Source organism: Streptomyces sp. NBC_00503 (genome assembly GCF_036346895.1).
Lineage (GTDB): Bacteria > Actinomycetota > Actinomycetes > Streptomycetales > Streptomycetaceae > Streptomyces.
Genome location: NZ_CP107855.1, coordinates 3,903,603 through 3,961,273, shown reverse-complemented (window position 1 = coordinate 3,961,273; position 57,671 = coordinate 3,903,603). Strand labels below are relative to the sequence as shown.

General features: G+C 71.2%; 46 protein-coding genes and 1 pseudogene (2 of these 47 cut by a window edge). 19 read left to right on the top strand and 28 right to left on the bottom strand.

Going from position 1 to position 57,671, the window contains the following annotated elements:
• On the bottom strand, window positions 1–886 hold the 5' portion of the coding sequence (locus OG490_RS18495) for an FkbM family methyltransferase (protein WP_330297403.1). Its footprint begins 23 nt before the window's first position; only the first 886 of its 909 coding nucleotides appear in the window; its start codon is at window positions 884–886; its stop codon lies off the left edge, out of view.
• A gap of 19 nt (window positions 887–905) precedes the next feature.
• A complete protein-coding gene (locus OG490_RS18490; protein WP_330297402.1) occupies window positions 906–1,994 on the bottom strand; it encodes a tetratricopeptide repeat-containing glycosyltransferase in 1,089 nt (362 codons plus the stop codon).
• Window positions 1,995–2,430: 436 nt separating this feature from the next.
• Between OG490_RS18490 and OG490_RS18485 the strand changes: the two genes are divergently transcribed.
• Together OG490_RS18485 and OG490_RS18480 are read left to right on the top strand one after the other, a co-directional pair.
• The gene (locus tag OG490_RS18485) at window positions 2,431–3,942 is read left to right on the top strand and encodes a hypothetical protein (protein WP_330297401.1); all 1,512 of its coding nucleotides are present in this window, start codon (window positions 2,431–2,433) and stop codon (window positions 3,940–3,942) included.
• 337 nt (window positions 3,943–4,279) lie between these two features.
• A complete protein-coding gene (locus OG490_RS18480; RefSeq protein WP_330297400.1) occupies window positions 4,280–5,146 on the top strand; it encodes a hypothetical protein in 867 nt (288 codons plus the stop codon).
• Window positions 5,147–5,149: 3 nt separating this feature from the next.
• Here OG490_RS18480 and OG490_RS18475 read toward each other — a convergent pair whose 3' ends face one another.
• From OG490_RS18475 to OG490_RS18465, 3 genes are all read right to left on the bottom strand, one after another.
• Window positions 5,150–5,968 carry a hypothetical protein gene (locus tag OG490_RS18475; RefSeq protein ID WP_330297399.1) on the bottom strand — a complete coding sequence of 273 codons (819 nt, stop codon included), beginning with the start codon at window positions 5,966–5,968 and terminating at the stop codon, window positions 5,150–5,152.
• 148 nt (window positions 5,969–6,116) lie between these two features.
• Window positions 6,117–7,379 (bottom strand): metallophosphoesterase, encoded by a 1,263-nt coding sequence (locus OG490_RS18470; protein WP_330300969.1) that lies wholly within the window; start codon window positions 7,377–7,379, stop codon window positions 6,117–6,119.
• 214 nt (window positions 7,380–7,593) lie between these two features.
• Window positions 7,594–8,709 (bottom strand): LacI family DNA-binding transcriptional regulator, encoded by a 1,116-nt coding sequence (locus OG490_RS18465; RefSeq protein WP_215021268.1) that lies wholly within the window; start codon window positions 8,707–8,709, stop codon window positions 7,594–7,596.
• 362 nt (window positions 8,710–9,071) lie between these two features.
• On the opposite strand from OG490_RS18465, the gene hisC reads away from it, so the two are divergent.
• Window positions 9,072–10,154: a histidinol-phosphate transaminase gene (gene hisC, locus OG490_RS18460; RefSeq protein ID WP_330297398.1), complete on the top strand. Its 1,083-nt coding sequence runs from the start codon at window positions 9,072–9,074 to the stop codon at window positions 10,152–10,154.
• A 23-nt stretch (window positions 10,155–10,177) separates the two neighbouring features.
• Here the strand turns inward: hisC and OG490_RS18455 are convergent, their stop codons facing one another.
• Complete coding sequence (locus tag OG490_RS18455; RefSeq protein ID WP_330297397.1) at window positions 10,178–10,546, bottom strand: cyclophilin-like fold protein; 369 nt, start codon at window positions 10,544–10,546, stop codon at window positions 10,178–10,180.
• Between the two features lie 190 nt (window positions 10,547–10,736).
• Between OG490_RS18455 and OG490_RS18450 the strand changes: the two genes are divergently transcribed.
• From OG490_RS18450 to OG490_RS18435, 4 genes are read left to right on the top strand one after another with little or no spacing between them, the layout of a single operon-like run.
• Window positions 10,737–12,242: a cytochrome ubiquinol oxidase subunit I gene (locus tag OG490_RS18450; protein ID WP_330297396.1), complete on the top strand. Its 1,506-nt coding sequence runs from the start codon at window positions 10,737–10,739 to the stop codon at window positions 12,240–12,242.
• A gap of 18 nt (window positions 12,243–12,260) precedes the next feature.
• Window positions 12,261–13,262 carry a cytochrome d ubiquinol oxidase subunit II gene (gene cydB, locus OG490_RS18445; RefSeq protein WP_330297395.1) on the top strand — a complete coding sequence of 334 codons (1,002 nt, stop codon included), beginning with the start codon at window positions 12,261–12,263 and terminating at the stop codon, window positions 13,260–13,262.
• Window positions 13,263–13,313: 51 nt separating this feature from the next.
• On the top strand, window positions 13,314–16,976 hold the full coding sequence (gene cydD / locus OG490_RS18440; protein ID WP_330297394.1) for a thiol reductant ABC exporter subunit CydD: 3,663 nt from the start codon (window positions 13,314–13,316) through the stop codon (window positions 16,974–16,976).
• Window positions 16,977–17,000: 24 nt separating this feature from the next.
• Entirely contained in the window at window positions 17,001–18,749 is a 1,749-nt protein-coding gene (locus tag OG490_RS18435) for a sensor histidine kinase (RefSeq protein WP_330297393.1), read from the top strand.
• Between the two features lie 174 nt (window positions 18,750–18,923).
• On the opposite strand, the gene OG490_RS18430 is transcribed toward OG490_RS18435, so the two are convergent.
• Window positions 18,924–19,841: a Cof-type HAD-IIB family hydrolase gene (locus tag OG490_RS18430; protein WP_330297392.1), complete on the bottom strand. Its 918-nt coding sequence runs from the start codon at window positions 19,839–19,841 to the stop codon at window positions 18,924–18,926.
• A 279-nt stretch (window positions 19,842–20,120) separates the two neighbouring features.
• Here OG490_RS18430 and OG490_RS18425 point away from each other — a divergent pair, with 279 nt between their 5' ends.
• Together OG490_RS18425 and OG490_RS18420 are read left to right on the top strand one after the other, a co-directional pair.
• Window positions 20,121–20,495 (top strand): DUF6083 domain-containing protein, encoded by a 375-nt coding sequence (locus OG490_RS18425; protein ID WP_330297391.1) that lies wholly within the window; start codon window positions 20,121–20,123, stop codon window positions 20,493–20,495.
• 33 nt (window positions 20,496–20,528) lie between these two features.
• Window positions 20,529–21,431 (top strand): LLM class flavin-dependent oxidoreductase, encoded by a 903-nt coding sequence (locus OG490_RS18420; protein ID WP_330297390.1) that lies wholly within the window; start codon window positions 20,529–20,531, stop codon window positions 21,429–21,431.
• A 68-nt stretch (window positions 21,432–21,499) separates the two neighbouring features.
• On the opposite strand, the gene OG490_RS18415 is transcribed toward OG490_RS18420, so the two are convergent.
• The 3 genes from OG490_RS18415 to OG490_RS18405 form a co-directional block, all read right to left on the bottom strand.
• A complete protein-coding gene (locus OG490_RS18415; protein WP_330297389.1) occupies window positions 21,500–24,559 on the bottom strand; it encodes a tetratricopeptide repeat protein in 3,060 nt (1,019 codons plus the stop codon).
• Window positions 24,556–26,472 (bottom strand): HSP90 family protein, encoded by a 1,917-nt coding sequence (locus OG490_RS18410; RefSeq protein ID WP_330297388.1) that lies wholly within the window; start codon window positions 26,470–26,472, stop codon window positions 24,556–24,558. Before OG490_RS18410 ends, OG490_RS18415 begins: the two co-directional genes overlap by 4 nt.
• 162 nt (window positions 26,473–26,634) lie before the next feature.
• Window positions 26,635–27,174 (bottom strand): RNA 2'-phosphotransferase, encoded by a 540-nt coding sequence (locus OG490_RS18405; protein ID WP_330297387.1) that lies wholly within the window; start codon window positions 27,172–27,174, stop codon window positions 26,635–26,637.
• A gap of 135 nt (window positions 27,175–27,309) precedes the next feature.
• Between OG490_RS18405 and OG490_RS18400 the strand changes: the two genes are divergently transcribed.
• Complete coding sequence (locus OG490_RS18400) at window positions 27,310–28,113, top strand: aquaporin (protein ID WP_330297386.1); 804 nt, start codon at window positions 27,310–27,312, stop codon at window positions 28,111–28,113.
• Window positions 28,114–28,218: 105 nt separating this feature from the next.
• On the opposite strand, the gene OG490_RS18395 is transcribed toward OG490_RS18400, so the two are convergent.
• The 4 genes from OG490_RS18395 to OG490_RS18380 are packed head-to-tail and all read right to left on the bottom strand — an operon-like array spanning window position 28,219 to window position 32,696.
• On the bottom strand, window positions 28,219–29,133 hold the full coding sequence (locus OG490_RS18395; protein ID WP_330297385.1) for a MerR family transcriptional regulator: 915 nt from the start codon (window positions 29,131–29,133) through the stop codon (window positions 28,219–28,221).
• A 10-nt stretch (window positions 29,134–29,143) separates the two neighbouring features.
• Window positions 29,144–30,049 carry a metal-dependent hydrolase gene (locus OG490_RS18390; RefSeq protein ID WP_330297384.1) on the bottom strand — a complete coding sequence of 302 codons (906 nt, stop codon included), beginning with the start codon at window positions 30,047–30,049 and terminating at the stop codon, window positions 29,144–29,146.
• Window positions 30,046–31,842, bottom strand: coding sequence for an SDR family oxidoreductase (locus tag OG490_RS18385; protein ID WP_330297383.1), 1,797 nt, complete (start codon window positions 31,840–31,842; stop codon window positions 30,046–30,048). The genes OG490_RS18390 and OG490_RS18385 overlap by 4 nt, the downstream gene beginning before the upstream one ends.
• On the bottom strand, window positions 31,839–32,696 hold the full coding sequence (locus OG490_RS18380; RefSeq protein WP_330297382.1) for a M24 family metallopeptidase: 858 nt from the start codon (window positions 32,694–32,696) through the stop codon (window positions 31,839–31,841). The genes OG490_RS18385 and OG490_RS18380 overlap by 4 nt, the downstream gene beginning before the upstream one ends.
• A gap of 227 nt (window positions 32,697–32,923) precedes the next feature.
• Here OG490_RS18380 and OG490_RS18375 point away from each other — a divergent pair, with 227 nt between their 5' ends.
• From OG490_RS18375 to OG490_RS18355, 5 genes are all read left to right on the top strand, one after another.
• The gene (locus OG490_RS18375) at window positions 32,924–33,952 is read left to right on the top strand and encodes an ABC transporter ATP-binding protein (protein ID WP_330297381.1); all 1,029 of its coding nucleotides are present in this window, start codon (window positions 32,924–32,926) and stop codon (window positions 33,950–33,952) included.
• A complete protein-coding gene (locus tag OG490_RS18370; RefSeq protein ID WP_330297380.1) occupies window positions 33,942–34,829 on the top strand; it encodes an ABC transporter permease in 888 nt (295 codons plus the stop codon). Before OG490_RS18375 ends, OG490_RS18370 begins: the two co-directional genes overlap by 11 nt.
• A complete protein-coding gene (locus tag OG490_RS18365) occupies window positions 34,826–35,737 on the top strand; it encodes an ABC transporter ATP-binding protein (RefSeq protein WP_330297379.1) in 912 nt (303 codons plus the stop codon). The genes OG490_RS18370 and OG490_RS18365 overlap by 4 nt, the downstream gene beginning before the upstream one ends.
• A 14-nt stretch (window positions 35,738–35,751) precedes the next feature.
• Window positions 35,752–36,471 carry an ABC transporter permease gene (locus OG490_RS18360; protein ID WP_330297378.1) on the top strand — a complete coding sequence of 240 codons (720 nt, stop codon included), beginning with the start codon at window positions 35,752–35,754 and terminating at the stop codon, window positions 36,469–36,471.
• A gap of 77 nt (window positions 36,472–36,548) precedes the next feature.
• Window positions 36,549–37,208: a rhomboid-like protein gene (locus tag OG490_RS18355; protein WP_330297377.1), complete on the top strand. Its 660-nt coding sequence runs from the start codon at window positions 36,549–36,551 to the stop codon at window positions 37,206–37,208.
• 142 nt (window positions 37,209–37,350) lie between these two features.
• Here the strand turns inward: OG490_RS18355 and OG490_RS18350 are convergent, their stop codons facing one another.
• The 9 genes from OG490_RS18350 to OG490_RS18310 all read right to left on the bottom strand — a co-directional run bounded on the left by OG490_RS18350 (window position 37,351) and on the right by OG490_RS18310 (window position 47,186).
• The gene (locus OG490_RS18350) at window positions 37,351–38,163 is read right to left on the bottom strand and encodes an HAD family hydrolase (protein WP_330297376.1); all 813 of its coding nucleotides are present in this window, start codon (window positions 38,161–38,163) and stop codon (window positions 37,351–37,353) included.
• Window positions 38,160–39,437 (bottom strand): serine--tRNA ligase, encoded by a 1,278-nt coding sequence (serS, locus tag OG490_RS18345; protein ID WP_330297375.1) that lies wholly within the window; start codon window positions 39,435–39,437, stop codon window positions 38,160–38,162. The genes OG490_RS18350 and serS overlap by 4 nt, the downstream gene beginning before the upstream one ends.
• 527 nt (window positions 39,438–39,964) lie before the next feature.
• The gene (gene pheA / locus OG490_RS18340) at window positions 39,965–40,900 is read right to left on the bottom strand and encodes a prephenate dehydratase (protein ID WP_330297374.1); all 936 of its coding nucleotides are present in this window, start codon (window positions 40,898–40,900) and stop codon (window positions 39,965–39,967) included.
• A 41-nt stretch (window positions 40,901–40,941) separates the two neighbouring features.
• Entirely contained in the window at window positions 40,942–42,246 is a 1,305-nt protein-coding gene (efeB, locus tag OG490_RS18335; RefSeq protein WP_443065959.1) for an iron uptake transporter deferrochelatase/peroxidase subunit, read from the bottom strand.
• Entirely contained in the window at window positions 42,246–44,267 is a 2,022-nt protein-coding gene (locus OG490_RS18330; protein WP_330297372.1) for a copper resistance protein CopC, read from the bottom strand. The genes efeB and OG490_RS18330 overlap by 1 nt, the downstream gene beginning before the upstream one ends.
• A 22-nt stretch (window positions 44,268–44,289) precedes the next feature.
• On the bottom strand, window positions 44,290–44,787 hold the full coding sequence (locus tag OG490_RS18325; RefSeq protein WP_330297371.1) for a copper chaperone PCu(A)C: 498 nt from the start codon (window positions 44,785–44,787) through the stop codon (window positions 44,290–44,292).
• Window positions 44,784–45,437 (bottom strand): SCO family protein, encoded by a 654-nt coding sequence (locus tag OG490_RS18320; RefSeq protein WP_330297370.1) that lies wholly within the window; start codon window positions 45,435–45,437, stop codon window positions 44,784–44,786. Before OG490_RS18320 ends, OG490_RS18325 begins: the two co-directional genes overlap by 4 nt.
• Before the next feature lie 103 nt (window positions 45,438–45,540).
• The gene (locus tag OG490_RS18315) at window positions 45,541–46,254 is read right to left on the bottom strand and encodes a YcnI family copper-binding membrane protein (RefSeq protein WP_330297369.1); all 714 of its coding nucleotides are present in this window, start codon (window positions 46,252–46,254) and stop codon (window positions 45,541–45,543) included.
• Between the two features lie 110 nt (window positions 46,255–46,364).
• Complete coding sequence (locus OG490_RS18310; protein WP_330297368.1) at window positions 46,365–47,186, bottom strand: hypothetical protein; 822 nt, start codon at window positions 47,184–47,186, stop codon at window positions 46,365–46,367.
• Between the two features lie 191 nt (window positions 47,187–47,377).
• On the opposite strand from OG490_RS18310, the gene OG490_RS18305 reads away from it, so the two are divergent.
• Complete coding sequence (locus OG490_RS18305; RefSeq protein WP_330297367.1) at window positions 47,378–47,836, top strand: ATP-binding protein; 459 nt, start codon at window positions 47,378–47,380, stop codon at window positions 47,834–47,836.
• 160 nt (window positions 47,837–47,996) lie between these two features.
• Here OG490_RS18305 and OG490_RS18300 read toward each other — a convergent pair whose 3' ends face one another.
• Window positions 47,997–49,463 (bottom strand): aminopeptidase P family protein, encoded by a 1,467-nt coding sequence (locus OG490_RS18300; RefSeq protein ID WP_330297366.1) that lies wholly within the window; start codon window positions 49,461–49,463, stop codon window positions 47,997–47,999.
• A 91-nt stretch (window positions 49,464–49,554) separates the two neighbouring features.
• A complete protein-coding gene (locus OG490_RS18295; RefSeq protein ID WP_443065833.1) occupies window positions 49,555–51,039 on the bottom strand; it encodes a PP2C family protein-serine/threonine phosphatase in 1,485 nt (494 codons plus the stop codon).
• A 523-nt stretch (window positions 51,040–51,562) separates the two neighbouring features.
• On the opposite strand from OG490_RS18295, the gene OG490_RS18290 reads away from it, so the two are divergent.
• On the top strand, window positions 51,563–52,282 hold the full coding sequence (locus OG490_RS18290; RefSeq protein WP_330297365.1) for a bifunctional DNA primase/polymerase: 720 nt from the start codon (window positions 51,563–51,565) through the stop codon (window positions 52,280–52,282).
• Window positions 52,283–52,754: 472 nt separating this feature from the next.
• Window positions 52,755–53,057, top strand: a complete 303-nt coding sequence (locus OG490_RS18285; protein WP_330297364.1) for a hypothetical protein — start codon at window positions 52,755–52,757, stop codon at window positions 53,055–53,057.
• A gap of 219 nt (window positions 53,058–53,276) precedes the next feature.
• Here the strand turns inward: OG490_RS18285 and OG490_RS18280 are convergent, their stop codons facing one another.
• The 3 genes and pseudogenes from OG490_RS18280 to OG490_RS18270 form a co-directional block, all read right to left on the bottom strand.
• Window positions 53,277–54,251: a DUF5926 family protein gene (locus tag OG490_RS18280; RefSeq protein ID WP_330297363.1), complete on the bottom strand. Its 975-nt coding sequence runs from the start codon at window positions 54,249–54,251 to the stop codon at window positions 53,277–53,279.
• A 165-nt stretch (window positions 54,252–54,416) separates the two neighbouring features.
• Window positions 54,417–55,018 (bottom strand): annotated as a pseudogene (locus OG490_RS18275) (ATP-binding protein).
• An 85-nt stretch (window positions 55,019–55,103) separates the two neighbouring features.
• Window positions 55,104–55,904 (bottom strand): glycerophosphodiester phosphodiesterase, encoded by an 801-nt coding sequence (locus OG490_RS18270; RefSeq protein ID WP_330297361.1) that lies wholly within the window; start codon window positions 55,902–55,904, stop codon window positions 55,104–55,106.
• Window positions 55,905–56,139: 235 nt separating this feature from the next.
• Here OG490_RS18270 and OG490_RS18265 point away from each other — a divergent pair, with 235 nt between their 5' ends.
• On the top strand, window positions 56,140–57,671 hold the 5' portion of the coding sequence (locus OG490_RS18265) for a S1C family serine protease (RefSeq protein WP_330297360.1). It continues 34 nt past the right edge of the window; the window shows 1,532 of its 1,566 coding nt (coding positions 1–1,532); its start codon is at window positions 56,140–56,142; the stop codon falls past the right edge of the window.

Genomic DNA, 57,671 nt, shown 5'->3' with positions numbered 1-57,671 from the left:
GCTCCGGTGCGTCGGGGGCGGCGGCGTTCCGTGTGCCCAGCACGCTGAGGCACCGGTACGCGAGGTCCGTGGAGCCGTAGACGTGGTGGGCGACCAGGGCCAGCTGCTTGAGCTGCTCGTCGGTCATGGTTTCGGGACGCCCGAAGTCGCGTACGTACACGACGTCGGCTTCGAGGAGCTGGTGCTGGGCCTGGCGGAAGTCGCCGCCGAAGACCACGGGGGCGATCGGCCAGCGCTTGACCGCCGTGAAGGCGTGCGGGATGAAACCCTGACGGCGCAGCTCCTGGTCCACGTCGCCGAACACGGGCTGGTCCTCGTAGAGCGGGACGAAGGACACCTCGGTGTGGATCGCCACGGCCTCGGCCAGCTTCTGCCGGGCGTTCTCGAACACCATCAGCTCGGCACCCTGGATGTCGATCTTCAGGAGGTCGAAGGCCCCGACCTCCGCCACGTCGTCCAGCCGCCGGGTGTCGATCGGGATCTCCTCGAGGACCCGACCCCATTCGGTGAAACCGTTGAAGAGCCCGAGCCGGTTCGGGTCGGGCCGGTAGAGGCTGGTCATCCCGGAGGCCGCGGCGACGCGGAGGGTGTGGGTGGCGCCGTCGCCGATGGCGTCCGGCAGGTAGGTCTCGTACGGGCCCTTGCGGCGCTGGAGCTCGTCGAGGGCATCGGGCTGGGGTTCGAAGCCGGTCACACGGCACAGGCCGGACCGCAGCATGTCCCGGTACGGGGGGTCCCCGTCGATCGGGTTGGCGCCGATGTCGACGACATGGGTCCGGCGAACCGGCTGCACGAGCGCGAGCACGGGCGAGACGGCGGCGGTGGATGCGGGGGTGGTCGATGCCGTGGCGGTTGATGCGGCAGTGGTTGATGCGGTGACGGTCATGACACTCTCATCCTCACGATCAGGCGACGACTCGGTACGCCGCGCCCAGCTTGCGCCGGGCGAAATCGAGGTTCGCGGAGACCCGTTCGCGCTGGTCATCGGGCAACTTGCCCTCGCTCAGGAGCCGCTCGCAGCACTCCAGTGACTCCTGGTACTCCCCGACCCAGTAGGCGGCGATCGCGAGTTCGTCGAGCGCACGCCACTCGTGCCACGAGAACTCGACGAACAGGATGTCCTGCGGGCGGGGGATCCGCGCCGCCTCGCGGGCGAACATGTAGGCGAGCGGCCAGCGGTTCTGTACGCGGCAGAGACGGGCGAGCTCGCCGATCGCCTCGGCGCGGGTGGGACGACTCTCGTGCGCACGCAGGTAGCGGTCCATCACCTCGGCCGCCGGCCGGTCGAGACTCGCGGCGAGCCGTGCGGCGTAGACCTGGGAGCAGTACGTCTCCTCGGCGAAGCCCGCCATGCCGGCCCGGCGGTCGTAGGCGGCTAGGGACTTCTCGGGTTCGCCCGCGTCCCGCCAGCTCTGGCCCAGGTAGAACACGTAGCGGGTGTTCTCGGGTTCCTTGATCAGCCCCTGTTCGAGTACCTCCGCATCGCGCAGGTACTTCTGGCGCTGGCCGCCCTCGCGGAGGCGGGCGCCGCCGCCGACGCTGAGGATGTTGGCGCCCTCGAGCACTCCGAGGCTGAACTCGGTGTCGCACTCGATGTACTCGTGGAGCACGCCGACGTACCGCCAGGGCAGCCGCGTGGAGACGAGCGCCGGCCGCCAGTGGATGATCGGCCCGTCGTGCAGGGCGACGCGGTAGGCGTCGAGGGTCAGGTCGGGCATCCGGAACCCGGGTTGCACCTGCATCTCGTCGTCGGCGTCGATGAACAGCAGGTAGTCGGCGCTGGAGCGGGCGAGCTCGATGGCCTCGGTACGGCTGCCGTCGAATCCCTTCCACGGACGTTCGTGGAGGACCCCGGGCAGATCGCTGAGGCACTCCCGGATGACGTCCTGCGTGCCGTCCGTCGAGCCGGTGTCCACGATCACCCAGGTGTCGATCAGGGGACGCATCGAGTCAAGGCACTTCCGGATGGTCGGAGCCTCGTCCTTGACGATCATGTTCAGACAGACTGTTGGTTTCACGGGTCCCGTCCGCTGTAGTGGCCGTTCCTGCCGGCGGTGGGGCCGCTGTGCCCTGTGCGACCGCTGTGCCTCTTGCGACCGCTGTGGGGGGCGCTGCTCACGGCTCGCCGGTCCGGATGGATCGTCGGTGACTCTAGGGATCGGGCGTGGGACACCGGTGGGCGGCGCGCCGACGGGGATCCCGGGTTCGCAGTCGGCAACATGCCGCGGCCGGTCGGCGGCGCCGGTGCGGTTGGCCGGAGCCGGCCTCGTCGGGCACCCCCTGATTGGCGGTCATTTAGTAGGCCGATGTGTTGATAGTCGGGCGCCGTGCTTGAGGTGTTGCATGCGCAATCCGTAGCTCCAAAGGAAGCTCGTACCCGCGGCCGGGACACCACGGATTCCGGTCGGCTTACCTCCCAAGGAGCGCTCGATGAGTCGTGAGCACCGATCCAGGTCGATCCTCGGCCCCCTGCCCCGCAGTAGGGCCTGGCTGACGGGATCCACCCTGGCCTCGCTCTCCCTCGTGCTGGCGGGCGTCGTCAGCCCCATCGCCGCCGCGGCGCAGTACCCCGCACCGCAGGCGTCCGCGGCCCGACCGGCCGGCGGCGGTGGCGGCGGTGGCGGGAAGGACTGCCGGGAGCGGCCGCACGACGACGACGAACCGCTGCGCGCCGGGATGCTGAACCGGTACCTCGGGGGTGGTGGCGGTGACGACGACGAGTACAACGACGATCACGGCCGCGACCACGACCACGGCAAGTGCGTGGGCCCGACAGGCCCGACCGGTCCGACGGGTCCGACCGGTCCGTCCGGACCCAAGGGCGATACGGGTCCGACGGGTCCGTCCGGTGGGACGGGCGCCATGGGTGCCACCGGTGCTACGGGTGCGGATGGTGCGACCGGTGCGACCGGTGCCACGGGCGCGACTGGTGCTGATGGTGCGACGGGTGCGACCGGCGCTGACGGTGCGACGGGTGCGACGGGTGCGACCGGTGCGACGGGCGCGACCGGCGCTGACGGTGCGACGGGTGCGACCGGTGCGACGGGCGCGGACGGTGCGACAGGGGCGACGGGTCCGACGGGTGCGACGGGTGCTGACGGCGCTACGGGTGCGACTGGTGCGACGGGCGAGACCGGTCCGACGGGTCCCACTGGCCCGACGGGTGCGGATGGCGCGACGGGTGCCACGGGCGAGACCGGCCCGACCGGCCCGACCGGTCCGACGGGTGCGGATGGCGCTACGGGTGCGACTGGTGCGACGGGCGAGACCGGTCCGACGGGTCCCACTGGCCCGACGGGTGCTGACGGCGCGACGGGCGCGACGGGCGCCACGGGCGAGACCGGTCCGACGGGCCCGACCGGTCCGACGGGCGCCGACGGCGCGACTGGTGCCACGGGTGGGACGGGCGCGACCGGTCCCACTGGCGCTACGGGCGCCACCGGCGCCACAGGTGCCACCGGTGGGTGCAACGCCATCGCCAACTACAAGCCCAGCGGCTCCCGTGAGGTCAAGGCGGTGATGATCAACGGGATCGCGTACGTCGGAATCCGGGGCATCGCCCCGGACGCTACGAACTTCGACTGGCACAACCTGACCAACCCCGCGCGCAACCCGGGCTACCCGACCGGGGTGGCCTGCGGAATCGCAGTCGACGAGCACTCCAACGGGGCCAACATCGAGATTTCGACAACCGACGGACGGGTCTTCGAGACCTTCTGCACGGTCGACAACCCCACACCGTCGCTGAACTGCGGGACGGCCGGCGGCCCGCCCACCAACCAGCACCCGTGGATGCTGATCACCCCCGGCCCCACCACGGCCCCCGCGCTGCAGAGGTCCGCCGAGACCCCGCCCGCCACGAAGCCGGAAGCCAAGAGCCGGCCGGTCAAGAAGTCGGCAGCCAAGAACCCGCCGGCCAAGGGCAACAAGTTCCGCGACTAGCAGCGGAACGGGTCACCCCGGTCCGCGGGACCCGGTGACCCAGCTGCGCAACCGGTGAACCCCAGTGGCCCGGAGCGCCGGTCGGACCTCGGTCCGGCTGGTGCTCCGGGCCGTCGGCGTACGGGCGCGCTGCCGTCCGGTGGTGTGCCGCCGGGCCGGGGCCGCCGAGTGGCCGTGCCCCAGACGGCCATGTGGCCGTGTGGACTGCGCCGTTCCGCTGACAGGAGGGCGCGTCGGCCCGCCCCGGGGCGGCGGGGTCCTCAGGATGACCTGCGGAGTCCGGTCATATTTCCGGACTTTGGAAGACCGTCGATCCAATGTGCGCGAGGAGCGGTACATGAGTTCTGAGAACAGGGCCCCTGCATCCCTGGGGCCGTTGCCCCGACGGGCCGGCTGGCTGACCGGTGGCACGCTCGCCTCGGTGGCGCTGGTGCTGGCGGGCATGGCCTCCCCGGCCGTCGCGCTGGCCGCACCGGTGACCGGTGATCACTGCAAGTCAGGGCAACACAGACCGGACAACCTTCGGAAGCAGGAGGGTGCGGTCGGGCAGCCCCAGGCCGCGCACGACGACGAGTGCAAGGTGGGCCCGACGGGTCCGCGCGGCCCACGGGGTCCGCGGGGACCCAAGGGTCACACGGGCGCGACGGGTCCGACCGGGCCCACGGGTCCGACGGGTGCCACGGGTGCCACGGGCGGGACCGGCGCGACGGGTGCGACCGGCGCGACGGGTGCGACCGGAGCCACCGGCGCGACGGGCGCCACCGGTGCGACAGGAGCCACCGGCCCGTGCAGTGACATCGACAGCTACGCGCCCTCCGGCACCGAGGACTACAGCGCGGCGCTCAACGGGGGTCACACCTACGCGGGCCGGGCCGCCACCGTCGGTGGCAGTCCCGTCTGGACCGACTACTCCGGCCTCCTCGGCTATCCCAACAGCGCAGAGACCGGATTCGCCTGCGGAGTCTCCATCTCAGGGTCGAACAACGACGCGTACGTCAAGGTGCTGACGACCACCCGCCGGGTGTTCCAGCTCCACTTCGACATCAGGGGCGGGGCCTTCACACCCGTCGGTACCTGGACGGAACTGCTACCGGCGCCCGTCCCCGCCTTCCGCGCCAAGGCGGTCGCCACCAAGGAAGAGGACATCACCTGGAAGGGCGACCTGGGCTACTCGGGCCTCCCGAACACCGTCAGCGCCGAGTAGCCCTCATTCAGGCTCGTTCTCCGGGCCGCCGAAGTCCGGGCTCGTGAAGTCCGGGGACGTGTAACCGGGCCGGGGTCCCTGTGCGGGGGCCCCGGGGCTGGTGAAGTCGGGCCGGGAGTATCCCAGGTTGGGGATGCGCCCGGCCCCCGGCTTGCGGGGGGCCGGGAACCCCGACCCCGCGCTGGGATCGGCCAGCGCGTCCCGTAGGAACGGCATGATGCCGCGCTCCAGCAGGGCGTTGCGCCAGGCCTCCCGGGCCCGTGACACCTCGTCGGGTACGGCCTCGGTCTCGTCCGCCACCACCTCGGTGGAACTGTTGCGCACGGCCGTCACCAGCAGCCCGATCACGGCGAAGAGCAGGGCGGCGACCGTGAGTCCGCCGAAGAGCCAACCCGCCGTCAGCATGGTCTCCGCGAAGGCCGGTTCGGGTTCGAAGCCCTTCAGGATGTAGCCCACGATCAGGAAGATCAGCATGGCGGTGCCGGCCAGGACCGGGGCGAGGACCGCGACCACGGCGCCGACCCCCGCGCCGCCGCCGGCGCCCTGTCCGCCGCTCTCCCGGGCCAACGTTCCGGGGGTGGACAGGATCTCGTCCTGCCGCTCCTTGCGGACCTTCACGTAGTGGTCGTACTCGGCTGCCGCCGCGGCCGTCAGCAGCGCGGTGGCTCCCATGGCCATGGTGCGCAACTGTTCGGCGTTCAGCCGTTCGCCCAGGGCGGCGAGCTCGGGCCGGTCGTTCGCGGTGCGCAGCGCCTCGTCGAGGAGCCGATCGAACTCCGGTCGGTCTTCGGTGAGCAGGTGCGGAGCGCTGGTCATGTGCATCCCCCGATGCTCCGTAGGGGCCGGTATGCCCGCGTAGACCCGGGCACCGGCACAAACGGAGGAGAGCCTGCTGCGGATAGAGCGATGGTAGAGCGCCCATGCCGTGCGTTGACAGGGGCTTTCCGGAAATACCCCGCTCCGGGAACCCTCAGTCGTTCAGCGGGAGTTCTACGACGAGCAGTTTGCCCGCCATCGTCACGCCGCCGTCCATGGCGATGGCAAGCCCCTCCGCGTACACGTGGGGACCGACCACGGCCTCGGGGCCGCGCGGCTCGTCGCCGTCCTCGGTGCCCACCTCGCCCAGCAGGTACGGGATGGGGCTGTGGCCGTGGACGACGCGACTGCCGCCGTAGGTGCCCAGGAGCTCGCGGACGGCCTGCGGACCCGTGCCCTCGTCGCGGAAGGCGAAGCGCTTGGTGAACTTGCGGAACAGGTCCCAGGTGATGTCCGCGTCGTTGCGGTTGAGCAGCTCGTGGATGGTGTCGTTGACGTCTTCGACGGAGTCGCCGTAGTCGAGGTAGGCGGTGGTGTCGGAGTGCAGGAGCAGGTGGTCCTCGACCAGGACGGCCGCGTCCAGCCGGGACATCCACTGCAGGTGGACGTCCTGCAGGCGCTCCATGTCGGTGCGCTGGCCGCCGTTGAGGAGCCAGGCGGCCTGGAAGGTGGCGGTGCCGGCGCCGGAGACGATGGGGGTGTCGCCGAACCGCTTGGCGCCGATGAGCAGGAGTTCGTGGTTGCCCATCAGGGCCTTGCAGTAGCCGCCGGCGGCGGCGGCCTCGGCGGACAGGCGCATGACGAGGTCGATGACCCCGATGCCGTCGGGTCCGCGGTCGGTGAAGTCGCCGAGGAACCAGAGCCGGGCGTTTCCGGCGGCCCAGTTGTGGTCGGCGTCGATGAGGCCCTGGACCTGGAGTTCGGAGACGAGTTCGGCGAGGTAGCCGTGCACGTCGCCGACCACGTAGAGCGGGCCGGGACCGTCGGTCGCGAAGTCCTGCGGGACGTACTGGACCTGGACGGTGTCGCCGGGACCGCCGAGGGCGCCGCGGCCGATGACCGGGAGGTCGCGCTGGGTCGGCGTGTAGTCCTCGAAGTCGCCTTCGTCCGCGGGGCCGTTCTCCTCGGGGAGGGTGGCGTACGGGGCTTCGTACCCGTAGCCGTGCTGCGCCGGTACGGGCGCGGGCGCGGGCGGGGGTACGGGTACGGGTACGGGTACGGGCGCCGGGCTCTCGCCGTAGTACGCGGGGTACTCCCCGTACACGGGGGTGTCGCCGGGCGGCCCGGCGGGCACGGTGACCCCGGCGGGCACGGAATGCGGGGCGGGTTCGACGACGGGCACCCGGAAGTCCCGCTGCGTGTCCGTCCGCACCGCGGGTCCCTGACCGGCCCCCTGCGTCATCGACCCCTCCACCACCGTCGCACTGCCGTACACCTGCGGACCTCCCGCCTTCTGGGCGGAGGGTCCGTGATGTCGTGCGCCCATCATAGGAATGCAGCTCGCGCTCTGTGACGCACCAGGGGTGGTGAATCCTGGCCGGAGCTACTTGTTCCTACCGGTTTCTCCCCATATCGGCACTGCCGAAATCCTGAGCGGGGCCGAAGCTCCGCCCAGGGACCGGTGTGGTCGGTCAGTCCTGTGCCGGGGAGCGGGGCGGGCTGACGGTCGTACGGGGCTGCCTGCGCTGGGATGAAGTACGGATGATCAGTTCGGTCGGGATGACCTGTTCGACGGGTCGCCCGGTGTCCACGCCCTCGATGGCGTCGATGAGCAGTTGTACGACGGCGGTGCCGATGCGGCGCGGTTTGAGGGACAGGGTCGTGATGGGCGGTTCGGTGTTGGCGTACACGGTGGATTCGCTGCAGCACACGAGCAGCAGGTCCTCGGGAACGCGCAGGCCGTAGCGCCGGGCGGCGGCGAGCAGGTCGGTGCCGTTGGGGTCGAAGAGCCCGTACACGGCATCGGGCCGGTCGGGGCGGGCGAGCAGCCGGTCGGCGGCGACGGCGCCGGCGCACGGGTCGTGGGCGGGGTAGGACTCGTAGACGGGGTCCTGGCCCACGCGCTCGCACCAGCGGAGGTACGCGGTGGTGGAGAGGCGGGTGTAGGTGTCGGTGGTGGTGCCGGTCAGCAGCCCGATGCGGCGGGCGCCGGCGGCTGCGAGGTGGTCCAGGAGGCCCAGTACGGCGGCCTCGTGATCGTTGTCCACCCAGGCGGTGACGGGGAGTGAGCCTGCCGGGCGGCCGTCGGAGACCACGGGCAGGCCCTGGCGGACCAGTTCGGTGACGACGGGATCGTGGTCGGAGGGGTCGATGACGACGGTGCCGTCGAGGGCCACGTTGGACCAGACGTCGTGTCGGGAGGTGGCGGGGAGGATGACGAGGGCGTAGCCGCGGGCGAGCGCGGCGGAGGTGGCGGCCCTGGCCATCTCGGCGAAGTACGCGAATTCGGTGAAGGTGAAAGGTTCATCCCCGTACGTCGTCACGGTCAGGCCGATGAGGCCCGACTTGCCGGTACGGAGGGTGCGGGCCGCCGCGGAAGGGCGATAGCCCAGCCGGTCGGCGACCTCGCGGACGTGGCGGCGGGTGGCGTCCGGCAGCCGCCCCTTGCCATTGAGCGCGTCGGAGACGGTCGTGATCGAGACGCCCGCCGCCGCGGCCACGTCCCTGATGCCGGCCCGGCTTTGTCGGCCGGCGGCCCGCCGGGTGGTCTCGGTCCGGCTCACCTGGTGCTTCCCTGCTGCTGTCATGGCGAGCCGATAGTAGGGCTCGGGGGGCCGGGTGGTCCGGATGCATATGCAGGCGTTGACAGGCACGATTCTGCACGGTTCGCCACCCCCAATGACCTTGGAAACCAAGGTCTTTTCCCTTGGTGGGGGCGAGGTGCGCTTGTCGTCGGGTCCGGGCATGCCAAAACGGTGCGGTGTCGGGCAGGTTTCAACTCACCTGTACGAGGGACGCGCGCCACGGCGCAGGCCACCGGCGCGCGCATATATGCGTGCGCTCTCCCGCATTCCTGGCGCCCGCCGTTCTCGGATGGACGGAATCCTCATAAGGTGAGGAGTATTGAGTCGACGGCGACGTCGTACGGGATGGTCGAGGAGGACCTGCGGTGAGCGAGAAGAGCCCGAAGCTGCGCGCCGAGCTGGACGGCATCCCCACCTACAAGCCCGGGAAGCCCGCCGCAGCGGGCGGTCCCGTGGCGTTCAAACTGTCCTCGAACGAGAACCCGTACCCCCCGCTGCCTGGGGTGCTGGAGACCGCGGTCGCCGCGGCCGGACACTTCAACCGCTACCCCGACATGGCATGCACGGGTCTGGTGAACGAGCTCGCCGACCGGTTCGGGGTCCCGGTGGAGCACATCGCCACGGGCACCGGCTCGGTCGGGGTCGCCCAGTCGCTGATCCAGTCCACGGCGGGGCCGGGCGACGAGGTCATCTATGCCTGGCGGTCTTTTGAGGCTTACCCGATCATCACCCAAATCTCGGGTGCGACCTCCGTCAAGGTCCCGCTGACCGACGGGGACGTGCACGACCTGGACGCGATGTTCGAGGCGATCACCGAACGAACCCGGTTGATCTTCGTCTGCAACCCCAACAACCCCACGGGCACCGCGGTGCGCCGGGCCGAGCTGGAACGGTTCCTCGACCGGGTGCCCTCCGACATCCTCATCGTCCTCGACGAGGCGTACAAGGAGTTCGTCCGCGACGTGGAGGTGCCGGACGGCATCGAGCTCTACCGCAGCCGTCCGAACGTCGCCGTGCTGCGCACCTTCTCCAAGGCGTACGGGCTCGCGGGCCTGCGCGTCGGATTCGCGGTGGCACACGAGCCGGTGGCCGCGGCGCTACGCAAGACGGCGGTGCCCTTCGGCGTCAGCCAGCTCGCCCAGGACGCGGCGGTCGCCTCGCTGCGCGCCGAGGACGAGCTGATGGGCCGGGTCGGGTCGCTGGTCTCGGAGCGCACGCGGGTCCACGCGACGCTGCTGGCCCAGGGCTGGACGGTGGTTCCCGAGACGCAGGCCAACTTCGTGTGGATGCGCCTCGGCGAGCGGACCGCCGATTTCGCGGCGGCCTGCGAGAAGGCCGGCGTGGTGGTCCGGCCCTTCGCGGGCGAGGGCCTGCGGGTCACGATCGGCGAGCCCGAGGCGAACGACCTCTTCCTGCACGCGGCGGAGGCGTTCTTCAAGGAGATGTAGCCACCGGCTTCGAGCAGGTGTGGCTACGCGAGTTCCACGCGGATGGAGTCGCCGTCGCGGACGGTGGCCAGCAGGCGGGGGTCGCCGTCGAACGAGCCGAGCACGTTGCACGGGCTCGCCAGGCGGCTCTCGCCCCCGCGGGAGATCGGCGTCGGACCGTAGGGCAGCGCGAGCGCGTCGCCCTCGGTCCAGAACGCGACCGTGCCGGGGGCGACGACCTGCTGGGCGTCGTGCTCCAGGGCCACGGAGACGCCCGTGTCGAAGTAGACCTCCTCGCCCCAGGTGTTCGCGGTGGCGGAAATCGGGAGGGCTTCGGCGAGCGCCTTGGCGGTGGGGGTCACGTCGAGGGTCGCGGTGAGGTGGCCGGCGGGCCAGAGGATCCGAATCTTCATGGGTCGCATTCAACAATCTGTTGAATGTATTCGCTAGGGGGGACCCCCCTGAAAGATGCCGACACAGGTACGACATAATGCTTGTGAATGTGAACGCGTTCACAAGCGTGTCCTGCTTCCTCCCGGATTGAGTGGGATACAAGAGGCAAACTGCGGCTGTGACCACGGGCGAACCGAAGGAGACGAGGACGTGGACCTAGCTTTGGCGCCAGAGACACTGGCGCGATGGCAGTTCGGTATTACCACCGTCTATCACTTCCTCTTCGTTCCCTTGACGATCTCGCTGGCCGCGCTCGTCGCGATCCTGCAGACCGCCTGGGTGCGTTCGGAAAAGGAGAAGTACCTCAAGGCCACGAAGTTCTGGGGCAAGCTCTTCCTGATCAACATCGCGATGGGCGTCGTCACCGGAATCGTCCAGGAGTTCCAGTTCGGCATGAACTGGTCCGACTACTCGCGGTTCGTCGGTGACATCTTCGGCGCCCCGCTGGCCTTCGAGGCGCTCATCGCCTTCTTCTTCGAGTCCACCTTCATCGGCCTGTGGATCTTCGGCTGGGACAAGCTGCCCAAGAAGATCCACCTGGCCTGCATCTGGATGGTCTCGATCGGCACCATCCTCTCCGCGTACTTCATCCTCGCGGCGAACTCCTGGATGCAGCACCCGGTCGGCTACCGGATGAACCCGGAGCGGGGCCGGGCCGAGCTCACCGACTTCTGGCTGGTGCTCACCCAGAACACGGCACTGACGCAGTTCTTCCACACCATGACGGCCGCCTTCCTGGTCGGTGGCGCGTTCATGGTCGGAATCGCCGCTTTCCACCTCTCCCGCAAGCGGCACATCCCCGTGATGCGGACCTCGCTGCGGCTCGGCCTGGTCGTCATGATCATCGCCGGACTGGGCACGGCCATCAGCGGTGACCTGCTCGGCAAGGTGATGTTCAAGCAGCAGCCGATGAAGATGGCCGCCGCCGAGGCGCTCTGGGACGGCGAAGCGCCGGCGCCCTTCTCGGTCTTCGCCTACGGCGATGTCGAGAAGGGTCACAACACCGTCGCCATAGAGATCCCGGGCCTGCTGTCCTTCCTGGCCAACGACGACTTCACCTCCTTCGTCCCGGGCATCAACGACGTGAACAAGGCCGAGCAGGAGAAGTTCGGGCCCGGCGACTACCGGCCCAACATCCCCGTCGCCTACTGGGGCTTCCGCTGGATGATCGGCTTCGGGATGGCCTCGCTGGGAGTCGGGGTCCTGGGACTCTGGCTGACCCGCAAGAAGTTCATGCTGCCGCCGGGGCTGCGCACCGGTGAGAACGAGGTCCCGCACCTGGTCCTCTTCAAGAAGGCACTGAGCCCCAAGTTCACCAACCTGTACTGGGTGGTCGCGCTCTGGACCATGGGCTTCCCGCTGATCGCCAACTCCTGGGGCTGGATCTTCACCGAGATGGGCCGTCAGCCCTGGGTGGTCTACGGAGTCCTGCGCACCCGCGACGCCGTCTCGCCCAACGTCTCCCAGGGCGAGGTGCTCACCTCGATGATCGGCTTCACGCTGCTCTACGCCGTGCTCGCGGTCATCGAAGTCAAGCTGCTCGTGAAGTACGTCAAGGCCGGCCCGCCCGAGCTCACCGAGGCCGACCTCAACCCGCCCACCAAGATCGGCGGGGACGACAAGAACCCCGACCGGCCGATGGCCTTCTCGTACTGAGGCTGGGGAGACCACACCATGCAACTCCACGACGTCTGGTTCGTGCTCATCGCCGTCCTGTGGATCGGCTACTTCTTCCTCGAGGGCTTCGACTTCGGGGTCGGCGTACTGACCAAGCTCCTGGCCCGCGACCGCAAGGAGAAGCGGGTCCTGATCAACACGATCGGGCCCGTCTGGGACGGCAACGAGGTCTGGCTGCTCACGGCGGGCGGCGCGACCTTCGCCGCCTTCCCCGAGTGGTACGCCACCCTCTTCTCCGGCTTCTACCTGCCGCTGCTGATCATCCTGATCTGCCTCATCATCCGGGGCGTCTCCTTCGAGTACCGCCACAAGCGTCCCGAGGACAAGTGGCAGACCAACTGGGAACACGCGATCTTCTGGACCTCGCTGATCCCCGCGTTCCTGTGGGGCGTGGCCTTCGCCAACATCGTGCGCGGCGTGAAGATCGACCAGCACAAGGAGTACGTCGGCACCTTCTTCGACCTGCTCAACGTCTACTCGATCCTCGGCGGCCTGGTCACCCTGACCCTCTTCACCTTCCACGGCGCGGTGTTCACCTCGCTCAAGACGGTCGGTGACATCCGGGACCGCTCGCGCAAGCTGGCCATGCGGCTCGGGGTGGTGACCGCCGTGCTGGCGCTCGCCTTTCTGATCTGGACCCAGGTCTCGCGCGGCGACGGCTGGAGCCTGGTCGCGATGATCGTGGCGGTCCTGTCCCTGGTCGGAGCCCTCGGATTCAACTTCGCGGGCCGGGAGGGCTGGGCGTTCGCCCTGTCGGGAGTCACCATCGCGGCCGCCGTGGCGATGCTGTTCCTGACGCTCTTCCCGAACGTCATGCCGTCCTCGCTGAACGACGCCTGGAACCTCACGGTCACCAACGCCTCGTCGAGCCCGTACACCCTGAAGATCATGACCTGGTGCGCGGCGGTGGCGACCCCGGTCGTCCTGCTCTACCAGGCGTGGACGTACTGGGTGTTCCGCAAGCGCATCGGTACGCAGCACATCGCCGACGCGCACTGAGTCCCGGCCGGCCGGCCGGTCCCGTCCGACCCTGCCCGAGGGATGTTTCACGTGAAACCGATCGACCCGCGCCTGCTCCGGTACGCCCGTTCCACCCGTCTCTTCCTGGGGGCGGTGGTGGCTCTCGGGCTCGCCGGGGCGGGACTGGTCGTCGGCCAGGCGATGCTGATCGCCGAGATCGTGGTCGGTGCCTTCGAGGACGGACTGGACGGGGCGGCGCTCCGGACCCCCCTGCTGCTGCTCGCGGCGGTGGCGCTCGGTCGGGGCCTGATCGCCTGGCTGACGGAGCTGGCCGCGCACCGGGCCAGTGCGGCGGTCAAGTCGGAGCTGCGGGGCCGGCTGCTGGACCGGGCCGCCGACCTGGGGCCCGGCTGGCTGAGCGGACATGGGGTATCCCCTGCTCGAAGAGCTTGGGGAGGGACGGGATCCCTGGTGGCGCTGGCCACCCGGGGCGTGGACGCGCTCGACGACTACTTCTCGCGGTACCTGCCCCAGTTGGGGCTCGCGATCGTCGTCCCGGTGGCGGTGCTCGCCCGGATCGTCACCGAGGACTGGGTGTCGGCGGCCATCATCGTGGTCACACTGCCGCTGATCCCGGTCTTCATGATCCTGATCGGCATGGCCACCCAGTCCCGGATGGACCGCCAGTGGCGGCTGTTGTCCCGCCTGTCGGGGCACTTCCTGGACGTGGTGGCCGGACTCCCGACCCTGAAGGTCTTCGGCCGGGCGAAGGCCCAGGCCGAGTCCATCCGCAAGATCACCGATGACTACCGGCAGGCCACGATGCGCACCCTGCGCATCGCGTTCCTGTCCTCCTTCGCGCTCGAACTGCTGGCGACCCTCTCGGTGGCCCTGGTGGCCGTGACCATCGGCATGCGGCTCGTGCACGGGGAACTGGACCTGTACACCGGGCTGGTCATCCTGGTCCTGGCACCCGAGGCGTACCTGCCCCTGCGCCAGGTCGGCGCGCAGTACCACGCGGCGGCGGAGGGGCTGGCGGCCGCGGAAGAGATCTTCGACGTGCTGGAGACCCCCGCCCCGGTGGCTGGCGGCACGGCCGCCGTACCCGCTGCGGGGCTGCGGATCGAACTGGACGGGGTCGCGGTCCGGTACGAGGGCCGGGGCGAGGATTCCCCCGGACCGGTCTCGCTGAGCGTGGCGCCCGGCGAATGCGTGGCCCTCACCGGACCGAGCGGCGCGGGCAAGTCCACGCTGCTCCAGGTACTGCTGGGCTTCGTGACCCCGAGCGCCGGCCGGGTGCGGGTCGGCGGCGCGGACCTGGCGGAGCTCTCGCGGGAACAGTGGCGGGAGCGGATCGCATGGGTGCCGCAGCGGCCGCACCTGTTCGCGGGGACGATCGCGCAGAACGTCCGGCTGGCGAGGCCGGAAGCCGAGGACGAGGCCGTCGTCGGTGCTCTGAAGGACGCCGGGGCCTGGGAGTTCGTGGCCGGGCTGCCGCACGGCGCGGACACGCTGCTCGGCGAGGGCGGTGTCGGTCTGTCCGCGGGGCAGCGGCAGCGCCTCGCGCTGGCACGGGCGTTCCTGGCGGACCGGCCGGTGCTGCTCCTGGACGAGCCGACGGCCGCCCTGGACGGCGAGACCGAAGCGGGCGTCGTGGAGGCCGTACGCAGGCTTGCGGTCGGGCGGACCGTGCTGCTGGTGGTGCACCGGCCGGCGCTGCTCGCCGTCGCCGACCGGGTGGTGCGCGTCGGGGCGGGCCCCGCGGGGCTGCCTTCGCACCCCGCTGCCGCCCCTGCCCTTGCTGCCGCCCCTGCCCTTTCGTCCGGTCTTGCCCGGACCGCCGAGGGCTCGGGCGTGGCGGACCCTGCCGGAATGAGTGACCCCGGGGAGTGGATCCTCGGGAGCGCGCCCGAGCGGGTGGCGAAGGCGGCCGGAGCCGATACGGGCGGGCGGGACCCGCTGCGGCGGGTCAGGGCCGTGGCCAAGGCGTGGCAGGGCCGGTTCCGGCTCGGCCTGCTGCTCGGGGCACTGGCCGTCGGGTGCAGCGTGGGACTGATGGCCGTCTCCGGCTGGCTGATCTCGCGAGCCTCCGAACAGCCGCCCGTGCTGTACCTGATGGTGGCCGTCACTGCCACGAGGGCCTTCGGAATGGGCCGGGCCGTCTTCCGGTACGCGGAACGGCTCGTGTCCCACGACGCCGTGCTGCGCATGCTCGCCGACCTGCGGGTCTCCGTGTACCGGGGGCTGGAGCGGATCGCCCCCGCCGGGCTGCGCGCGCAGCGGCGCGGGGACCTGCTGACCCGGCTGGTGGCCGACGCCGACGCCCTGCAGGACTACTGGCTGCGCTGGCTGCTGCCCGTCGGCACCGCGGTGCTCGTCGGGACCGGGTCGGTGGCGTTCACCGCCTGGCTGCTCCCCGAGGCCGGGGCCGTGCTCGCGGCCGGACTGATCGCCGCCGGCGTCGGGGTGCCGCTCGTCAGCGCGGTCTGCGCGCGCCGTACGGAGCGCCGACTCGCGCCCGCCCGGGGGGAGCTCGCCACCCGGGTGGCCGATCTGCTGACCGGGACCGCGGAGCTGACCGTGGCCGGAGCCCTCGGCGGGCGGAAGGCCGCCGCGAAGGAGAGCGACCGCACCCTGACCGGGATCGCCGCGCGCACGTCCGCCGTCACCGGGCTCGGGAGCGGGCTGTCCGCCCTGCTGTGCGGGCTGACCGTGGTGTGCGCCGCCGCCGTCGGCGCGAGCGCCGTCGCCGGGGGCCGGCTGTCCGGGGTCGCCATGGCCGTGGTCGTACTGACTCCGCTCGCCGCGTTCGAGGCCGTCACCGGACTTCCGCAGGCCGTCCAGTACCGCCAGCGGGTCCGCCGCAGTGCCGAGCGGGTCTACGAGGTCATCGACTCGCCCGTCCCGGTCACCGAGCCGGAGCGCCCCGAAGCGCTGCCCGCCTCGCCCTTCCCGCTGAAGCTGACGGGGCTCGCCGCCCGCCATCCCGGGCAGGAGGACGACGCCCTGCGCAGGCTCGACCTGACCCTGGAGGCGGGCCGCCGGGTCGCGGTCGTCGGCCCCTCGGGTGCGGGCAAGACCACGCTGGCGCAGGTTCTGCTGCGCTTCCTGGACCAGCACGAAGGCTCGTACACCCTGGGCGGGACCGACGCGCGTGCGCTCGACGGGGACGACGTGCGCCGGGTGGTGGGCCTGTGCGCCCAGGACGCCCACATCTTCGACAGCTCGGTGCGGGAGAACCTGCGCCTGGCCCGCACCGGGGCGAGCGAGGAGCAGCTGCGCGGAGCGCTCGCCGAGGCCCGGCTGCTGGAATGGGCCGATGGCCTTCCGGACGGGCTGGACACGCTGGTCGGTGAGCACGGCGAGCGGATCTCCGGCGGTCAGCGCCAGCGCCTCGCGCTGGCCCGGGCCCTGCTCGCGGACTTCCCGGTCCTCGTCCTGGACGAGCCGGCCGAGCACCTGGACCTGGCGACTGCGGACGCGCTGACCGCGGACCTGCTGGCCGCGACCGAGGGCCGCACCACCGTGCTGATCACGCACCGGCTGGCCGGTCTGGAAGCGGTGGACGAGGTGCTCGTCCTGGACCGCGGCGCGGTCGTCCAGCGTGGGGCGTACGCGGAGCTCGCCGCTGTCGAGGGGCCACTGCGGAGGCTCCTGGAGCGGGAGAGGGCAGCGGACCGCACGACGGCCGATTCCGACCGGGCCCGTCCTTCCTCGCTCTCGACTCCCCTCACTCTCGACTTTCCTCGCTAAAGCGGACTAACTAGTCTCAAGGGCATGTCAGCGCAGGAGTCCCAGCAATCGCCCGAGTCACCGCCGGAGCCGTCACCGGGAAAGCCCGACCCGCTGGAGGCCGCGACCGCTGCCACCCGGAGTCTCCAGGGGCTGTCGACCGAGCTCACGGCCCGGGTGCCACAGCTCCTGGAAGCCATGCGGTCGGTGGGAACCGGCCTTGAGCTGCACTCCACGCTGGACCGGATCTGCGAGACGGCGGCCGAGCTCGCGGACGCCCGCTACGCGGCCATCGGCGTCGTCGACACCGAGGGCCGCGGGCTCTCGGACTTCGTCACCTTCGGCATCAGCGACAAGCTGGCCAAGAAGATCGGGCCCCGCCCCGACGGGAAGCGCGGCCTGCTCGGCGCCCTGATCTCCCACCCCGACACGGTGCAGCTCGCCGACCTGAGCAAGGACCCGCGCTCGGCGGGATTCCCCGAGCACCACCCGCCGATGAAGACCTTCCTCGGCGTCCCGATCCGGGTGCAGGGCGAGATCTTCGGCAACCTCTACCTCGCCGAGAAGAACGGCGGCGGCGAGTTCAACGACTACGACGTCCACATGGTCCGGGTACTGGCCACCGAGGCGGGCATCGCCATCGGCAACGCCCGGCTCTACGAGGCCGCCACCCAGCGCGAGCGCTGGATCGACGGTTCGGTCGCCGTCACCACCGCCCTGCTGTCGGGCGGGGACGCGGACGACGCGCTCGCGGTCGTCGCCGAACAGGCCCGCCGGCTCGCCGATTCGGCCGCCGGAATCGTGATGCTGCCCGCCGAGGACGGCGGGATGGAGATCGTCGCGGTCTCCGCGGAGAACCCGGCCACCTCGCTCGGCGTGGTGATCCCGGCCGAGAGCCCCGTGGTCGCCAGGCTCCTGGAGGGCGAGCCGGTCTTCGTGGACGACGCGGCCTCGGATCCGCGCATGATCAGCCGCCTGACCAGCCAGTACGGGGCCTGCATGATGCTTCCGCTGCACAGCGGCGGCCGGGTGCTGGGAGCGCTCGTCACCCCCCGGGCCCGCGGCAAGCGGCCGTTCAGCGAGGCCGAGCGGACGCTGGCCACGCAGTTCGCCTCCCAGGCGGCGCTCGCGCTGATGATGGCCGAGGCGCAGCGCGACCGGGAACGGCTGGCGGTCTTCGAGGACCGTGACCGGATCGCCCGCGATCTCCACGACCTGGTCATCCAGCGGCTCTTCGCCACCGGCATGATGCTGGAGGGCGCCCAGCGCCGCTCGATCGTGCCCGAGGTGCGTGACGGGGTCGGCAAGGCCGTGGACGAGCTCGACGTGACGATCCAGGAGATCCGCACCGCGATCTTCGCCCTCCAGCAGGGCCCGGCGGAAGTCCCCTCGGGTCTGCGCACCCGGGTACTGCGGGAGATCAACATGGCTGCGGTGCCGCTGGGCTTCAAGCCTGCGCACCGCTTCCTCGGGCCGATCGACGCGGTCGTCGGCGAACTCGTCGGCAAGAACCTGATCGCTGCCCTGCGCGAGGCCCTGTCGAACGCGTTCCGGCACGCCGAGGCCTCCCGCATCGAGGTGGTGCTCGACGCCACCGTCACCCTGACCGACGGACGGCCCGGGGTCCGGCTGGAGGTGGCGGACGACGGCGTGGGCATCCCGGAGGGCGGGCGGCGCAGCGGGCTGCGGAACCTGCGCCGCCGGGCCGAGTCGCTCGGCGGCTCCAGCTCGTACGGGCCCGGCCTCGACGAGGACGGCGGCGGGACCACCCTGGTGTGGGAGGCCCCGCTCTAGGTCGTCTCTTTCGGATCTTGCCGGGCCCGCGCCGCCCGGCACCGCACCCCGCCGCACTGCCGGGGCACTCGAGTACGTCCAGTACGCGGGAGCCCCGGCAGCACGGCGAGGCACGGCACCGGACGACGCGGACCTGACCGACAAGATCCGAAAGAGACGACCTAGCTCGTCTCTTCAGGACCGGGTGCGGGCGGCCCGTTCGGCCAGGATGCGCTCGATGACGAGGGCGACGCCGTCCTCGTTGTTGGCGACCGTACGGCCGGACGCGGCCGCGATCACGTCCGGATGGGCGTTGCCCATCGCGTACGAGGTGCCCGCCCAGCCGAGCATCTCCACGTCGTTCGGCATGTCCCCGAACGCGACCACCTCGGCCGCCGAGATGCCGCGCTCCTCGCAGCACAGGGCCAGGGTGCTGGCCTTGGAGACACCCGGTCCGCTGATCTCCAGGAGGGCGGTCGGGCTGGAGCGGGTGATCGAGGCGTACGCGCCGGCGTTGGCGCGGGCCAGCTCCAGGAACTCGTCGGGAGCCAGCTCGGCATGGTGCGCGAGCACCTTCAGGACGGGCGCCGAACTCTCGTCGGTGTCCTCCTGGAGCAGCTTCTCTGCGGTGGCGACGTTGGCGCCCGGGTCCTGGAAGAAGGGTGGGTACGCGGGCTCGTAGTTGATGCCGGTGGTCAGTTCGACGGCGAACGAGGTGCCGGGGGCGGCGGCCCGCAGAGCCTCCACCACCTTGAGCGCGGTGAGTCGGGGCAGCGCTCTGACCTGGACGAACTCCCGGCCCGTGGGTGAGCGGTCGGTGTGCGGATCGAAGGCGTGCAGATCGACGACGGCAGCGCCGTTGGCGCAGATCGCCAGGCCGTGGCCCTGGACGTGGTCGCTGACCACGCCCATCCAGCGTGCCGGGCGTCCGGTGACGAAGAAGACCTCGATGCCGGCCTCCTCGGCGGCGGCGAGTGCGTCGACGGTGCGTTGCGAGACGGATTTGTCGTCGCGCAGCAGGGTGCCGTCGAGGTCGGTGGCGATGAGCCGGGGCGTGGGGGTTGGCCCGTCCGGGCACTGGGGAGCCGAGGTCACGGATCCATCTTCGCCCATGAGCCCGGGTCGCCGAGCCGGACCCCTGCCGGGGCCGGGGCCGATGGCGATGTTTCACGTGAAACATCGCCACATGGTTGTCAGTGGTGGGTGGAAGGATCTCCTCGCCGGTTTCGATGACGTCACACGGGGGGCGACGTGCTCATCCCTTCAACCCGGAAGTCGGACTGCGACTCCTGCGGCGGCCCGTACGCCAGACGCGTCATGAGCCTGAGGATGTCGCTCTGCTCACGCTGCGAGTGGGAGGGATCCGCTCGTCCGGACCGCGAACCGGTTCTGGTGGGTGAGATCCTGGCCGGGCCTTCGGGCCCCTTGGCCCATGCCGTCGGCGGTGGCAGCGACGCACCACTGGTCCGGGCCGTCCAGGCCCCGGGCGGGACGATCTGCCGCATCTGCGGCGGCGCTGCCGAGTGGCACCGCTCGGTACGAGGCCGCTGGCTGATGATCGAACCCGGTTTCTGGCCGTCCGCCTCCGTCCCGGCGGGCAAACGCTGGCACATCACGGAGAACGGCACCGCTGTCTCCCTGAGCGCCACCTCGGTCTCCGGCAACTGCCGGATCAGTCATTTCGACGTCTGCTCCCGAGCTCCGGCGCCCCTGGGCTCGCCCCTGCTGCTCGAACTCTGGCGCAAGCACGCCCCGCGCGGAGCGTGAGGGACGCCCGGCGACGGTCGTAGGCTCAGGGGTATGACGTTGCGCCTGAGCACTGTGATCCTTCCCGTCCACCGGTGGCACGAAGGGGGGCGCGAGCGCTGGCAGCGGGCAGAGGCACTGGGGTTCCACGCCGCCTACATCTACGACCACCTGTCCTGGCGGACCTTCCGCAAGGGGCCGTGGTTCGGCGCGCTGCCGACGCTCACGGCCGCCGCCACGGCGACGGAGCGGATGCGGCTGGGCACGCTCGTCACCTCGCCCAACTTCCGCCACCCGGTGACGCTCGCCAAGGACCTGATCTCCCTGGACGACATCTCCGGCGGCCGGATCACGCTCGGCATCGGCGCCGGCGGCAACGGCTTCGACGCCACCGTGCTCGGCCAGGAGGCGTGGAGTCCCAAGGAGCGGGCCGACCGGTTCGGCGAGTTCCTGCCGCTGCTCGACCGGCTGCTCACGGAGGACTCCGTCTCCCAGCTGGGCACGTTCTACTCGGCCGACGAGGCCTTCAACATCCCCGGCTGCGCCCAGCGGCCCCGGCTGCCGTTCGCCGTCGCCGCGACCGGACCCCGCGGGCTGAAACTCGCCGCGCGGTACGGGCAGGCGTGGGTGACGACCGGCGATCCGAAGATCTTCGACGAGGGCACCCCGGAGCAGTCCGTGGAGGCCATCCGGGGCCAGCTCGACAAGCTGGGCAAGGCCTGTGTGGAGACCGGCCGGGACGTGGCGGAGCTGGACAAGGTCCTGCTCACGGGCTTCACCCCGGACCGCGGGGGCCCGCTGGAGTCCGTGGACGCCTTCGTCGACTTCGCGGGCCGCCACCAGGCGCTCGGAATCACTGAGCTGGTGATCCACTGGCCGATCCCCGATACCGAGTTCGCCGCCGACCAGGACGTCTTCGAGCGGATCGCGACCGAAGGGCTCGCCCAGCTCGGCTGAGCCGGGACGGGCCGTCCTCTGCCGCCGCCGCACGGTGCGAGGCGGCGGCAGAGGACTGCGCCGGGTTGTCAGGCCGAGGCGCGCAGCAGGTGTTCCACGGTGCGCTCGGCGCTCTCCAGCAGCCATTCGGGCGCCGTGCCCCGGGGCAGCGCGCGGAGCTCGTCGGCGAACGCCGTCACCCGGGCGGCGCCGGCTTCGGGCCGGCCCAGCTCGTTCTCGGTCCAGGCGGCGTTGGTCACGCACTGGAACCGGGACTCCAGCCGGTCCGGTCCGAGCTCGGCGTGCAGACCGGCGGCCCGTTCCCAGAGCACGATCTCCTCCAGCCGCAGCGCTTCCAGCTCCGCCCCGCTCAGCGACTCGGCGGCAGCGGCGGCGACTTCGCCGTCCCCGTCCCGGTCCTCGTCCCCGTCGTCGTCCTCGTCCCCGTCCTCCGCGTTCGCGCAGACACGGCGGTCGAGGACCTGGGCCAGCTGGTTCCAGGTCTCGGCGAGCTCGGCCCGCAGCTCCCGGGATTCCGGAGCCTCGGCCGACGCGGCGGCCAGGACCTCGGCCGCGTCCTCCATCCTGGTCCGGGCCCGTGCCACCGTCGCGTCGGTGACCTCGTCGCGCAGCCCCAGCCAGGCCAGCGACCGCAGGATCCGTACCTCGGCGATCGGCGCGTCCTTCGAGCTCCGGTGCAGCTCCAGGGCCCGTTCGTACGCGGCCACCGCCTCCGGCACCAGCCGCGCCTCGGAGAGCTGGTCGGCCGCGGCCTGGGCGAAGTTCGCCTGCGGCCGCAGGTCCTCCCAGTCCTTGGCCACCTCCGCCGCGCACAGGTACTGCTCCGCCGCGCCCCGAGGGTCCTTCAGCTCGCGCAGCAGATCGCCCAGGAACTCCCGTACGGACGCGGCCTGGCCTTCGCCGTGCTCCAGCAGGTCCGGCAGCGTCGACTGGAGCACCTCGGCCGCCTCGGCGGCGCGGCCGTCGCGGGCGTGGCACCGGGCGAGCATCAGCCGGGCCTGGGCCCCGCCGAGCGCCGTGAGTCCGGCCTGGTCGAACCAGTGCGCCGCCTCCAGGGCGTGCCCGGCGGCCTCCGCGTCCGCTTCGCTCCGCCGCAGCAGTACGTCGGCCAGGGTGAGCCGTACGACGCCCTGCACCTCGGGGTCGGTCAGTTCGGCGGCGTGCGTCAATGCCGCCCGGGCCGCGGCCTCGGCTTCCGCGGGCTGGTCCAGCGACATCAGCACGCCGGCCCGCAGCACCAGCGGGTCCACGGCGAGCCAGGGCAGGCCCGCCGTGACCGACCGGTCGGCGCAGGCGGCGAGCAGGGCCACGGCACGCTCGGGGTCCCCCTCCGAGAGGGCGAGCCGGCCCAGCATCTCCTCGGCCTCCGCGATCACGTCGGGCAGGGCGGAGGCCTCGTAGGCATCGATGAAGGCTCCGAGCTCGGCGACCAGTTCGCCGTGCCCGTGGTCGTGACCGGCGTGGTCCGCGTGTTCCGCGTGGCCGTCGTGGGCTCCTTCGAGCGAGCGGAGGTAGGACTCCACCCGGATCGACGTCAGCTCCGCGAGGGCGATCCGCCGGGTCCGCAACGGCTCGGCCGCGTCCAGTGCTTCGGCGGCGCGCAACGCCACCGCGAGCAGCCCGCGCAGCTCCTGCGCGCCCGTCCCGGACTGTGCGGCCACGGTCGCCAGCCGCAGTTCGGTCAGGGCCGCGCGCTCCGGCCGGCCCAGCGCCCGATAGTCCTCGCGCACCCCGGTCAGCAGTTCCGCGGCGTCCTCGGCCCCGGCCCGTGCGGCCGTCAGGGCCCGGTGGTCCGCCACGTCGGCGGCGACCAGCGGATCCGCTGCGGCCTCGGGGTGTACCGCCACCTCGTTCCAGAGCGCGTTTGACCCCGGGTGTCCGAGATCCCGCGCCGTTCGGGCCCGTTCCACCAGCCCGGCGAAGCCCTCTTGCGAGGAGGCGGCGTCATGACCGGATGCGGGAGCCGGAGCCGGCGCCTGGACGGGGACCGGGCGCGGCCGCGGGAGCGCGGCCAGCGCGGAGCTGCGTACGCCCAGCGGCAGGGCCTCGGCGAGCGGGGCCCGGTCGATCCGTTGGAGGAACCGCTCCGAGACCCGGGTGGAGCCGTTGCGCGCGTCGAACCGCCGGGCCGTGTCGAGCGAGCCCGCGCGCAGCACCTCGTAGAGCTCGGACACGGTGTGCGGGACACCCTCGTAGGGGACGGCCGGGCTCTGCCCGTGCCCCAGCTCCTTCAGACGCCGCAGCAGGACGAGCACGCCGCCGTGGAACGCCAGCCGGTCGGAGAGGTTGGCGAGGGGGCCCACGTGCGCGGCGTGTTCGGAGAGGATCTCCAGGCCGCGCGACTCGTTGCCGGTGAGCGCGCAGAACTCGATGTGGCGGCCGAGCGAGGGCAACAGGCTCTCGTTGCCCCGGGCCAGCCGGTATCCGCGCAGATGGGCGGAGCGGGCCTCGTCGAGCCGGCCGAGCCGCACCAGCGGCAGCAGCGCGGTGGCCAGCACCCGGTGGGGCTCCTCGGCGCAGGTCCGCTCGCCGGACAGCACCGGCTGCCAGACCTTCAGAGCCTCGGCGTCGTCCCCGCGCATCACCGCGTACTGGCCCTGGCCGTTGAGCTCGCAGGCATGGCAGTCGCTCATGTCGTCGCGGTCGGCGGCCTGCCAGCGGGCGTACGCCTGCCCGGCGCGCTCGTCGTCGCCGGTCGAGTCGGCGAGCCACAGCTCGGACTCACGGACGGGACGCTCGCTGTAACCGGCGATCCGGTAGCGGCGCTCCATCTCGTCCAACCAGCCGGTCGCGGAGTCCATCGGGACCTCGGGGGAGTGGCTGATGGCGGTGGCGATCCACTTGAACTGCCAGAACAGCGAGTGGGTGTCCCAATCGGAGAAGGCGCCGGGGTCCTTGTCGTACTCCTGGAGCAGCCGGGCGAAGGGCACGAGCATCTTCGGCGACTCGGCGCTGTACAGGTAGGCGTTGATCTGGGTGTCCAGGGCCTCGCGGAACAGCGCGCGGTCCCCGCTGGCCTCGGCGGCGGCGGACAGCGCCTCGGCGTGCGCGTTGCGCGCGGTGCCACCGGGGGACTGCCGGTTCTCGGCCAGCCCGCGCTCGATCTCCTCGCGCGTCATCGTGCTCACTTCTCGTCCTCCCGGGTGTCGGCGGGGTGCGTGGCCCATTCCAGGAGCCCGAGGAAGGCCCGGTTGAGCAGGGTGGTGTCGCCCGGCCGCAGCGGTCGCTGGGACATCAGCAGGGCCTGCCCGTACAGCGATTCGACGGCGGTCGCGGTCAGCGCCGCGTCCGGGAGGGCGGCTATCCGGCGGATCAGCGGGTTGTTGTGGTTGAGGACCAGGCGGGCTCGCGGGGCGGAGCCGCGCAGTGCGCCGAGGATGCCGCTCCACAGCGAGTCGGCGCTGTCCAGGGCGGCGGTGCGGTCGCGCTCCTGGCGGGCCTGGCGGTCGTCGAGGTAGAGCGCGGGGACGGCCACGGGCTGGAAGGCGCGCAGGACGACATCGCAGCTCTGGGGCTCCAGCCGGGTGCGGGCGGTGGCCAGGAAGGGGGCCAGGGCCAGCTCGGCGGAGGTCGGGAGCGGGTCGAGGCGCTCGGTGACGGCTCCGGCATCGAGCTCGGTGACCTTGAGCTCCGGCCGCACGGTGGGCAGCAGGGCCAGCAGGTCGGCGTCGTAGGTGTAGCCGGCGTTGATGACTCCGAGGCCGTGGGCCGCCGCGATCGGGGCGATCTGGCGGAACTCCTCCACGGTGCGGGTGAAGTGGATGTCGGTGTGCGCGGCCGCGAACTCCTCGAGGCTCATCGAGCCGTCGCTGGTTTCGAAGGGCAGCCAGGGCAGCATCAGGCCGAGCAGCTCGGGGTCGTGCCGGGCCAGCGATTTCACGCCGAGGTGGTGGACGCTCAGGAAGGCGGCCAGGCGCTCCGGTTCGCTCGCGGCGAGTTCGGCGAGCCAGGTGCGGATGCGGGCTCCGAGGGCCTCGCGCACGGCGGCCAGGGTCTCGTCGTCGTACAGGTTCTCGCGCGAGGCGGTGGGCCGCAGGGTGTCGGTGTCGAGGACCGCGCGGACGAAGAACGCCCAGTCGGGGAGCAGGTTGTCGGCCTTGTCGGTCAGCAGCATGCCCTTGAGGTGGACGCGGTGTCCGGACCGGTGGGCGGGGCTGGTCGGCTCGGGCAGGACGTACGCGACTCCGCGCACTCCGGCGACCGGCAGGTCGAGGTCGATGCTGTCGAGCGGGGTGAAGCCGAAGAGCTGCGCGCAGTGCCCGGCGAGTGCGACGCGGCGGGCGGCCGGGGTGGGGAAGGCGCGGTCCCACACGGCGGGCCGGTCGGTGATCGGGCGGGGTGCGGAGCCTTCGCCGGAGCCCCCGTCGGACCCCTCGCCGGACCCCCCGTCGGAGCCTTCGTGGAAGGTGATGTCGTAGGGGAGGAGGGAGCCGTAGTCACGGGCCAGCTGTTCGACCTTGGCCGGGACGAGCCACTCCTCGGCGCCGGGGCGGGCCTCCAGTACGACGGTCGTACCGGGCTCCGTGCGGGCGTCGGCGGGTAGATCGCGCACGGTGTACGAGCCGTCGTCGGTGGCCAGCCATTCGACGGGCGCGGCCAGGGGGTCGCGGGCGGAGCGGGTGACGACGCGGATCTGGCGGGCGACGACGAAGCAGGCGAGCAGGCCGATGCCGAACTGGCCGAGGAACTCCTGGCGGGTGGTTTCCAGTCCGTGCGCACCTCCGCGCTTGGAGCTGCGGCCGATGGTGGCGAGGAGGGAGTGGGCCTCGGCGGCGGTCAGGCCGATGCCGCTGTCCTCGATGGTCACCCGGTTTCCGGCGGCCGACAGGCGGATGCCGATCTCGGCCTCGGGATCCAGGGCGTGGCGGGCGGTGACCGCGTCGACGGCGTTCTGGAGCAGCTCGCGGACGTAGACGCGCGGGCTGGAGTAGAGGTGGTGGGAGAGCAGGTCGACCAGGCCGCGCAGATCGACCTGGAAGGTGTTCGCCGAGGGTTCGGAATCGGCCGGTTCGGCGATCGGGGCCGGTTGTGCGGACGTCATGGTGCGTCACCTCGCGTGCTGTGTCGGTGGTTCGGCGACCGCGAGGTACCCCCCCTCACAGATCCCGGAGTGAGAAACAGCGTAGGGGGCGGGTCCGACAATCTCCCGGTGAATTCCGCTGCCCCCAAGGGCCCGGCCTTCGGAGGCGAGGTCAGGGGGGAGCTAGGAGAAGCGGATGAATTCCGGGGGCACGGAATCGGCCAGCCACACCCCGTTGGCGCTGATCCGGAAGACGTGTCCGGCGGCGTGCATCGCTCCCGCGTCCACGCTGAGCACGATCGGGCGGCCGCGCCGTGCGCCCACGCGGGTCGCGGTCTCCCGGTCGGGCGAGAGGTGTACGTGGTGGCGGGCCATCGGGCGCAGCCCCTCGGAGCGGATCGCGTCCAAGGCGGCGGCGACGGTGCCGTGGTAGAGGTACGCGGGCGGTTCGGACTCGGGCAGGCCCAGGTCCACGCTGACGGTGTGGCCCTGGCTGGCCCGGATCCGGGTGCCTTCGACGGCGAAGCGCTGCTTGTCGTTGGCGGCGACGACGTGGTCGAGTTCGGCCCGGCTGATGCGGAAGCCGTGGGCGGCCGCGGCGCCGAGGAGGTCGTCGATCTCCACCCAGCCCTGGGGGTCGAGCACCAGTCCGATGCGTTCCGGCTGATGCCGCAGGTGTTTTGAGACGTATTTGGACACCTTGACGGTGCGTCTGTCATCCATTCGTCCAGCGTGCCGGGTCGGCGGGGTCCGACGCAGGGATTTTCGGCCAGTTCGTCGAACCTGGACTGCCTCTGTCGCGTTTCCAAGATACGGAATACATTTTCCGCGGAACCGCCACCAAAGGGGAAATATATTATGACAAATGGTGCGTCTCTGTCGCGTCGCGCGGCTGCTGAGCTCATCGGCACTGCGGCCCTGCTCGTAGTGGTCATAGGATCCGGGATCCAGGCCGCCGCACTCTCCGCCGACACCGGCGTCGCCCTCGTCGCCAACTCGGCCGCCAGCGCCATAGGCCTCGGGCTGATCATCACCCTTTTCGGCCCGCTCTCCGGAGCCCACCTCAACCCCGTGGTCACCCTCAGCTCCTGGTGGGGCCGGCGCATCGGGGGCGAGGGGCTCGACGGGCGTGAGGCCCTCGTCTACACCGCGGCCCAGACCGCCGGGGCCATCGGCGGAGCCGTCCTCGCCGAGGTGATGTTCGGCCGGACCCCGGGCACCTTCTCCACCCAGGTCCGGGGCGGGGGACACCTGCTCCTCGGGGAGGTCGTCGCCACGGCCGGACTGGTCCTGGTGATCCAGGGACTCGGACGGATCGGCCGCGCGAAGTTCATCCCCGTCGCGGTCGCCGGATACATCGCCGCCGCGATCTGGTTCACCTCCTCCGGGTCCTTCGCCAACCCGGCCGGCACCATCGGGCGCAGCTTCAGCGACTCCTTCACCGGCATCGCCCCGCAGTCGCTGCCGGGCTTCATCGCCGCCCAGCTGCTCGGCGGGATCCTCGGGCTGGCCCTCGCGGCGCTGCTCTACGGGAACGGCCGGCGGGCCCCGAAGCACCCGGCGGCCGAGGTGGGCGCGGCGGCCGAGGTGGGCACGGTGGCCGAGACAGCAGAGGTGGCTGAAATCGGCACTGCTGGCCAGGCCTACCAGACCGTGAGCTGACCCCCAGGACACAGTTCCCCACAGGGAAGCCGGAGTTGTCCACAGCCCTTTGCGCCGGTTTCAGCGACAAAAGAGGGATCCGCCCTGTGGACTACTGATCGAGCACTACCGGCCGCCCCGACTCGCCAGATCGTTCATCGTCCGGGCCTGCAGCTCCCGTTCCGTGGCAGCCCGGACGAACTCCGCCACATGGTCGGCGCCCACCAGGTCCTGGACCGCCCGGACGGTCTCGGCGGGCAGAGCCACCGGGGTCGGACCCGAAGGCTGCGGGGACCCGGCCGCGCCGAGATGGCGCTGCAGGTGCCGGGTCGCGAAGAGCCGCATCGCCCGGGCCAGTTCCGCGTCCACCGTCTGCTGGGCCAGCGGCCGCAGTCTGCGTACCATCGTCGCCGCCTCGGCGGCGTCCGAGTCGGTCGGCGGGACGGCTCCCAGGTAGCGGGCGAAGACGTGCTCCGTGGTGAACTCCAGGAAGCGCGAGGCGATGTGCTCCACCTGGCCGCGCAATTCCCGTAGGTGACCGGTGATCGCGGGCAGCGGGACCCCGGCCGCGTACAGCTCGGCGGCCACCGCCAACTCCTGCGGGGACGGCACCCGGAACTGGTCCGGCCGTCCGGGAATCCGCTCCAGTACGCCCAGCTCGCACGCCTCGCCCACCGCGTCGTCGTCGGGCTTGCCGCCGAACCGGTCGTTGAGCTCGTCCCGGCTGATCCGGGCCGCTTCCTCGTCCGTCCACGGTCCGTGCACCTCGGCGACCAGCCCGAGGACACCGCCGAGCCCGCGCCCCGCGTCCCAGGCCTCCAGCAATTCCTTGATGGAGGCCAGGGTGTAGCCGCGGTCCAGCAGGTCGGCGATCTGGCGCAGCCGCGCCAGATGCGTGTCCCGGTAGACGTTGGAGCGGCCCCGCCGCTCCGGCTTCGGCAGCAGGCCGCGGTCCTGGTAGGCCCGGATCGTGCGTACGGTCGCACCGCTGTGGTGCGCCAGATCCTCGATCCGGTACTCGGCTACTGCCTGCTCGGACAATCCCGGCTCCCTACGACATGGCGGCTCGGCCGACCGCGCCTGCCGCGGTCCGTGCGGCAGGCGAAGCCGCGAGGTACTCGACCGCCCTGCGCAGCGAGCCCTCCTGCGAGGGATGGTACGACTGCCGGAAGTAGCGGGGTATGGCCATGCCGAGCTCTCTCCAGGTGGGCAGCAGTCCCTTGGCCACAGCACGGTTGTGCTCGCGCAGCGAATAGCGGGTCCGGCCCGGCAGTTCCGGGTCGTTGCGCAGGAGGTACGAGGTCCCCCACACCCACAGCCAGGCCAGCACCGGGGCCACCACGACCATGCCCTCGATGCGGCGCGCGTAGCGGGGCAGCCCCGTGCCGCCGCAGTGCTGGTACATGTCGAAGGCGACGGAGCGGTGCTCCACCTCCTCCGCGCCGTGCCAGCGCAGCAGGTCGAGCATGACCTCGTCCGCGCCGGCCCGGTCCAGCCCTTCGGCACCGAGCACCCAGTCCCCGAGGACCGCCGTGAACTGCTCGATCGCCGCGACCAGGGAGAGCCGGAAGCGCAGCCACTCCTGCGCGGTGACGGGCGCTCCGAACGGCGGGGTCTCCCCCAGCAGCTTCTCGAAGAGGAGGTCCACGTACTTCGTGTACGCCGCGGTGGGCAGCCGCTGTCCGGCGAGGTGGTCCAGGACGTAGGAGTGCTGCACGCTGTGCGTGGCCTCCTGGCCCATGAACCCCTTCACCTCCCTGCGCAGCTCGGGGTCGGTGACCAGGGGAAGGCCTTCCTTGAAGACCTTCACGAACCACCGCTCGCCGGCGGGCAGCAGCAGGTGCAGCACGTTGATGACGTGGGTGGCGGTGGGCTCGTCCGGTATCCAGTGCAGCGGGGTGGTCTTCCAGTCGAAGGCCACGCGCCGCGGGGCGATCGCGTACGGGCCCCCGCTCACAGCTTGGGCTCCAGCTTCGCGAACCTCCGCAGGGTGCCCGGTGCGAAGCGGGACATCCACAGGGCGCCCTTGGACTCGGGAGTCACCGGGACCACGGCCTGGTTCTTCACCACCGCGAGCAGGATCGCGTCGGCGACCTTCTCCGGCGGGAAGTTGCGCAGCCCGTAGAGGCGGGAGGACTTCTGCTGGCGGCGCTTCTCCTCGGCCTCGTCCACCCCGGTGAACCGGGAAGTGGCGGTGATGTTGGTGTTGACGATGCCGGGGCAGATCGCCGACACCCCGATCGACTTCGACGCCAGCTCCGCGCGCAGGCACTCGCTGAGCATCAGCACCGCGGCCTTGGAGGTGCTGTAGGCGGGCAGGGTCTTCGAGGGCAGATAGGCCGCGGCGGAAGCGGTGTTGACGATGTGCCCGCCCTGGCCGCGCTCGGCCATCTGCTTGCCGAAGATCCGGCAGCCGTGGATGACCCCCCACAGATTCACGTCGAGGACCTTCTTCCAGTCCTCGGAGCTCGTCTCCAGGAACGGCCCCGACAGGCCGATCCCGGCGTTGTTGACCAGGACGTCCACGATCCCGTACTCGGCGGCCACCTTCGCCGCGAGCTTCTCCATCGCCTGCTCGTCGCTGACGTCCACGCATTCGCCCCAGGCCTGCGGCGAACCGACCAGGCGGGCCATGTCGGCGGTGCGCGCCGCGCCCTCGGCGTCCCGGTCCACGCACACCACGCGGGCGCCGGCCTCGGCGAACGCGAAGGCGGTGGCCCGGCCGATGCCGCTGGCGGCTCCGGTGACCAGGACCAGCTGGCCACCGAAGCGGTCCGCGTACTTGCCCGGCGCCTTCTGTTCGGGCGCCCGCGTGGCGGGCTCCTCCCGGGAGGTGACGAACTCGCTGATCCAGGCGGCCAGCTGGTCGGGCCGGGTCCGGGGCACCCAGTGCTTGGCCGGCAGGGTGCGCCGGACCAGGTCGGGGGCCCACAGCTCCAGCTCGTCGTAGAGCCGCTCGGAGAGGAAGAGGTCCCCGGTGGGGGTGATCAGCTGGACCGGGGTGTGCGCGTACGCGTCGGCGCGCGGCCTGCGCATGCGCGGCCGGACGTTGTCCCGGTAGAGCCAGGCGCCGTGTGCGGCGTCGTTGGGCAGCGAGGCCGTGGGGTACCCGTCGGCCGGGACCTTCTCCATGCGCTGGAGCACCTTCGGCCACTGCTTGCCCAGCGGTCCGCGCCAGGCGAGCTCCGGCAGCACGGGCGTGTGCAGCATGTAGACGTACCAGGACTTGGCGCCCTGGTTCAGCAGCTGGGCGACCCGGCGCGGGGTGGGGCGCGCCATCCGCTTCTTGATCCAGTGGCCGAAGTGGTCGAGGGAGGGTCCGGACATGGAGGTGAAGGAGGCGATGCGGCCCTCGGTGCGGGCGACCGTCGCGAACTCCCAGCCCTGTACGGAGCCCCAGTCGTGGCCGACCAGGTGCACCGGGCGGTCCGGGCTGACCGCGTCGGCCACCGCCAGGAAGTCGTCGGTCAGCTTCTCCAGGGTAAAGCCGCCGCGCAGTGGCTTGGGGGCCGTGGAGCGCCCGTGGCCCCGTACGTCGTAGAGCACGACGTGGAAGCGGGAGGCCAGCCGCTCGGCGACCTCGGACCAGACCTCCTTGCTGTCCGGGTACCCGTGCACCAGGATCACGGTCGGAAGCTCGGGGTCACCGAGCTCGACCACGCACAGCTCGACCCCGCCCGTGCTCACCCAGCGCTCGCGCGCCCCCGCGAAGGCCGTCCCGGACGCCTTGCCGAATTCCGTGCCGCTCATGCCGTCTTCTCCTCAGCCCAGCGCCGCACGTGCGGCAGGTCGTCGTCCAGCCAGAACGCGCTCTCCTCGGGGTCCTGGGAGTCGGTGACGACCAGGATCTCCTCGAATTTGGCGCCGGTGCCCCGGAACCCCAGGTGCGGTTCCACCGCCCACAGGCCGGGCTGCGGCGGGTGGTCGGAGAAGTGGTACGGGCTCCACAGCGGGGACCAGCCCTCGCGGTGACCGTGCAGGGCGTCGGAGGCCAGCCCCTTCAGGGCCTGGGTGCCGAACCCGAACGCGGTCGGAGACCAGCGCCGCTCCTTGACCCGGTCTATTTTGTGCGCGATGACGCCGAAGGGGTAGGCCCGGTGCCGGTTCGCGTACCCCTGGTTGATCATCAGCCGCTCGACGTCCTCGTAGATGTCGCGCAGGGAACGGCGCTCGCGCACCTGGTCCAGGATCAGCGCGCGGTGTGCCCTGAGGTCGGACATGAGCCGGTCCTGCACAGGATTGAGGCCGAGGCTGCCCGAGTACCCGATGTCCGCGGTGTAGCCCTTGTAGACCGGGGCCATGTCGAGGATGAACGGCATCCCCGGCTCCAGGGCCCGGTTCGTCGGGAAGAACTGCAGCGGGATCTTGAAGTCGGTGAAGGCGGTTCGGTCGCCGAACCACGCGAACGGCATGTGGAACCAGTCCCGCACCCCGCGCTCCCGCAGCCAGTCGCGCTGCATCCGCGCGGCCTCGCGCTCGGTCACGCCGGGGCGCAGCTGCGCCGCGACGGCCTCCGCGCACTCGTAGGAGAGGCGCTGCACTTCCTTGAACCCGCGCAGTTCGGCGGAGAGTTCTGTGGTGCGTTGCTTGGTGTCCCCAGCCATGCCAGCCGTCCGTCCGTGTAGCCGTACGCGCCCGTAACTTGACACTGATGAATGTGACAATGACCGGAGATCACGTCAAGGCCCGTGCACGGACCTGTGGACAAACTTGTCCGGTACGCATCAGCCCTACGTCAGCCTTATGTCCGGGTCCGTAGTCCTGAAGGCGGAGACGGGATCGAGCTCCAGGTCTGACGATCCGCGCGCACAGCGCCACTAACGTCGTTCACGTGACTGTCATCGCGACCGAAAGCCTGAGCAAGCGGTACCCCCGAGTGACCGCTCTCGACCGGCTCTCCCTGGACATCGGGCCCGGAGTAACCGGCCTCGTGGGCGCCAACGGAGCCGGCAAGTCCACGCTGATCAAGATTCTGCTGGGACTCTCCCCCGCCACCGAGGGCACCGCCGCGGTGCTCGGACTCGACGTAGCCACCCACGGCAACGCCATCCGGGAACGCGTCGGCTACATGCCCGAACACGACTGCCTGCCCCCCGACGTCTCGGCCACCGAGTTCGTCGTGCACATGGCGCGCATGTCCGGGCTCCCGCCGACCGCCGCACGCGAGCGCACCGCTGACACCCTGCGCCACGTGGGCCTGTACGAGGAGCGCTACCGCCCCATCGGCGGCTACTCCACGGGCATGAAGCAGCGCGTCAAGCTCGCCCAGGCACTGGTCCACGACCCGCAACTGGTCCTCCTCGACGAGCCCACCAACGGGCTCGACCCGGTCGGCCGCGACGAGATGCTCGGCCTGATCCGCCGCGTCTACACCGACTTCGGCATCTCGGTCCTGGTCACCTCCCACCTCCTCGGCGAGCTGGAGCGGACCTGCGACCACGTCGTGGTCGTCGATGGCGGCAAGCTGCTGCGCTCCAGCTCCACCAGCGACTTCACCCAGACCACCACCACCCTCGCGGTCGAGGTCACCGACTCCGACACCCACCCGGACGGCACCGCCGCCCTGCGCAAGGCGCTCACCGAGGCCGGTGTCACGCTCCACGCGGGAGAGGAGGAGGGCCTGCCCGGCGCCGGCCACATCCTCCTCGTCGAGGCCACCGGCGAGGCGACGTACGACACCGTCCGCGACACCGTCGCCGACCTCGGCATCGGCCTGGTCCGCATGGAACAGCGCCGCCACCACATCGCGGAGGTCTTCCGCGACAGCGACGCAGCGGCCGCTCAAGCCGTAGCCCAGTCCGCCCAGGCCGCCGCCTGGGCCGCCACCCAGCGGAAGGGAGCCGGTTCCGATGGCGCCTGACACCTCGACCCAGATCCACAACATCGGCTACCGGACCTACGACGGCCCCCGCCTCGGCCGCGCCTACGCCCGCAAGTCGCTGTTCGCGCAGTCCCTGCGCGGCGCGTACGGACTGGGCCGCTCGGCCAAGTCCAAGGTGCTGCCGATGCTGCTCTTCGCGGTGATGTGCGTTCCCGCACTGATCCTCGTGGCGGTCGCGATCGCCGTGCCCGGCTCCACCTCGCTGCCGATCAAGTACACGACGTACGCCATGACCACCCAGGTGATCGTGTACCTCTACCTGGCCTCCCAGGCACCGCAGTCCGTCTCGCGGGACCTGCGCTTCAAGACCGTGCCGCTCTACTTCTCGCGGCCGATCGAGCGAGTGGACTACGTGCTGGCCAAGTACGCGGCCATGGCCTCGGCGCTGTTCATCCTCACCGCCACCCCGTTGGTGATCATGTACATCGGCTCGCTGCTCGCCAAGTTCGACTTCGGCGACCAGACCAAGGGATTCGGGCAGGCACTGGTGTCGGTACTGCTGCTGTCGCTGCTCTTCTCCGGACTCGGCCTGGTCATGGCCGCCCTCACCCCGCGCCGCGGTTTCGGCGTCGCCGCCATCATCGCCGTGCTCCTGATCCCCTACGGTGCCGTGTCGGCCGTCCAAGCCATCGCCTACGAAACGGGCTCGGCCGGGCCCATCGAGTGGCTCGGCCTGTTCTCCCCGATGAGCCTCATCGACGGACTACAGACCGCCTTCCTCGGCGCCGACTCCGGCTTCCCCGGCAGCACGGGCCCCTCGGGCGCCGCCGGCGCCGTCTACCTGCTCGTCATCCTCGCCCTCATCGCCGGCTCCTACGCCGCCCTGATGGCCCGCTACCGGAAGGCCGGGCTGTGACCATCATCGACATCGACCACACCTCCCGCTGGTTCGGGAACGTCGTCGCCGTCAACGACGTGACCATGCGCATCGGTCCCGGAGTCACCGGCCTGCTGGGCCCCAACGGCGCCGGCAAGTCCACCCTCATCAACATGATGGGCGGCTTCCTCGCCCCCTCCACGGGCACCGTCACCCTCGACGGCACCCAGATCTGGCGCAATGAGCAGGTCTACAAGCAGATCGGCGTCGTGCCCGAGCGCGAGGCCATGTACGACTTCCTCACCGGCCGGGAGTTCGTCGTCGCCAATGCCGAACTGCACGGCCTCGACGACGTGGCGGCCCAGCGGGCACTGGCCACCGTCGAGATGGAGTACGCGCAGGACCGCAAGATCTCCACGTACTCCAAGGGCATGCGCCAGCGCGTGAAGATGGCCTCCGCCCTGGTCCACGACCCCTCGGTGCTCCTGCTCGACGAGCCGTTCAACGGCATGGACCCGCGTCAGCGCATGCAGCTCATGGAGCTGCTGCGGCGGATGGGCGACTCCGGCCGCACCGTGCTGTTCTCCTCGCACATCCTGGAGGAGGTCGAGCAGCTCGCCTCCCACATCGAGGTGGTCGTCGCCGGCCGGCACGCGGCCTCCGGTGACTTCCGCAAGATCCGCCGCCTGATGACGGACCGCCCCCACCGCTACCTCATCCGCTCCTCCGACGACCGGGCCCTCGCCGCGGCCCTGATCGCCGACCCGTCCACCGCCGGGATCGAGGTCGACCTCAAGGAAGGCGCCCTGCGCATCCAGGCCGTCGACTTCGGGCGCTTCACCGAGCTGCTGCCGCGGGTCGCCCGTGAGCACGGCATCCGGCTGACGACGGTCTCGCCCTCCGACGAGTCCCTCGAATCGGTCTTCTCCTACCTCGTCGCGGCCTGAAGGAGCTGGCATCCATGTACAACCCCACCGTTGCCCGGCTCACCTACCGGGCCCTGCTCGGCCGCCGCCGCGCGCTGATCCTCCTCGCGCTGCCCGCCCTGCTGATCGTCATCTCCATCGCCGTCCGCGCCTTCACGGGCCTGGACGACAAGGTCGCCGCCGACCTCCTCGGCGGATTCGCCCTGGCCACGATGGTCCCGCTGATCGGTGTCATCGCCGGAACCGGAGCCATCGGTCCGGAGATCGACGACGGCTCGATCGTCTACCTGCTCTCCAAGCCGGTGAAGCGCCCGACGATCATCATGACCAAGCTGATCGTCGCGATCGCCGTCACGATGGTCTTCTCCGCGATCCCCACCCTGATCGCCGGCTTCATCCTCAACGGCAACGGCCAGCAGATCGCCGTGGCCTACACCGTCGCCGCCCTCATCGCCTCCGTGGCCTACAGCGCGCTGTTCCTGCTGCTGGGCACCGTGAGCCGGCACGCGGTCGTCTTCGGCCTCGTCTACGCGCTGATCTGGGAATCCCTCTTCGGCAGCCTGGTGGACGGTGCCAAGACCCTCAGCGTCCAGCAGTGGGCGCTCGCCCTCGCACAGAAGGTCGCGGGCGAGGGGTACGTGGACGCCACCGTCGGGCTGCCCACCGCCGTGATCCTGCTCGTGGCGGTCACCGTAGGCGCCACCGTCTACGCCGGCCAGCGGCTCCGCCGCCTCACGCTGGCGGGCGAGGAGTAGCCAAATCCGCGCAAAACCTGTGCCCCGCCCGGCCCACCGGCCAGGCGGGGCACAGGTTTGCGCGGCATCATCGGGACATGATCAAGCCCACCGAGCCCGAGCCGTCCAGGCCCGTGAGGTCCTGGATAAGGGCAGCGCCCGGTACCCACATCTGGCTCCTGATCATCGCCGTCACGAGCATCGTCGTCGTGATCGTGCCCGACCACCTCGAACACATCCTGCTCCACCGCAACAGCAGCAATATCCACGAGCTGGCCCGGCACCCCATAAGAGCCCTGCTCAGCAGTGCCTTCTGGATCGAGAACCCGGCCTCGCTCGCCCTCTACGTCCTGCTCTTCGAGGTCTTCCACGCCAACGTGGAACGCTGGCTCGGCACCCTGCGCTGGCTCCTGATCGTCGCGACCGGCCACATCACGGCCACCCTGCTCAGCCAGCGGGTCGTCCTCATGGCCATCCGGGACAACCGGGCCCCGCGCAGCATGGTCCACGTCGTCGACATCGGCGTCAGCTACGGACTCGCGACCGCCGTGGGGGTACTGACCTACCGCCTCCCCAGCCCTTGGCGATGGTTCTACCTGGCGGGCTCCGTGGCTTTCTTCGGGCTCCCCCTCGCCACCGGCGGCACCTTCACCGACCTGGGCCACGCCATCGCCCTCGCGGTGGGCCTGCTCGCCTGGCCGCTGACCCGCCACCCGCACCCGCGCAGGCACGACGAGCATGTTTCACGTGAAACATGACCCGGACGAAATTCGCTGGTACGCCGTCTTCACCGCGGGCAGAGTGAGCGGTGCGGGGAGCAACAAGAAGGTCCGGAACAGCCACTTCGAGCGCGCCTGGTGGCGCGGGCTGTTCCGGACCTTTCCCTACTCCTGTGCCTGGTTACGCGGCGCCCAGCAGACGCTCCAGGACGACCGCGATGCCGTCCTCCTGGTTGGAGGTGGTCACCTCGTCGGCGATCGCCTTCAGCTCCGCATGGGCATTGGCCATGGCCACCCCGTGCGCGGCCCAGCCGAACATCGGGATGTCGTTGGGCATGTCGCCGAAGGCGATCGTCTCGGCCGCCTTCACCCCCAGCCGGCGCGCGGCCAGCGAGAGGCCGGTGGCCTTGCTCAGCCCCAGCGGCAGGATCTCCACGACACCCGGACCGGCCATGACGATGCCGACCAGATCGCCCACGGTCTGCCGGGCCACCTCGACGAGAGCGTCCTCGTCCAGCTCGGGGTGCTGGATGTACAGCTTGTTCAGCGGAGCCGTCCAGACCGCGGCGGTGTCTTCCAGGTAGATCGCCGGAAGACCCTCCTGCACCTGGTAGCCGGGGCCGAACAGGACTTCGCCCTCGACCCCGTCCCGGCTGGCGGCCAGGGCCAGCGGACCCACCTCGGCCTCGATCTTCTCCAGCGCCAGGGCGGCCAGCTTCCGGTCGAGCGTCACCGAGGTCAGCAGCCGGTGCGCGCCCGCGTCGTAGACCTGCGCGCCCTGTCCGCAGACCGCGATGCCCTTGTAGCCGAGGTCGTCGAGGACGTGCCGGGTCCAGGGCACGGCGCGGCCGGTGACGATGATGTGCGCCGCGCCGGCCGCACCGGCGGCGACGAGCGCCTCACGGGTGCGTTCCGAGACGGTGTCGTCGTCACGCAGCAGCGTGCCGTCGAGGTCGGTGGCGACGAGCTTGTACGGGAACGGGGCCGTGCTCACTTGGAGATCGGCTCCAGGAATTCGCGGCCGCCCAGGTAGGGACGGAGCACCGGGGGCACCCGGACCGTGCCGTCGGCCTGCTGGTGGTTCTCCAGGATCGCGACGATCGTGCGCGGGACGGCGCACAGGGTGCCGTTCAGCGTGGACAGCGGCGCGGTCTTCTTGCCCTCGCGGTAGCGGATCGACAGGCGGCGGGCCTGGAATCCGTCACAGTTCGAGGCGGAGGTCAGCTCGCGGTACTTGCCCTGGGTGGGGATCCACGCCTCGCAGTCGAACTTGCGGGAGGCGGAGGAGCCCAGGTCGCCCGTGGCCACGTCGATCACCTGGAAGGGCAGTTCGAGGCTGGTCAGCCACTGCTTCTCCCACTCCAGGAGCCGCTGGTGCTCGGCCTCGGCCTCCTCCGGCGCGACGTACGAGAACATCTCGACCTTGTCGAACTGGTGGACGCGGAAGATGCCGCGGGTGTCCTTGCCGTACGTGCCGGCCTCGCGGCGGAAGCACGGGGAGAAACCGGCGTACCGGAGCGGCAGCTTGTCCGCGTCGATGATCTCGTCCATGTGGTACGCGGCGAGAGGGACCTCGGAGGTGCCGACCAGGTACAGGTCGTCGCCCTCCAAGTGGTAGACGTTCTCCGCGGCCTGGCCGAGGAAGCCGGTGCCCTCCATGGCGCGCGGGCGGACCAGCGCCGGGGTGAGCATCGGGATGAACCCGGCCTCGGTGGCCTGCGCGATGGCGGCGTTGACGAGCGCGAGCTCCAGCAGGGCGCCGATACCGGTGAGGTAGTAGAAACGCGATCCGGAGACCTTGGCGCCGCGCTCGACGTCGATGGCACCCAGGGACTCGCCGAGCTCCAGGTGGTCCTTGGGCTCGAAGCCCTCGGCGCCGAAGTCGCGGATGGTGCCGTGTGTCTCCAGGATGGTGAAGTCCTCTTCACCGCCGACGGGCACGTCCTCGTGGACGATGTTGCCGAGCTGGAGCAGCAGCGTCTTGGCGGCTTCGTCCGCCTCGTTCTGCTCGGCTTCGGCCGCCTTGACGTTCTGCTTGAGCTGATCGGCCTTCTTCAGCAGCTCGGTCCGCTCCTCCGGAGAGGCCTTGGGAATGAGCTTGCCGAGCGACCTCTGCTCATTGCGCAGTTCGTCGAATCGCATGCCGGAGGACCTACGGCGCTCGTCGGCGGAGAGCAGTGCGTCGACGAGCGCGACGTCCTCTCCACGGGCGCGCTGCGAGGCGCGGACACGGTCAGGGTCTTCACGGAGCAGCCGGAGGTCAATCACCCCTCCAGGCTACCGGGCCGGGCTTCCGGGCACCGCACCGATATCACGCTGCGTGTCGCTTTGTCCTAATTGCCGCGAATGGAAAACTTCCGACGGGTGACCGGAAGTGCTCCTTCCTCCAGGGTCGATAAAAGCGGCCCCATTCCCCGAAAAGGGGCACGGGGCCCCCGATCGGGCGGCCCCTGAGCAGGGCCGGAGGCCGTTCCTTGTCCACAGGAATTCCCCACGGGACCAGCTTATCCACAGGCTGTGTGCCGCATCTGTGGATACAGGAATAGATCAATCCTGACCGCGGAGCGAGCAGGGTCAATCAGGGTTCAAACCACCCTCACACACTCATTCGGGTGGGAATGGCTCGCCCCAAAGAGTTGATCGGTGATGCAGGGGTGACGCCGTTCACCTTCCGCTCCCCAGCACGAAACCTGGGTCACCCGACCGATTTGTCGACCTTGTCGTGCCGCTCTGTCGACTTGTCCCCAGGTCTGCATCTCCGCCTGTGGATAACTCTGTGGACAGTGGACAGAGCGCTACGGGCGCCCGTCGAGGCAACGGGTCAGCCAGTCCGAGGCAGCCGTGAAATCGCTGTCCGAGGTCCCCGACCGGGTCGCACGCACATCACCCTGAGCGACACCGGCACGCGGATACGAGCCGAGGAAGCGGATCTGCGGGCAGGTCCGCTTCAGGCCCATGAGGGCCTCGCCGACCCGGCGGTCGGAAACGTGGCCCTCGGCGTCCACGGCGAAGCAGTAGTTGCCGATGCCCTCGCCCGTCGGCCGCGACTGGATCAGCATCAGGTTCACCCCGCGGACGGCGAACTCCTGGAGCAGCTCCAGCAGCGCACCGGGGCGGTCGTCGCCCATCCACAGCACGACGGAGGTCTTGTCCGCGCCGGTCGGAGCGGCCGGCCGGGCGGGGCGGCCGACCAGCACGAAGCGGGTCTCCGCGTTCTGCGCGTCGTGGATCTCGGTGACCAGCGGGACCAGCCCGTAGGTGACGGCCGCGAACTCGCCCGCGAAGGCGGCGTCGAAGCGGCCTTCCTGGACCAGCCTGGCCCCGTCGGCATTGGAGGCCGCCGACTCCCACACCGCGTCGGGCAGGTTCGCCCGCAGCCAGTTGCGTACCTGCGGCTGGGCCACCGGGTGCCCGGTGACGGTCTTGACGTCCGACAGCTTGGTCCCCGGCCGGACCAGCAGCGCGAAGGCGATCGGGAGCAGCACCTCGCGGTAGATCATCAGCGGTTCGCCCGAGGCCAGCTCGTCGAGGGTCGAGGTGACCCCGCCCTCCACCGAGTTCTCGATCGGGACCAGCGCTGCCGCGGCCTCACCGTTGCGTACGGCGTCCAGGGCGGCAGGGACCGAGACCATCGGGACGAGCTCCCGGGTCGCGGCTTCGGGCAGGGTGCGAAGGGCGGCTTCGGTGAAGGTGCCTTCGGGACCGAGATAGGTGAAGCGGGTGGCCGACATGTGATCAGCCTAATGCCGGGCCCGCGACGCCACAGAGCTGTTCATCCCTCGAGCAGCCGCTGTCCCACGTACTCCCCGGCGGCGGCGCCGGGCGGGACCGCGTAGAGGCCGCTGGACTCGTGCCGGATGAACTCCGACAGGGCGTCGCCCCGGTCGAGCTTGCGCTGCACGGGGACGAAACCGCGCGCAGGGTCGGCCTGCCAGCAGATGAAGAGGAGCCCCGCGTCGGGGGTCCCGTCGGGGGCCGTCCCGTCGTGGAAGGAGAAGGGGCGCCGGAGCATGGCCGCCCCGCCGTTCTGCGCCGGGGCGGAGATCCGGGCGTGGGCGTTGGAAGGGATGACCGGCTTGCCGTCGGCCCCGAACTTGGCGAGGTCCATGGGGGTGGTCTCCTCGCCCCCGGTCAGCGGGGCGCCGGTGGCCTTCGTACGGCCGATGACCTGCTCCTGCTGGGCGACCGACTGCTGGTCCCAGTGGTCGAGGAGCATGCGGATGCGGCGTACGACGGCGTACGAGCCCCCCACCATCCAGGAGTGCTCGGCGGGCACCGTTCCCTGGACGAAGATCCGCTTGTCGAAATCGGCTTGGGCGGGCTTGGGGTTGTTCGTGCCGTCGACCTGGCCCATGAGGTTGCGCGCGGTCATGGGGGTGCCGGTGGCGCCGGGAGAGCGGTTGAAGCCGTTCATCTGCCAGCGCAGGCGGGCGGCGTCCCCGGCGTCCTTCTGCAGGGCCCGCAGCGCGTGGAAGGCGACCAGCCCGTCGTCGGCGCCGATCTGGACCCACAGGTCCCCGTTGCTCCGCTGGGCGTCGATCCGGTCCGAGGAGAAGTCCGGCAGCGGGTCCAGGGCGGCGGGGCGCCGGGCGGTGAGGCCGGTGCGATCGAAGAAGGAGTGACCGAAGCCGAAGGTGATGGTGAGGGAGGACGGTCCGGCGTCGAGGGCGATCCCGGTGTCGGCGGTCGGCGCGGTCTCTCCGGCGGTCAGCCGCCGGGCGGTGTCGGACCACCGGCGCATCAGGGCGGCGGCCTCGGTACGGGCGGCACCCGGCGCCAGATCGAAGGCGAGGACGTGGCCCTTGGCCTGGAGGGGCGTGGTGATGCCGGCCTGGTGCTCCCCTTCGAAGGCGACCCGGGTGGAGCCGAGGGAGGCGAGGCTGCCCGGGGCGCCCCCGGAGCCGGCCGTCCCGGTGCCCGCCACGGCGGAGTGCACGAGCGCTCCGCCGGTGGCGCCGAGCGCGAGCCCGGCGGCGCCCGCGGCGCCGACGGTGCCCAGCAGGCGGCGCCGGGAGATCTCGATGTCGGGACTGCCCGTGGTGTTCGCGGTGGTCTCGCTGTTCTGGGTCACGCTGATCAGCCGATCTTGACGTTCTTCTGGACGGTCGTCTGGTCGATGTCGGAGGTGCGGACGGTCACGTCGATCCGCCAGTCGCCGGCCAGCGGCAGCTGGACGCCCGATGCGCTCCAGTGCCCGGGGGCGGCGCGTTCGGGCACGACGGGCAGCGGGCCGATGTCCTTGGCCGCGAGGGTGAAGGAGACCTTGACCTCGGGAAGGTCCACCGGCTGGCCGTCGGGGGTCTCGGCCCAGACGTGGAGGGTGTTCGCGCCGACGCGGCCCGGGTCCAGCTGGAGCCGGACCGAGCCCTTGCCGTTCTGGCCGCCCGTGTCGTACGGCAGGGTGATCTTGATGGCGCGGTCGGGGACGGCGGCGGCGTTGGAGCCGCCACTCGTCTCCAGTTCGGCGGCGCGGCCGGGCTCGGTGCTGGTGAGAACGGTGGTGACGGCCAGCAGGACCAGGGCGACGCCCGCCTCGGCGAGCACGGACCGGCGCAGGCCCGCGCGGTCCGGATCGGCGTCGCGTGCCTGCTTCTCCTGGGTGCTGCGCCGGGCGGCACCCTGGCGGGCGAGCTGGGCGGCGCGCTTGGGGTCGGTGGACGCGGACGCAGACGCGGACGAAGAGGCCGACGCCGACGCGGGCGATGTTTCACGTGAAACATCGCCCTGTGCGACAGCCTTGGCCTTCGCCTTAGCCTTGACCGGCTTCCCGGCCGGGGCCGCCTCGGCGAGCCGCGAGGTCCACTTCCGGGAGACGGAGGCGATGGCGACGAGGACGCCGACGAGGCCCAGCTTCACGAGCAGCAGCTGCCCGTAGGACGTCCCGGTGAGGGCGGACCAGCTGCCGACCTGGCGCCAGGACTGGTAGGTACCGGTGGCGGCGAGCACGAGGACGCTGACGAAGGCGACGGTGGAGAACCGCCGGATGGCGGTGCGCTCGATCCCCGGGACCTTGTGGAGTGCTACGAGCAGCGCGGTGAGCCCGCCGAGCCAGGTGGCGACGGCCAGCAGGTGCAGGATGTCGACGGGCATGGCGAGGGCGGGCTGAAGGCCGGTGGAAGCATGCTCGGCCAGCGCCCAGGTGGCGGCGATGCCGGCGGCGACGACGGTCCCGCCGATGGCGAGGCCGAAGACGAGATCGCTCTCCCCTCCGGTGTCCTCCTCCGTGGCCTCGGCGGAGCCCTTGCCGGTGCCGCCGTTGCTCCCGCCGCTCTGGTGGCGCCGTGCGTAGGCGCCGAACAGGACGGCGATGAAGAGCGCGGCGGCGCCGAGGAGGAGCAGCCGCGAGACGAGGGAGGCGCCGGACTTGGTCTCCAGGACGGCCTTCAGCCCGGTGAGGTCGAAGACGTCGGCGAAGTTCCCGGACCCCGTGTAGGGGTTGCGGAGCAGGAGCATCGCGAGGGTGGCCACGGTGAGCGTGACCCAGGCCCGCACGACCAGCTTCTGCATGGGCCGCTCGGCGGCACCCCGGCGCCAGCACAGCAGGATGAAGCAGGCGGCGCCGACGAGCACGGCGAACCCGGCGTAGGCGGCGTAGCGGGCGACGTCGTAGGCGATGGCGACGGGGCCGTCGCCCGCGGTCTGCGCGGGCAGTGTGACGGCGGTCTGGGAGGGGGCTCCGATGGAGAAGGTGAAGGCGCCGGAGACCGGATGGCTGTCGGCGGAAATGGCCTGCCAGGCGACCGTGTAGGTGCCGTCGGCCAGTCCGGGGCGCAGGGCGGTGCCGTAGCGGATGACGTTTCCGCTGCAGAGGTCGCGCAGTTCACCGGTGTCGATGCGCTTGCCCTGGGGGTCCAGTACGCGGATGGAATCGCCGTTCATGGCGACCCCCTCCGAGAACGAGAGGGTGACCTGGGCGGGCGCCGTGGCGACCACCGCCCCGTCCTTGGGGTCGCTCGCGGTCAGCGCGGCGTGCGCCGAGGCCGGGACGGCCGCGGTGAACAAGGCCGCGAGCAGGGCTGCGAGGACCAGCGTGAGCCGCGGCAGGAGCGCCGTGGCACGGACGCGGGCCGCGGATGGGGCGGGGGCGGTGGCCGTCATGGCGTGTCAGTCCCTCGGTCCGTCAGTGCTCGTTGGAGGTCGGTGCCTTGTACGTACGCTCCTTGACGTCCAGCTCGACCTTGATCGGGTCGGCCTTCTCGAAACGCAGCTCCACGGTGACCTTGTCGCCGACCTTGGGAGTGTTCTTCAGGCCCATGAACATGACGTGGTTGCCGCCGCGTTCCAGCTTGAGCTCACCGTTCGCGGGCACGTCCATGGACTGCACCTGCTGCATCTTCTGATCCTTGGTCTCGTGGATCTGCAGATCGTCGGAGAGCGGGCTCGTGACGCCGGTCAGCTTGTCGGCGGTCTTGGAGTCGTTCTTGATGACCATGAACGCGCCGGCCATCTTGTCGTTGACGGGCTCGGGCATGTAGCCGCCGCTGACCGTCAGCTTCGGCTTGGCGCCCGAGTCGGCGGAGCCTGCCGAGTCCTTGGTGTCCGAGGAGCAGCCGGATATGGCGAGCGCTGCCGTCAGGGAGAGGGCGGCGGCGAGGGTGCGGGTGGTGCGGGTGTTCACGGGTTCTCTCCCTTGATGATCTTCGGCAGGTCCTTGGTGTAGTCATCGACGGTGGCGGACTCCCCGTAGAGGAGGTACCCCTCGTCGTTCTTCGGGGAGAACGCGATGACCTGGGCGCCGTGCATGGAGACGACCTTGCCGTCGGCCCCCTTCGCGGCTGCCTCGATACCGATGCCGAGCGTGCGTGCGGCCGCCTGGATCTTGGCGAAGTCCCCGGTCAGCCCGATGAACGCCGGGTCCTGGGCCTTGAGCCACGAGCCGAGCGACTCGGGAGTGTCCCGGTCGGGGTCGGTGGTGACGAAGACGACCTGGAGCTTGTCCTGGTCGGCCTTGGGAAGTGCCTTCTTGGCGACGGCGATGTTGCTCATCGTCAGGGGGCACACGTCGGGGCAGTTGGTGTAGCCGAAGTAGATGAGCGTCGGCTTGCCCTTGGTCTGCTCGCGCAGGTTCCACGGCTTGCCGGTGGTGTCCGTCAGGACGACGTCCGGCTTGTCGAAGGGGCGGTCGAGCACGGTCGCGGCGCCGGCTTTCGCCTGGCCTCCGCTGATCTGGGTGACCTTGCCGGTGTTGGCCGACTCACCACCGCAGGCGGTCAGGGTGAGGGCGGCCGCTGCCAGGAGGGCGGCGACCGTCACACGTGTGGTGCGCATGGAAATGTCCCTGGGATCGGGGTTGGTACGGGTGGACCCGCGTGTCCGGCCGGGGCCGTCATGGCCCGGCCGGACACACGGATCGCCATGTCGGTACGGCAGGTCAGGAGGTGCGGCGGCGCGAGGCGACGCCGAAGGCCACGCCGCCGAGGCCGATGACGATGCCGGCGATGCCGAGGGCCCGCGCGGTCGTGTCGGAGCCGCTCTTGGCGGCCTCGGCGTGGTCCGTCTTCTCGGCGGCGGCGCTGTTCTTGTCGCCGTCGTCGTGGTGGTCGCCCGCTCCCGCCGCCGGGGCGGCGTTCAGCTTCAGGACGGGGGCCGGGTTGGCCGGCTCGGCCGCGCCTTCCTTGGCCTCTTCGATCCAGCGGACGGTCTCGTTGTTGTCGTACGTCTGGATCGCCTTGAAGACCATCTTGTCGGCGTTGGTGGGCAGCTGGCCGATGGACAGCGGGAACTGCTGGAACTTGCCGGGCTCGATCTTGCCGCCCGACCAGGTCACCTTGGTGACGGCCTCGTTGATCTGCTTGCCGTGCACGGTGAGCGGCTTGTCGAGCTTGCTCTTCTCCACGGTCACGGTCCAGCCGGGAACGTCCTGCGGCATGACGGACGACAGCGGCTGGTCGGCCGGGAAGTTGACCTCGAGCTGAGTGGTCGAGGCGTTGTCGCGCTCGTTGGGGACCTTGAAGTTGATCGTCGCGTAGCCGCCCTTGGTGGCCTCGCCGGGCTGCACGCCGACGTGGGCGAAGGCGGTCCCGGAGACGAGGAGGACGGTACCGGCGGCGAGGGCGGCGGCGAAGGAGACGCGAGAGGTCTTCATGGCAGAAACACTCCACGGAAGCTGTGGTGACGGTGGCTCCGCGCGCGGCGCGCACGGAGTTCGCGGCACCGGTGCTCCCGTCGTACGTCCCGGGGAGGAGAAGTGCCGCGTCAGGCTGCGAGGGCGAACGCCGTGGGCGGCCCGCGCCTGATCACCGTGTGCTGGAGAGCGTCCCGGCCGGTGGAGACGGCGGGGTCCGCGGCGGTTCCGGCGGCCCGGGGGGTACGGACCGGCGTGCCCGGGAGCCCGGCGCCGAGGGCCCGTACGTAGGCCAGCGCGGCACGCAGCGGGCGCACCGGGTCGGCTTCGGCGGACAGGGCGGCGAGCCGGGACAGTTCGAGGAGCCGCAAGAGCGCGGCGTCGCCGCGGCCGAGCAGCCAGCCGGCGGCCAGCGCGGCCAGCAGGTGGCCGACCAGCATGCCCGGACTGAGCAGCCCGGTGGCCGGCTCCGCGAGCCCCTGCCCCATGTGCGCGTGCGTCATGTGGCCCTGGGCCTCGGCCTGGGCGGCCATGGCCGCCGGGTCGAGGCCGGCACTCTCCAGGATCCGCCGGGCGTCGGCCGGGCCGAGCGGGACGGTATTGCCCCCGCACACCAGCTGCGCGGCGAGCGCCGCGAGCGAGGTGTCGGAGGGCCCGGTGCCGGCCGCCGGCATCGTGGCGCCGTGCTGGCCCAGGCCGAACAGCGTGTGCAGTGCGAGCTGTCCGGTGGCCAGTGCGGCGGCGATGCCGGGGAGCGAGCGGCGGCGTCCCGCGAGGGGGGCCGCGACGGCGAAGACGGCGAGGAAGCCCGCGCACAGCGACCACCAGGGCACCGTGGCGCAGGAGGCCAGTGCGTGCCCGACCGCGGACAGCACGACACAGACCGCGGTGAACACCGCGGTCCGGATCAGCCTCAGGCCGGGTCCGGCCTGCGTCGCGTGGGGGGCAGTCATGGCCGGGCCATCATCGCACTGGGCTTAGTCGCTTCATACGGCAGGTGCGCAGGTTGCTTCGCGTTCCGGCGCGGTCACGTCGGCCCATACCGCCGCATACACCGCTGCCCGGGAGCGTCGCATCGGCCGAATGAGGGCTCTCTCGGTCCTCGGGGGCTTACGCCCCGCCGCGGGCGGCAATAGGTAACCGTATGAGCATCTGGTGGTCTCTCCACTTGAGGCGCGAAGCAGCGAGCGTGCCCCTTGCCAGGCGGCTGCTGCTGGGGACGATGGAGACCGCGGGGGTGGACCCGGACATCTCCTTCGACCTGTCGGTGGCGCTGAGTGAGGCATGTGCGAACGCGGTGGAGCACGGCGGCTGCGGAGCCCCGCCGCACGGCTCCGTTCCGGAGGGGGCCGGGGCGTACCACGTCACGGCCTATCTGGACGGGGACCGCTGCCGCATCGAGGTGAGCGATTCGGGCCCGGGGTTCCCGCCCTCGACGGTGGCCCGCCGCAGACCCTCCCTGGCCGAGCACGGCCGGGGCCTGCACCTGATCGCGGAACTCGCCGACCACGTCCGCTTCCGAAACCGGCCGGGCCGGGGGGCCGTGGTGAGCTTCGACAAGATGCTGAAGTGGCGGGACGACTCGCTGCTGAAGGTGTCCTAGGCCGTCTCTTTCGGATCTTGCCGGGTCCGCGCCGCCCGGCACGGCGAGGCACGGCACCGGACGACGCGGGCTCAACCGACGAGATCCGAAAGAGACGGCCTAGACGTGCCGGTGGGCGGGACCCCGGAGAGGATCCCGCCCACCTGAACGCAAGTCGGCGTCAGCTCTTGAGCCGCGCCATCCACGCCTCGACATCGTCGGAGGTGCGGGGCAGACCGGCCGACAGGTTCCGGTTGCCGTCCTCGGTGACGAGGATGTCGTCCTCGATCCGGACGCCGATGCCGCGGTACTCCTCGGGCACCGTCAGGTCGTCGGCCTGGAAGTACAGGCCGGGCTCGACGGTGAGGCACATGCCGGGCTCCAGCGTGCCGGCCACGTACGCCTCGACGCGCGCGGCGGCGCAGTCGTGGACGTCCATGCCGAGCATGTGACCGGTGCCGTGCAGGGTCCAGCGGCGCTGCAGGCCGAGCTCCAGAACACGCTCGACCGGGCCCTCCAGCAGGCCCCACTCGACGAGCTTCTCGGCGAGTACATGCTGCGAGGCGTCGTGGAAGTCGCGGAATTTCGCGCCCGGCTTGACGGCGGCGATGCCGGCTTCCTGGGACTCGTAGACCGCGTCGTAGATCTTGCGCTGGATGTCGGTGTACGTGCCGTTGATCGGCAGCGTGCGCGTGACGTCGGCGGTGTAGAGGGAGTGGGTCTCCACGCCGGCGTCCAGCAGCAGCAGGTCGCCGGAGCGGACGTCGCCGTCGTTGCGGACCCAGTGCAGGGTGCAGGCGTGCGGGCCGGCGGCGCAGATGGAGCCGTAGCCGACGTCGTTGCCCTCGACGCGGGCGCGCAGGAAGAAGGTGCCCTCGATGTAGCGCTCGGAGGTGGCCTCGGCCTTGTCGAGCACCTTCACGACGTCCTCGAAACCGCGCACGGTGGAGTCGACGGCCTTCTGCAGCTCGCCGATCTCGAAGGCGTCCTTCACGGCGCGGGCCTCGGAGAGGTAGACGCGCAGCTCCTCGTCGCGCTCCTTGGTGACCTTGTCGGTCAGGGCCGCTTCGATGACGGAGTCGTGGCCGCGCACGCCCCGGACCGGTCCCTCGGCCTCGGTCAGCTCCTCGGCGAGCTTGCGCACGTCCTTGGCGGGGACGCCCAGCAGCTGCTCGGCCTCGGTGAGGGAGTGCCGGCGGCCGACCCACAGCTCGCCGCTGCCGGAGAGCCAGAACTCGCCGTTCTCGCGGTCGGAGCGGGGCAGCAGGTAGACGGTGGCGTGGTGGCCGGTCTCCCCCGCGGGCTCCAGGACCAGGACGCCGTTCTCGGTCTGGTCACCGGTGAGGTACGCGTACTCGGTCGAGGCACGGAAGGGGTACTCCGTGTCGTTCGAGCGGGTCTTCAGCCGGCCGGCGGGGACGACGAGGCGCTCGCCGGGGAAGCGCGCGGACAGCGCGGCACGGCGGGCGGCGGTGTGCGCGGCCTGGGCGATCGGCTCCAGTCCGTGCAGCTCGGTGTCGGCCCAGCCGGTGCGCATGCTCTCCGCGAGTTCCTCGCTGACGCCCGGGTACAGCCCGTTCTTGCGCTGCTTGTGCTTCTTCTGGGGCTGCTCTTCTTCCGGGGTCTCCGGGGTGAGCTCGTCAGCCACGTCTTCTCCTCAGTACGACGGACACGGACCGGGTATGGACCTCAGCCATCGTATGTGTGAGCGGAAGGCGGCCGACGAGCCGTGTGACAAATCAGTCAAACCGGGCCGCGAGCAGGACGATGTCCTCGTCCGTGCCGGCGAGCGGCGCACCGTCGGACAGGCCCCCCTCCGGCAGTACCGTCCGCAGGATGTGGTCGCAGATCGCGGCCGGGTCCTCACGGGCGCTACGGGGGATTCCCGCGGCCGCGGCGTGCAGCCGCGCGTACGCACGGTCCATCGGGTCGCCGGTGCGCCGCAGCAGCCCGTCGGTGTAGAGCAGCACCGTTTCTCCGGGCGCGGGCTCGATCTCCACGCTCGGCGCCTCCCAGCAGGACAGCATCCCCAGCGGCGCGGAGAGCGTGGTCTCCACGTACTCGGTGCGCCGTTCGCCGATCAGCAGCGGCGGGGTGTGCCCGGCCCCGGCCAGGATGATCTTGCGTCCCGGACCGCCCGTGGGGGAGGTCCCGGCGGGCTCGCAGTAGGCGAAGAGCGCGGTGGCCGAGCGCGCGGGCTCGGTCAGGCGCAGCAGCAGCTCCAGGTCGGAGAGGACCGCGACGGGATCCTCCCCCTCCATGACGGCGTACGCCCGCAGCGAGGCCCGCAGCCGTCCCATCGCGGCGATGGCGCTCGGGCCGGAGCCGGTGACCGAGCCGACGGCCAGCCCGAGGGCGCCTTCGGGCAGCGGCAGGGCGTCGTACCAGTCGCCGCCGCCGCGCGGGCCGGTGTGGTGCCGGGCGGCGAGCTGGACCCCGGAGACGCGGGGCAGCCTGCTGGGCAGGAGCTCCTCGGCGACGGTGGCCAGGTCGGAGCGGGAGCGCTCCACCTCCAGCATCCGGGCCAGGTGCTCGGAGGCGTGCCGTACGTACAGCCCGACCAGGTCGCGCTGGCGCTCGCTCGGCTCGGCCTGTTCGTCGTAGAGCCAGACGGCCGCACCGAGCCGGCCGGTGGCCTCGGCGGTCAGCGGCAGCGTGTAGCTGGCCGCGTAGCCGAGGCGGGCGGCGACCTCGCGGTGGCGGGGGTCGACGGGGGTGGCGTACCCGCCGGAGCCGGGGACGGAGGTCATGCCCGGTTCGGGGAGCACCTCGGAGCCCCCGTGGGCGTCGGGCAGCCCGTCGAGGATGCGGCCGTACGAGGTGGCGCTGCGCGGCACCGTCTCGATGTGGCCGAGGTCGGCGCGGCCGAGGCCGAGGCCGATCGTGGTGGTGGGGCCGAGTCCGTCGGACGGTTCCAGGGCGATCAGGCCGCGGCGGGCGCCGACCAGGGCGGCTCCGGCGCGCAGGAACTCCTGGAGGGAGGAGCCGAGGTCACTGGCGCGGGCGAGCCGCTCGGTGAGCTCGTGGAGGGTGGTGAGGTCGGAGACCATGCCCGCCAGGCGGTCCTGGATCACCGAGCTCGCGGCGGGTCCCTGCGCCGGAGCGTGGGCCGTGCGAGCGGGCGTGGACGTGGTGGTGGACGTCGGTGTGGGCGCCACAGTGTGCGGGGACGCTGTAACTGCTGGATCGATTCCAGCCACTTTCGGCAAATGCGGGGCGCTCATGGCGTCCGCCTTTCCAGCTGGTGCGATTCGCCATTTAGCATCGCAAACCCCCAGATCATGCTGCGCCGCCTTCTATGAATCCACATCTACACGCAGACGAGGAGCGATGTCCAGCATTGCCCCTGTGGGAATCCTGGTGTCCGTGGGACGGCAACTCACTGTCCGGTCGGGGCTAGAACTTGGCCGGAAAATGGGGGAAGCGGACGGTTTTTGCGGTCGACTGGGCGGGTCCGCGGGTCGGTCCGGGTACGTAATCGGTGGCGCGCGGGGACAGTTGGCGCAGCCCGGCACCCGCCGGGAACCGCCCGGCACGGACCGTCGTCCCCATCGACGACAGCCGTTCCGGTGCCGGCGCGGGTCGCGTTCCGCCCCGGCCGGACGTTTCATGGACCCGTAAGAAAACTGCACGAACCGTGTGAACCTGCTTCTGGCGGACAGTGACGCGAAACGTGTACGTGTGGTGAAACACCGCTCACATGGTGTGATGTGGCCCTCGGCGTTCAACGGAAAGGAACGAGCGCTCATGCGCGAGATCCTCGGAAGGCGTCTCCAGCGGCTCCGCAATCGCTTGCAATCCCTGCGCCCCGCCCCGCCGCAGGGCGATGCGGCGGCCCACCTCGACGCGGCGCTCGACTGCGCCGCCACCTGGCAGTGGCCCGTACTGCCCGCCGTCGGGCGCTCCGGCGCCGACGGCGCGCGGTGCGCCTGCCCCAACCCCGACTGCGTCGTACCCGGCGCGCATCCCTTCGATCCCGGGCTGCTCGCGGCCACCACCGACCCCCGGATGGTCGCCTGGTGGTGGGCCAACCGGCCCGGCGCCTCGGTCCTGCTGGCCACCGGCGGGTCCGCGCCCTGTGCGGTGAGCCTGCCGGCTGCCGCGGCCGCGCGTGCCGTCGTACGTCTCGACGCGCAGGGCATGCGGCTCGGGCCGATCGTGGCCACGCCCACACGGTGGTCGCTGCTCGTGGCGCCGTACTCGCTGGAGCGGCTCGGCGAGCTGCTCTACGCCAAGGACCACGTGCCCTCCTCGCTGCGATTCCACGGCGAGGGCGGCTACTTGCTGCTGCCGCCCTCCGCCGCGATCGGCGGCGGCCAGGTGCGGTGGGAGCGGGAGCCGGGCGGCGCCGACGGCTCCGGCGCGGCCGCCGGGGAGCTCTGGCTGCCGGAGGTGGAGGCGGTCGTGGACGCGCTGGTCGAGGCGAGCAGCGGGGCCTCCGGCGGCGGCAGCCGGCTCGCGTACTGACTCCGGTGTGCCCGGCACAGCGGGCGGAACGGGCGTACGGGGCGCCCGTGGATCACTCGTACGGGTGTCAGCATGACGAGTTTCCAAGGGAATTGGGCGCGGGGATCTCCGCACCCCATTCCCGCGTCGCTATCTTCGGCGAATGAATCTCCGCCTGATCGGTATCGGCGCCGGTGTGTTGATCATCTTGTCGCTTCCACTGGCGGGAGCGATCGCCGGGCCGGATTTCGCCGGTCGGAGTGACGGAAAAGGCGGCGGTCTGCTCTCCACCTTCGGGCTCGGAGACTCTCCCGATTCCGGCGGTGGTTCCGATTCCGCCCGGCCCCGTACGCACGTACCCGCGGCGGGTTCCGGCACTGGCTCCGGAGCCGCGTCCGGAGCTCCGTCCGCGGCGGCGTCCGCCCGGCCGGGACCGGCCGAACAGCCCCGTACGGACGCGCACTGCGGACCCGAACTCTCCGCTCCCCAGGGCGTGGAGGCCCAGACCTGCGTGCTGACCGGCGAGGGACGGACCTGGGGACGCAGCTACTACCGGAACACCAGCGGTCGCGCGCTGGAGGCGGTGCTCACGGTGATGGGGCCCGCCGGGCGGACGGTGCAGATCCGCTGCGCGGTCGGCGCGGGTGACGAGCCGGGATTGTGCGAGACGCCGAAAGATCCCTCGGCAGGAACGGCGGACGCCTACTCGGCCGTGGCGGAATTTGCAGTTCCGGATGCGGAAGGGGCGCTGCTTCTGCGGTCCGGCAGCAACTCGCCGGTCCCGGGTGACCGTTGAACATCACCGGAAAATCAAGGGCCCGGTCGCTGGCGACGGGGGATGCACCAGCGACCGGGCTACAAGAACGGTAACAAGAGATCGCCTGTTCGCAAATTCGATCTCTGATATTCAGACACCGATTTGCAGGCGATTAGCGGGAGTTGTGACTCCGGTCACCGGTTGCCGATGGCCCGTCACCCTCCGGCGCCGGGGCCCGCGTACGGGCCCGGCGGCCGATCAGCTGAGCGTCACCTGGCGGTTGGTCAGACCGCCGCGCGCCCGGCGCTCCTCCGTGGTCAGCGGCGCGTCCGTGGCCAGCGCCGCGGCCAGCCGCTCCGCGAGCTCGGCGGCCGGCTTCTCCACGTCGTCGGCCGAGACCCCGGTGGGCAGGTCCCAGACGGGGACCATCAGGCCGTGCGCGCGGAAGGAGCCGACGAGCTTGGTGCCTTCGCCGAGCGAGGAGGTGCCCGCCGCGTGCAGTCGCGCGAGCGCGTCGAGCAGCTTCTCCTCCGGCTGCGGCATGACCCAGCGCAGGTGGTTCTTGTCCGGGGTCTCGCACCAGTAGGCGGCGTCCACGCCGGCCAGCTTGACGGTCGGGATGGCGGCGGCGTTGGCGCGCTCCAGGGAGGCGGCGATCTCCGGAGCGGCGTTCTGGGCGCCGTCCGCCTCCGGAATCCAGAATTCGAAGCCGCTGTGCACAACCGGCTCGAAAACGCCGTCGGCGGCCAGGAGATCCTGAAGTCGCGGACCCTCGGCGGGAACCCGTCGGGCCGCGACTACGGTGCCCGGCTCGGCAGCGATCGCGCGCTCCAGGGTGTCGGCCATGTCCCGGGAGAGGTCGCCGGAGGTCGAGTCGTTCTGGAGGCCGAGCAGGATGGAGCCGTCCTCGCGGCGCAGCGCCGGCGAGGCCAGCGGGAGCACGGTCACCAGGGTGACGGAGGGGACGCCATCGGGCAGGCCGCCCTTGAGGGTGAGCGGGATGGTCGCGGCGGGCACGAGCTCGCGCAGCGCCACCCAGTCGCATTCGCCGGGCAGGCCCTCGAACGGGCGGGCCACGTGCTCGGTGACGGCGTGCGCCGCGGCCGCGCCGTGACAGGCCTTGTAACGGCGCCCGGATCCGCAGGGGCAGGGCTCGCGGGCGCCCACCACCGGGATCTCCCCGTTGTTGAGCTGCGGCTTTGCGGTCTTCGCGGCGGGGCGCTTCTTGGCCATCGTGGGTGTCTCCCGGTTGCGGCGGTACGGCGTCGGTCTGGGCGCGAGCCTAGCCGTTCGTACCGCCGGAACCGGTGGGGTGCGGCCGGGAGCACGGTCGGCGTGCGCTCCCGGACGGCCGCCATCTGCCTTCTCGGAGACCGGAAATGAGAGATCTGGGAGAGATCACGGATCCAGATCGTCGAAGGCCGTACAGAAGTCGATCGCCGGGGGCGCGACGCGCGTAGCGAAATCCTCGTGCCGGGCCCCACAGGCAACGGTCACCCATACGGTGACTTCGCCTGCCGCTCCATCCCGGACACCCCAGTCCTGGGCCAGGGCGCTGATGATGTTCAGCCCCCGCCCGCCTCGCGCGGTGACCGAGGGCGTGGCCGGGATCGGGCGGGTGGGCCCGCCTCCGTCCGTGACCTCGACCGTCAGCCGCCCCGCCTTGTCGACGCACCACGACGCGCGTATCTCGCCGTCACCGACCTCCCGCGAGCCCAGCGGTCTGCCGTGCCGGCAGGCATTGCTGAGCAGTTCGGAAAGGATCAGAACTGCGTCGTCCACGACCGATTCGGACACCCCGTTGACGCGCAATTGTTCGCGCATCCGGTGCCTTGCCTCGCCCACGCCCGCAGGACCATGGCGTACGTCCATGCACGACGACGTGGGCACTTCCTGTGCCACCACCAACGCCACCCCCGGAACCTCCTTAGCCCCACGCATGGTCTGGATGCCCCAATGGCCTGGACCGGAAACCGCCGAAGCGGAGGCCTCTGGCGCATTCGTCATGACCGAATGCGGAGCGGATGCGCCGGTGCACACCCCGTCACGAACGGGTCGTAAGTGACGGGTGCGCAAAAGGGGACGTCAGCGCCCTAGTTGTGACAGAACCTGTCGGGGCCTGTTCGTGATGATCGCTTCTACACCCAAATCAGCGCAGAGCTGAACATCTTCTGGATCATTTACCGTCCACACGTGTACGGAGTGACCCGCGGCCTGAAGCTTGCGGACGAAGCCCGGATGGTTGCGCACGATCCGCATCCCGGGGCCCGCGATCCGCACCCCGGCCGGCAGCCGCCCGTCCCGCATCCGGGGCGAGATGAACTGCATCAGGTACACGGTCGGGACGGTCGGCGCGGCCGCCCGCATCCGGTGCAGGGAGCGCGCGGAGAAGCTCATCACCCGGACCGGGTGCGGACCCTCCGCGGGCGGGGCGTCCAGGCCGAAGCGCTTGAGCAGGAAGAGCAGGCGCTCCTCCACCTGTCCGGCCCAGCGGGTCGGATGCTTCGTCTCGATCGCCAGCTGTACGGGCCGTCCGGCGTCCGCGACCAGCTCCAGCAGCCGCTCCAGGGTGAGCACGGAGGTGCGCTCGGGGTCGGCGTCCCAGTCGGGGGGCTCCTCCCGGTCCTTCCACGAGCCGAAATCGAGGGCGGCGAGATCGGCGAGCTCCAGGGCGGAGACGGCGCCCCGCCCGTTGGAGGTGCGGTTGACCCGGCGGTCGTGGACGAGGACCAGATGGCCGTCGGCCGTGAGCCGGACATCGCACTCGAGGGCGTCGGCCCCGTCCTCGATGGCCTTGCGGTAGGCGGCCAGGGTGTGCTCGGGGGCATCCTCCGAGGCGCCGCGGTGGGCGACGACCTGGATGGGGCGCGGCGTTGCGTGGGTCACGGGGCCATGGTGCCACCGGGAGGGGTCCCGGTGTCGTGGGGAGCCCGATGGGTACTTCTGCGGATGCGCCCGAAATGTCGGAGATAAAGGATGGGGGAGACTCACAGGTCCGGCTTACAGTGCTCTGACGGGTCATGGGAAAGGCTTTGCCCAGGAACTTGTGCGGCACGTCGAACGTTCAGTCGGACCGATATCGCCAGATTTTTGAAGCCGTGTGTGACGAGGAGAGAGCGCTGTGAGCACCGAGAACGAGGGCACCGCGGCCCCGACGCCCCCCGCGGCCCCGCCCGTACCCCCGGTGGCCGCTCACGCCCCCGAGGCGGCTGACACCCCGGCCGCTCCCGCGCCTGTAGACGCACCGCCGGTGGCTCCCGCGGCCGCCGAGCCGGTGACCCAGCAGCTGCCGCCGACGCCGGCGCCCGGCGCCGAGCCGACGCAGCAGCTCCCGCAGACTTCGGCCCCGGCCCCGGTGCAGGCCCCGGCCGCGCAGCCCGAGGCTCCGGCGTACGGGCAGGCTCCGGCGTATGCCGAGACCCCCGCCTCTGCTCCGGCGCCGCAGGCGCACGGCGCCGAGGGCTGGCCTCCCCCGCCGCCCGCGGCCCCCGCGTACGCGTCCGACGGCGGCCAGGGCGGTGGCGCGTGGGGCGTTCCGCCGCTCGCGGCCGGAGCTCCGCAGCCCAAGCCGAAGGGCAAGGGCGGCATGATCGCCGGCGTTCTCGTGGCGGCCCTCCTCGCGGGCGGCGTCGGCGGCGGCGTCGGCTACTGGGCGGCCGACCGGAGCTCCAAGGGCTCCGGATCGACCACGGTCAGCGCCGGAAACACCCCCAAGGACCTCAAGCGCGAGGCCGGCTCCGTCGCTGGCCTGGCCGCCGGCGCGCTGCCCAGCGTGGTCACCATCGAGGCCTCGGCCGGAGACGGCGAGGGCGGCACCGGTACCGGGTTCGTCTACGACCAGCAGGGCCACATCCTCACCAACAACCACGTGGTCGCCTCCGCGGCCAACGGCGGCAAGCTCACCGCGACGTTCTCGGACGGCAAGAAGTACGAGGCCGAGGTCGTCGGCCGGGCCCAGGGCTACGACGTGGCCGTCATCAAGCTGAAGACCCCGCCCTCCGGCCTCAAGCCGCTCCCCCTGGGCGACTCGGACAAGGTCGCCGTCGGCGACTCGACCATTGCGATCGGCGCCCCCTTCGGCCTGTCCAACACGGTCACGACCGGCATCGTCAGCGCCAAGAACCGCCCCGTCGCCTCCGGTGACGGCTCCGGCGGCAAGAATTCGTACATGAGCGCCCTCCAGACGGACGCCTCGATCAACCCGGGCAACTCCGGCGGCCCGCTGCTCGACGGCCGCGGCGCGGTCATCGGCATCAACTCCGCTATCCAGTCGGCGGGCAACGGCGGCTTCGGCGGCGGCCAGGCCGGCTCCATCGGCCTCGGGTTCGCCATCCCGATCAACCAGGCCAAGAACGTGGCCGAGTCCCTGATCAAGACGGGCAAGCCGGTCTACCCGGTGATCTCGGTCTCCGTGGACCTCGCGGCCAAGACCGAGGGCGCCAAGATCTCCGAGAGCGGCGCGTCCGCCAACGAGCTGGTCGACCCGAACGGCCCGGCCGGCAAGGCGGGCCTGAAGCCCGGCGACATCATCACCCAGCTGGGGGACAAGGCCATCGACAGCGGCCCGACCCTGATCAGCGAGATCTGGACGTACAAGCCGGGCGAGACGGTGAAGCTGACCTACCTGCGCGGCGGCAAGCCGACCACCGTGGA

What these genes read in the sequence shown, in the direction of transcription:
- OG490_RS18490 (WP_330297402.1), bottom strand. Translation starts at nt 1,994, where the DNA reads ATGATCGTCAAGGACGAGGCTCCGACCATCCGGAAGTGCCTTGACTCG.
- OG490_RS18485 (WP_330297401.1), top strand. Translation starts at nt 2,431, where the DNA reads ATGAGTCGTGAGCACCGATCCAGGTCGATCCTCGGCCCCCTGCCCCGC.
- OG490_RS18480 (WP_330297400.1), top strand. Translation starts at nt 4,280, where the DNA reads ATGAGTTCTGAGAACAGGGCCCCTGCATCCCTGGGGCCGTTGCCCCGA.
- OG490_RS18475 (WP_330297399.1), bottom strand. Translation starts at nt 5,968, where the DNA reads ATGCACATGACCAGCGCTCCGCACCTGCTCACCGAAGACCGACCGGAG.
- OG490_RS18465 (WP_215021268.1), bottom strand. Translation starts at nt 8,709, where the DNA reads ATGACAGCAGCAGGGAAGCACCAGGTGAGCCGGACCGAGACCACCCGG.
- OG490_RS18455 (WP_330297397.1), bottom strand. Translation starts at nt 10,546, where the DNA reads ATGAAGATTCGGATCCTCTGGCCCGCCGGCCACCTCACCGCGACCCTC.
- cydB (WP_330297395.1), top strand. Translation starts at nt 12,261, where the DNA reads ATGCAACTCCACGACGTCTGGTTCGTGCTCATCGCCGTCCTGTGGATC.
- OG490_RS18435 (WP_330297393.1), top strand. Translation starts at nt 17,001, where the DNA reads ATGTCAGCGCAGGAGTCCCAGCAATCGCCCGAGTCACCGCCGGAGCCG.
- OG490_RS18430 (WP_330297392.1), bottom strand. Translation starts at nt 19,841, where the DNA reads ATGGGCGAAGATGGATCCGTGACCTCGGCTCCCCAGTGCCCGGACGGG.
- OG490_RS18420 (WP_330297390.1), top strand. Translation starts at nt 20,529, where the DNA reads ATGACGTTGCGCCTGAGCACTGTGATCCTTCCCGTCCACCGGTGGCAC.
- OG490_RS18410 (WP_330297388.1), bottom strand. Translation starts at nt 26,472, where the DNA reads ATGACGTCCGCACAACCGGCCCCGATCGCCGAACCGGCCGATTCCGAA.
- OG490_RS18405 (WP_330297387.1), bottom strand. Translation starts at nt 27,174, where the DNA reads ATGGATGACAGACGCACCGTCAAGGTGTCCAAATACGTCTCAAAACAC.
- OG490_RS18400 (WP_330297386.1), top strand. Translation starts at nt 27,310, where the DNA reads ATGACAAATGGTGCGTCTCTGTCGCGTCGCGCGGCTGCTGAGCTCATC.
- OG490_RS18385 (WP_330297383.1), bottom strand. Translation starts at nt 31,842, where the DNA reads ATGAGCGGCACGGAATTCGGCAAGGCGTCCGGGACGGCCTTCGCGGGG.
- OG490_RS18380 (WP_330297382.1), bottom strand. Translation starts at nt 32,696, where the DNA reads ATGGCTGGGGACACCAAGCAACGCACCACAGAACTCTCCGCCGAACTG.
- OG490_RS18370 (WP_330297380.1), top strand. Translation starts at nt 33,942, where the DNA reads ATGGCGCCTGACACCTCGACCCAGATCCACAACATCGGCTACCGGACC.
- OG490_RS18360 (WP_330297378.1), top strand. Translation starts at nt 35,752, where the DNA reads ATGTACAACCCCACCGTTGCCCGGCTCACCTACCGGGCCCTGCTCGGC.
- OG490_RS18355 (WP_330297377.1), top strand. Translation starts at nt 36,549, where the DNA reads ATGATCAAGCCCACCGAGCCCGAGCCGTCCAGGCCCGTGAGGTCCTGG.
- pheA (WP_330297374.1), bottom strand. Translation starts at nt 40,900, where the DNA reads ATGTCGGCCACCCGCTTCACCTATCTCGGTCCCGAAGGCACCTTCACC.
- OG490_RS18330 (WP_330297372.1), bottom strand. Translation starts at nt 44,267, where the DNA reads ATGACGGCCACCGCCCCCGCCCCATCCGCGGCCCGCGTCCGTGCCACG.
- OG490_RS18320 (WP_330297370.1), bottom strand. Translation starts at nt 45,437, where the DNA reads ATGCGCACCACACGTGTGACGGTCGCCGCCCTCCTGGCAGCGGCCGCC.
- OG490_RS18315 (WP_330297369.1), bottom strand. Translation starts at nt 46,254, where the DNA reads ATGAAGACCTCTCGCGTCTCCTTCGCCGCCGCCCTCGCCGCCGGTACC.
- OG490_RS18310 (WP_330297368.1), bottom strand. Translation starts at nt 47,186, where the DNA reads ATGACTGCCCCCCACGCGACGCAGGCCGGACCCGGCCTGAGGCTGATC.
- OG490_RS18305 (WP_330297367.1), top strand. Translation starts at nt 47,378, where the DNA reads ATGAGCATCTGGTGGTCTCTCCACTTGAGGCGCGAAGCAGCGAGCGTG.
- OG490_RS18295 (WP_443065833.1), bottom strand. Translation starts at nt 51,039, where the DNA reads ATGAGCGCCCCGCATTTGCCGAAAGTGGCTGGAATCGATCCAGCAGTT.
- OG490_RS18290 (WP_330297365.1), top strand. Translation starts at nt 51,563, where the DNA reads ATGCGCGAGATCCTCGGAAGGCGTCTCCAGCGGCTCCGCAATCGCTTG.
- OG490_RS18280 (WP_330297363.1), bottom strand. Translation starts at nt 54,251, where the DNA reads ATGGCCAAGAAGCGCCCCGCCGCGAAGACCGCAAAGCCGCAGCTCAAC.